54 protein-coding genes and 1 tRNA gene (2 of these 55 cut by a window edge) are annotated in these 56710 nt (G+C 66.9%); 52 read left to right on the forward strand and 3 right to left on the reverse strand.

What is annotated here, in order from left to right; translation table 11 throughout:
• The 13 genes from argS to J2S76_RS00600 all read left to right on the forward strand — a co-directional run.
• A protein-coding gene (argS, locus tag J2S76_RS00540) for an arginine--tRNA ligase (protein WP_307056526.1) crosses the window boundary here: on the forward strand, window positions 1–996 show its 3' portion. Its footprint begins 771 nt before the window's first position; the window shows 996 of its 1767 coding nt (coding positions 772–1767); its start codon lies beyond the left edge, outside the window; the stop codon is at window positions 994–996.
• 90 nt (window positions 997–1086) lie between these two features.
• Window positions 1087–3102 carry an SPOR domain-containing protein gene (locus J2S76_RS00545; RefSeq protein ID WP_307056528.1) on the forward strand — a complete coding sequence of 672 codons (2016 nt, stop codon included), beginning with the start codon at window positions 1087–1089 and terminating at the stop codon, window positions 3100–3102.
• A gap of 14 nt (window positions 3103–3116) precedes the next feature.
• Complete coding sequence (gene nagZ / locus J2S76_RS00550; RefSeq protein WP_307056530.1) at window positions 3117–4145, forward strand: beta-N-acetylhexosaminidase; 1029 nt, start codon at window positions 3117–3119, stop codon at window positions 4143–4145.
• 19 nt (window positions 4146–4164) lie between these two features.
• On the forward strand, window positions 4165–4971 hold the full coding sequence (locus J2S76_RS00555) for a segregation and condensation protein A (protein ID WP_307056532.1): 807 nt from the start codon (window positions 4165–4167) through the stop codon (window positions 4969–4971).
• The gene (gene scpB, locus J2S76_RS00560; protein WP_307056534.1) at window positions 4968–5687 is read left to right on the forward strand and encodes an SMC-Scp complex subunit ScpB; all 720 of its coding nucleotides are present in this window, start codon (window positions 4968–4970) and stop codon (window positions 5685–5687) included. Before J2S76_RS00555 ends, scpB begins: the two co-directional genes overlap by 4 nt.
• 33 nt (window positions 5688–5720) lie before the next feature.
• Window positions 5721–6800: an ABC transporter ATP-binding protein gene (locus J2S76_RS00565; protein ID WP_307057689.1), complete on the forward strand. Its 1080-nt coding sequence runs from the start codon at window positions 5721–5723 to the stop codon at window positions 6798–6800.
• 67 nt (window positions 6801–6867) lie between these two features.
• Complete coding sequence (locus J2S76_RS00570) at window positions 6868–7092, forward strand: twin-arginine translocase TatA/TatE family subunit (protein WP_018391241.1); 225 nt, start codon at window positions 6868–6870, stop codon at window positions 7090–7092.
• A gap of 60 nt (window positions 7093–7152) precedes the next feature.
• Window positions 7153–8082 (forward strand): Sec-independent protein translocase protein TatB, encoded by a 930-nt coding sequence (tatB, locus tag J2S76_RS00575; protein WP_307056537.1) that lies wholly within the window; start codon window positions 7153–7155, stop codon window positions 8080–8082.
• Entirely contained in the window at window positions 8079–8870 is a 792-nt protein-coding gene (gene tatC, locus J2S76_RS00580; protein WP_307056540.1) for a twin-arginine translocase subunit TatC, read from the forward strand. The genes tatB and tatC overlap by 4 nt, the downstream gene beginning before the upstream one ends.
• A gap of 249 nt (window positions 8871–9119) precedes the next feature.
• Window positions 9120–10526, forward strand: coding sequence for a serine--tRNA ligase (serS, locus tag J2S76_RS00585; RefSeq protein WP_307056542.1), 1407 nt, complete (start codon window positions 9120–9122; stop codon window positions 10524–10526).
• Between the two features lie 131 nt (window positions 10527–10657).
• Window positions 10658–11431 (forward strand): 5'/3'-nucleotidase SurE, encoded by a 774-nt coding sequence (surE, locus tag J2S76_RS00590; protein WP_307056544.1) that lies wholly within the window; start codon window positions 10658–10660, stop codon window positions 11429–11431.
• A 41-nt stretch (window positions 11432–11472) separates the two neighbouring features.
• Window positions 11473–12129 carry a protein-L-isoaspartate(D-aspartate) O-methyltransferase gene (locus J2S76_RS00595; protein WP_307056545.1) on the forward strand — a complete coding sequence of 219 codons (657 nt, stop codon included), beginning with the start codon at window positions 11473–11475 and terminating at the stop codon, window positions 12127–12129.
• 183 nt (window positions 12130–12312) lie between these two features.
• Window positions 12313–13497 carry a peptidoglycan DD-metalloendopeptidase family protein gene (locus tag J2S76_RS00600; RefSeq protein ID WP_307056548.1) on the forward strand — a complete coding sequence of 395 codons (1185 nt, stop codon included), beginning with the start codon at window positions 12313–12315 and terminating at the stop codon, window positions 13495–13497.
• Between the two features lie 93 nt (window positions 13498–13590).
• Here the strand turns inward: J2S76_RS00600 and J2S76_RS00605 are convergent, their stop codons facing one another.
• Window positions 13591–14487 (reverse strand): ATP-binding protein, encoded by an 897-nt coding sequence (locus J2S76_RS00605; RefSeq protein WP_307056550.1) that lies wholly within the window; start codon window positions 14485–14487, stop codon window positions 13591–13593.
• A 194-nt stretch (window positions 14488–14681) separates the two neighbouring features.
• Here J2S76_RS00605 and yajC point away from each other — a divergent pair, with 194 nt between their 5' ends.
• From yajC to J2S76_RS00630, 5 genes are read left to right on the forward strand one after another with little or no spacing between them, the layout of a single operon-like run.
• On the forward strand, window positions 14682–15023 hold the full coding sequence (gene yajC / locus J2S76_RS00610) for a preprotein translocase subunit YajC (RefSeq protein ID WP_307056552.1): 342 nt from the start codon (window positions 14682–14684) through the stop codon (window positions 15021–15023).
• 49 nt (window positions 15024–15072) lie between these two features.
• The gene (secD, locus tag J2S76_RS00615) at window positions 15073–16671 is read left to right on the forward strand and encodes a protein translocase subunit SecD (RefSeq protein WP_307056554.1); all 1599 of its coding nucleotides are present in this window, start codon (window positions 15073–15075) and stop codon (window positions 16669–16671) included.
• Between the two features lie 17 nt (window positions 16672–16688).
• A complete protein-coding gene (gene secF, locus J2S76_RS00620) occupies window positions 16689–17654 on the forward strand; it encodes a protein translocase subunit SecF (RefSeq protein WP_307056556.1) in 966 nt (321 codons plus the stop codon).
• A gap of 31 nt (window positions 17655–17685) precedes the next feature.
• Window positions 17686–18063: an Mth938-like domain-containing protein gene (locus J2S76_RS00625; RefSeq protein ID WP_307056558.1), complete on the forward strand. Its 378-nt coding sequence runs from the start codon at window positions 17686–17688 to the stop codon at window positions 18061–18063.
• Window positions 18064–18101: 38 nt separating this feature from the next.
• Complete coding sequence (locus J2S76_RS00630; RefSeq protein ID WP_307056560.1) at window positions 18102–18974, forward strand: phytoene/squalene synthase family protein; 873 nt, start codon at window positions 18102–18104, stop codon at window positions 18972–18974.
• Window positions 18975–18983: 9 nt separating this feature from the next.
• Here J2S76_RS00630 and kdsA read toward each other — a convergent pair whose 3' ends face one another.
• Window positions 18984–19832: a 3-deoxy-8-phosphooctulonate synthase gene (gene kdsA, locus J2S76_RS00635; RefSeq protein WP_307056562.1), complete on the reverse strand. Its 849-nt coding sequence runs from the start codon at window positions 19830–19832 to the stop codon at window positions 18984–18986.
• 28 nt (window positions 19833–19860) lie between these two features.
• Window positions 19861–20883, reverse strand: a complete 1023-nt coding sequence (locus J2S76_RS00640) for a KpsF/GutQ family sugar-phosphate isomerase (RefSeq protein WP_307056564.1) — start codon at window positions 20881–20883, stop codon at window positions 19861–19863.
• Between the two features lie 193 nt (window positions 20884–21076).
• Between J2S76_RS00640 and J2S76_RS00645 the strand changes: the two genes are divergently transcribed.
• The 34 genes from J2S76_RS00645 to J2S76_RS00810 all read left to right on the forward strand — a co-directional run.
• Window positions 21077–22189: an AI-2E family transporter gene (locus tag J2S76_RS00645; protein WP_307056566.1), complete on the forward strand. Its 1113-nt coding sequence runs from the start codon at window positions 21077–21079 to the stop codon at window positions 22187–22189.
• 112 nt (window positions 22190–22301) lie between these two features.
• A tRNA-Asp gene (locus J2S76_RS00650) sits at window positions 22302–22378 on the forward strand.
• Between the two features lie 202 nt (window positions 22379–22580).
• Complete coding sequence (locus J2S76_RS00655) at window positions 22581–22853, forward strand: hypothetical protein (protein ID WP_307056568.1); 273 nt, start codon at window positions 22581–22583, stop codon at window positions 22851–22853.
• A 415-nt stretch (window positions 22854–23268) separates the two neighbouring features.
• Window positions 23269–24687, forward strand: coding sequence for an alanine/glycine:cation symporter family protein (locus J2S76_RS00660; protein ID WP_307056570.1), 1419 nt, complete (start codon window positions 23269–23271; stop codon window positions 24685–24687).
• A gap of 493 nt (window positions 24688–25180) precedes the next feature.
• Window positions 25181–25546 carry an NADH-quinone oxidoreductase subunit A gene (locus J2S76_RS00665; RefSeq protein WP_018391223.1) on the forward strand — a complete coding sequence of 122 codons (366 nt, stop codon included), beginning with the start codon at window positions 25181–25183 and terminating at the stop codon, window positions 25544–25546.
• The gene (locus J2S76_RS00670) at window positions 25537–26115 is read left to right on the forward strand and encodes a NuoB/complex I 20 kDa subunit family protein (protein WP_131835652.1); all 579 of its coding nucleotides are present in this window, start codon (window positions 25537–25539) and stop codon (window positions 26113–26115) included. The genes J2S76_RS00665 and J2S76_RS00670 overlap by 10 nt, the downstream gene beginning before the upstream one ends.
• A 14-nt stretch (window positions 26116–26129) precedes the next feature.
• Entirely contained in the window at window positions 26130–26744 is a 615-nt protein-coding gene (locus tag J2S76_RS00675) for an NADH-quinone oxidoreductase subunit C (protein ID WP_307056573.1), read from the forward strand.
• Between the two features lie 15 nt (window positions 26745–26759).
• A complete protein-coding gene (locus J2S76_RS00680; RefSeq protein WP_018391220.1) occupies window positions 26760–27959 on the forward strand; it encodes an NADH-quinone oxidoreductase subunit D in 1200 nt (399 codons plus the stop codon).
• Between the two features lie 36 nt (window positions 27960–27995).
• A complete protein-coding gene (gene nuoE, locus J2S76_RS00685; protein WP_307056576.1) occupies window positions 27996–28874 on the forward strand; it encodes an NADH-quinone oxidoreductase subunit NuoE in 879 nt (292 codons plus the stop codon).
• A gap of 10 nt (window positions 28875–28884) precedes the next feature.
• The gene (gene nuoF, locus J2S76_RS00690) at window positions 28885–30186 is read left to right on the forward strand and encodes an NADH-quinone oxidoreductase subunit NuoF (RefSeq protein WP_307056578.1); all 1302 of its coding nucleotides are present in this window, start codon (window positions 28885–28887) and stop codon (window positions 30184–30186) included.
• A gap of 5 nt (window positions 30187–30191) precedes the next feature.
• Complete coding sequence (locus J2S76_RS00695) at window positions 30192–30497, forward strand: pentapeptide repeat-containing protein (protein WP_307056580.1); 306 nt, start codon at window positions 30192–30194, stop codon at window positions 30495–30497.
• Window positions 30497–32575 carry an NADH-quinone oxidoreductase subunit NuoG gene (nuoG, locus tag J2S76_RS00700; RefSeq protein ID WP_307056582.1) on the forward strand — a complete coding sequence of 693 codons (2079 nt, stop codon included), beginning with the start codon at window positions 30497–30499 and terminating at the stop codon, window positions 32573–32575. The genes J2S76_RS00695 and nuoG overlap by 1 nt, the downstream gene beginning before the upstream one ends.
• A 13-nt stretch (window positions 32576–32588) precedes the next feature.
• On the forward strand, window positions 32589–33623 hold the full coding sequence (nuoH, locus tag J2S76_RS00705) for an NADH-quinone oxidoreductase subunit NuoH (protein WP_126280592.1): 1035 nt from the start codon (window positions 32589–32591) through the stop codon (window positions 33621–33623).
• A 1-nt stretch (window position 33624) separates the two neighbouring features.
• Complete coding sequence (locus J2S76_RS00710; protein ID WP_307056585.1) at window positions 33625–33888, forward strand: hypothetical protein; 264 nt, start codon at window positions 33625–33627, stop codon at window positions 33886–33888.
• 10 nt (window positions 33889–33898) lie between these two features.
• Entirely contained in the window at window positions 33899–34387 is a 489-nt protein-coding gene (nuoI, locus tag J2S76_RS00715) for an NADH-quinone oxidoreductase subunit NuoI (protein WP_018963955.1), read from the forward strand.
• A 109-nt stretch (window positions 34388–34496) separates the two neighbouring features.
• Window positions 34497–35102, forward strand: a complete 606-nt coding sequence (locus J2S76_RS00720) for an NADH-quinone oxidoreductase subunit J (RefSeq protein WP_307056587.1) — start codon at window positions 34497–34499, stop codon at window positions 35100–35102.
• A 3-nt stretch (window positions 35103–35105) separates the two neighbouring features.
• Window positions 35106–35414 (forward strand): NADH-quinone oxidoreductase subunit NuoK, encoded by a 309-nt coding sequence (nuoK, locus tag J2S76_RS00725; RefSeq protein ID WP_018391212.1) that lies wholly within the window; start codon window positions 35106–35108, stop codon window positions 35412–35414.
• 10 nt (window positions 35415–35424) lie between these two features.
• Window positions 35425–37356 (forward strand): NADH-quinone oxidoreductase subunit L, encoded by a 1932-nt coding sequence (gene nuoL, locus J2S76_RS00730; RefSeq protein ID WP_307056589.1) that lies wholly within the window; start codon window positions 35425–35427, stop codon window positions 37354–37356.
• Window positions 37356–38870 (forward strand): NADH-quinone oxidoreductase subunit M, encoded by a 1515-nt coding sequence (locus J2S76_RS00735; protein ID WP_018391210.1) that lies wholly within the window; start codon window positions 37356–37358, stop codon window positions 38868–38870. Before nuoL ends, J2S76_RS00735 begins: the two co-directional genes overlap by 1 nt.
• A gap of 31 nt (window positions 38871–38901) precedes the next feature.
• On the forward strand, window positions 38902–40329 hold the full coding sequence (gene nuoN, locus J2S76_RS00740; RefSeq protein ID WP_307056592.1) for an NADH-quinone oxidoreductase subunit NuoN: 1428 nt from the start codon (window positions 38902–38904) through the stop codon (window positions 40327–40329).
• 2 nt (window positions 40330–40331) lie between these two features.
• Complete coding sequence (locus tag J2S76_RS00745) at window positions 40332–41090, forward strand: biotin--[acetyl-CoA-carboxylase] ligase (RefSeq protein WP_307056594.1); 759 nt, start codon at window positions 40332–40334, stop codon at window positions 41088–41090.
• A gap of 71 nt (window positions 41091–41161) precedes the next feature.
• On the forward strand, window positions 41162–42790 hold the full coding sequence (locus J2S76_RS00750) for a ribonuclease J (RefSeq protein ID WP_370874688.1): 1629 nt from the start codon (window positions 41162–41164) through the stop codon (window positions 42788–42790).
• A gap of 129 nt (window positions 42791–42919) precedes the next feature.
• Entirely contained in the window at window positions 42920–43324 is a 405-nt protein-coding gene (gene mce, locus J2S76_RS00755) for a methylmalonyl-CoA epimerase (RefSeq protein WP_307056598.1), read from the forward strand.
• Window positions 43325–43333: 9 nt separating this feature from the next.
• Entirely contained in the window at window positions 43334–43609 is a 276-nt protein-coding gene (locus tag J2S76_RS00760) for a DUF1467 family protein (RefSeq protein WP_018391205.1), read from the forward strand.
• A 450-nt stretch (window positions 43610–44059) separates the two neighbouring features.
• Entirely contained in the window at window positions 44060–45382 is a 1323-nt protein-coding gene (gene proS, locus J2S76_RS00765) for a proline--tRNA ligase (protein ID WP_307056600.1), read from the forward strand.
• Between the two features lie 160 nt (window positions 45383–45542).
• A complete protein-coding gene (locus J2S76_RS00770; protein WP_307057691.1) occupies window positions 45543–46766 on the forward strand; it encodes a lipoprotein-releasing ABC transporter permease subunit in 1224 nt (407 codons plus the stop codon).
• A 10-nt stretch (window positions 46767–46776) separates the two neighbouring features.
• Window positions 46777–47484: an ABC transporter ATP-binding protein gene (locus J2S76_RS00775; protein WP_307056602.1), complete on the forward strand. Its 708-nt coding sequence runs from the start codon at window positions 46777–46779 to the stop codon at window positions 47482–47484.
• A 438-nt stretch (window positions 47485–47922) separates the two neighbouring features.
• Window positions 47923–51357, forward strand: a complete 3435-nt coding sequence (gene dnaE / locus J2S76_RS00780; RefSeq protein WP_307056605.1) for a DNA polymerase III subunit alpha — start codon at window positions 47923–47925, stop codon at window positions 51355–51357.
• A gap of 642 nt (window positions 51358–51999) precedes the next feature.
• Window positions 52000–52746 (forward strand): sulfotransferase family protein, encoded by a 747-nt coding sequence (locus tag J2S76_RS00785; protein WP_307056607.1) that lies wholly within the window; start codon window positions 52000–52002, stop codon window positions 52744–52746.
• Between the two features lie 177 nt (window positions 52747–52923).
• Window positions 52924–53922, forward strand: coding sequence for a 30S ribosomal protein S2 (locus tag J2S76_RS00790; protein ID WP_091436721.1), 999 nt, complete (start codon window positions 52924–52926; stop codon window positions 53920–53922).
• 123 nt (window positions 53923–54045) lie between these two features.
• On the forward strand, window positions 54046–54969 hold the full coding sequence (tsf, locus tag J2S76_RS00795; protein WP_307056610.1) for a translation elongation factor Ts: 924 nt from the start codon (window positions 54046–54048) through the stop codon (window positions 54967–54969).
• A 101-nt stretch (window positions 54970–55070) separates the two neighbouring features.
• Window positions 55071–55802 carry a UMP kinase gene (gene pyrH / locus J2S76_RS00800; RefSeq protein ID WP_307056612.1) on the forward strand — a complete coding sequence of 244 codons (732 nt, stop codon included), beginning with the start codon at window positions 55071–55073 and terminating at the stop codon, window positions 55800–55802.
• Between the two features lie 144 nt (window positions 55803–55946).
• Complete coding sequence (gene frr, locus J2S76_RS00805) at window positions 55947–56510, forward strand: ribosome recycling factor (protein WP_307056613.1); 564 nt, start codon at window positions 55947–55949, stop codon at window positions 56508–56510.
• 62 nt (window positions 56511–56572) lie between these two features.
• Window positions 56573–56710, forward strand: partial view of an isoprenyl transferase gene (locus J2S76_RS00810; protein WP_307057693.1) — the 5' end (the start) only. It continues 609 nt past the right edge of the window; 138 of the gene's 747 nt are visible here — the first part of the coding sequence; the start codon lies at window positions 56573–56575; its stop codon lies off the right edge, out of view.

The raw sequence follows: 56710 nt of genomic DNA on the forward strand, positions 1-56710 counted from the left end.
GCGTTCTTCTCCGAGCGGACATTGCACGCCCGGCCCGACGGGGCGCCGAGCACCATCGACCGCCTGCTGGAGGCGCTGCGGGCGCGCGATCTCGTTTATGAGGGCCGCCTGGCGCCGCCCAAGGGGCAGCCGGTGGAGGACTGGGAGGACCGCGAGCAGACGCTGTTCCGCGCCACCCAGTTCGGCGACGATGTGGACCGGCCGCTGATGAAGTCGGACGGCGCCTATACCTATTTCGCCGCCGACATCGCCTATCACAAGGACAAGTTCGACCGCGGCTTCAAGCGGATGATCGACATCTGGGGCGCCGATCATGGCGGCTATGTCAAGCGTATGCAGGCGGCGGTCAAGGCCGCGTCAGACGGCGAGGCGAGCCTTGATGTCGAGCTGTGCCAGCTGGTGCGCCTGCTGCGCAATGGCGAGCCGGTGAAGATGTCCAAGCGCTCCGGCGATTTCGTCACCCTGCGCGACGTGGTCGATGAGGTCGGCCGCGACGCGGTGCGGTTCATGATGATCAACCGCAAGAACGACGCCGTGCTCGACTTCGATCTCGCCAAGGTGATCGAGCAGTCGCGCGAGAACCCGGTGTTCTATGTGCAGTATGCCCATGCACGGGCGAGCTCGATCCTGCGCAATGCGCGGCAGGCGTTTCCGGACCTGCCGGAGGCAACGGCTGAATTCGCCGGCGCGGCGCTGTCTCGGCTGAGCGACGAAGGGGAACTCGGCCTTGCCCGGCTGATCGCCAACTATCCGCGCATGGTTGAACAGGCGGCCTCGGCCCGCGAGCCCCATCGGGTGACATTCTATCTGTACGATCTCGCCAGTGCCTTGCACGGACAGTGGAGTCGCGGGAAGGATTCGCCTCATTTACGCTTCATTATCGAAGATGATCGAGAATTGACTTATGCGCGGCTGGCTTTGGTGCACGCGGTCGCGCTGATCATCGCTTCAGGACTTTCCATTCTTGGAGTCGATGCTCCCGAAGAAATGCGGTGAGCGCGTCGCGACGGTTCGTTCGACCTGCCGCTCCCGTGATGCCGCCCGGTGGGCGGTCCTCGTTTTGATCGTGGCGAACAGGTTCTGAAGATGGGCAATGAGAACATGCGTGATCGGCCGGAAAACGCCGCCGAGGATCCGCTTGCCGAACTTGCGCGCCTGATGGCCCAGGAAGACGATTTCGCGGAGTTGCTGCGGCAGGCGCCACCTGCCCATCCGCCCGCTTCGCCCCAGCATCCCTCTTCCCGGCCCGCCGCTCCCGCGCCGACGCGCCCGCCGCTGACCGCCCGCCGTCCGGCTGAGGAGGGGCGCCCGGCGCCGGGCTCCTTTGCCGCGCTGGCGGCGGAAGTCTATGGCGAGGGCGTGCCCCGCGCCGCGCCGCTGTCGCGCTCCGGCGCGGAAGAGGCGGCCCGCGACGCGCATCGCGAGCCGGCCCGTGGCGAACGCCCCGATCCGCGTGCGGCCTATGTTCCACCGCGCCCGCAGGCCACCGACGCGACGCGCCGTATGCCGGCGCCGCGTCCGGAGACGCCATCGACCGCCGCTCCCTCGGCCCCGCAGCGCCCCCTGCCGCCGCGCGCCGAGCCTTTGCGCGCCGACGCTCCGCGTCCCGACGCTCTCCGCACTGAGGCGCCGCGCGCCCCGGCGGCGCGAGCGCCGATGACGCCGGCGGACATGGCCCGACAGGAAGCGCTCCGGCAGGATGCCTTGCGGCAGGAGGCCGTGCGCCTGGATGCCGCCCGGCAGGATTTCGCCCGTCAGGACCTTGCCCGCCAGGAAGCAGCGCGCCAGGAAGCGGCGCGCCACGAGGCGATGCGCCGGGAAGCGCAGCGTCAGGAAACGGTGCGCCAGGACGCGGCGCGTCGCGAGGCGGCTGCCCGTGAGGCTGTGCGCGGGCCTTCCGCGCCGCCGGCCAGCGTCGACGAGGCTTCCGACGAGTCCCGCGTGCCGGCCTGGATGACCCGGGCAACGGCCGCCGCCCGCGCTGTCGAGACTCCTCTGGCGCCGGCCCAGCCCATGGCGCCGGCCGCGCCCCCGCCGCCGGCCGCCCGGCCGGTGAGCTCGCCGACCCAGCAGGCCGTCGATCTCGACGAGGACGCCTATGATTATGGGCGCTCGGCCGGCGATTATCCGCCGGATGCCGGCTCCTATGACGAGTATGTCGCCGAGGAGGACGCTCCCCGGGGCCCCAATCGCAAGCGCCTGCTGATGATCGGCGGGGCGGTGCTGGTGTTCATCGGCGCGGCGGCACTCGGCTATGTCCTGGTGTCCGGGCCCTCGGGTTCGGGCGTGTCGGGCGCGCCGCCCGTGATCCGCGCCGACCAGGGGCCGAACAAGGTGGTCCCGAACCAGCCGGCGGCGGAGCAGACCGCCGACGGCCAGAAGCTGATCTATGACCGCGTCGGCGGTGGCGCGACCACCGGCAATGAGCAGGTGGTGTCCAGCGAGGAGCAGCCGGTCGACGTGTCGCAAGCGGCGCAGCCGCAGCCGCGCGTCATCCAGACCACGCCTTCGGCCGGCGGCGCCGGCTCGGCCGAGCCCAAACGTGTGCGGACACTGACCGTGCGCGCCGATGGTACCGTCGTGGAAGTGCCGGCCCCCGCCGCGCCGCTGCCGCCCGGCGCGTCTGCCGCGCCGGCGGGCAATCCTGTCGCGCTGAACCTCGGCACGGGCGGCGCGGTGCCGACGACGCCGATGCCGCTCTCGGCAACGCCTTCCATCGTCGAGAACATGCCTGCCGATGCCGCACCGGCTGCGGCTCCGGCTCCGGCTGCGGCTCCAGCCCCAGCGGCGGCGCCGGCTGCCCGCGTGGCGGCGGCCCCTGCCGCCTCGACAAGCAGTGCGGCGGTGCCGGCTGGCGCCTATGTCGTGCAGATCGCCGCCGTTCGTTCCGAGGCGGAAGCGCAGGCGACCTGGCGCACCGCCCAGTCCCGGTATTCGGACCTGTTGCGCAATCAGCCCTTCAGCGTGAAGCGGGCCGATCTCGGCGACAAGGGGATTTATTACCGGGCACAGGTGGGCAATTTCAGCGCGCGCGAGGGCGCCGTCAGCCTGTGCGAGGCCCTGCGCGCCCAAGGCACGACCTGCATGGTCGCGCGCAACTGATACGCCAGGCCCTCATGAACGCCTTCAACGCGCCGCGCGCCTTCATCACCGGCTGCGCCGCAACCTCGCTCACCCCCGACGAGACCGTCTTCCTGAAGGAGGCGGCCCCGTGGGGGCTGATCCTGTTCCGCCGCAATGTGGAGAGCCCGGCTCAGGTGGCGGCCCTGATTGCCGCTTTCCGTGCAGCGGTCGGCCGCGCCGATGCGCCCGTGCTGATCGACCAGGAGGGCGGGCGGGTGCAGCGGCTCGGGCCGCCGCACTGGCCCGTTTATCCCCCCGCCGAGGTGTTTGCCCGCCGGGCCGAGGCGGGTGACAGCGACGGGGCAGCCGCGGCAGCGCGGCTCGGTTCCCGGCTGATGGCGGCCGATCTCGCCGCGCTCGGCATCACGGTGGACTGCGTACCCTGCGCGGATCTGCGCCTGCCGGAAGGCCACGGCATCATCGGCGACCGCGCCTATGGGGCGACCCCGGCGCAAGTGGCCCATCTCGCCCGCGCCGCCGCCGAAGGGCTGATGGCGGGCGGCGTGCTGCCGGTGCTCAAGCACATTCCCGGCCATGGCCGCGCGCGCGCCGACAGCCATGAGAGCCTGCCCATCGTCGAGACCTCGCGCGCCGAGCTGGAAGCGACCGATTTCGCCCCGTTCCGCCTGCTGGCCGACCTGCCGCTCGGCATGACGGCGCATGTCGTCTATGCCGCGATCGATCCCGACCGGCCGGCAACGACCTCGGCCAGGGTGATCGCGGAGATCATTCGCGGCCATATCGGCTTTGACGGCGCGCTGATGAGCGACGACCTCTCCATGGGCGCGCTGGCGGGTTCGCTGGCAAGCCGAACCGAGGCATCCTTCGCCGCTGGCTGCGACCTGGCGCTCCACTGCAATGGGCGGCTGGACGAGATGGCGGAAGTGGCGTCCCGCAGCCCGGTACTGCAGGGCGAGGCGGCACGGCGCTGCGCGGCGGCGCTGGCACGAATCAATCCGGCGGAAGAAATAGCCCTCGACGAGGCGCGGGCGCGTTTTTCGGCTATGATCGCGACGTCCTGAACGTCGATCGCGGTCCCGCATGGTTCAAAGCCAGTTTACCTTCGATGCCGATGCCGCACGCCAGGGCGACGAGCCCGCCTTGGTGGTGGATGTCGACGGCTTCGAGGGGCCGCTCGACCTGTTGCTGGCGCTGGCGCGCACGCAGAAGGTGGATCTGCATCGCATTTCCATCCTGCAACTCGCCGAACAGTATCTGCTGTTCGTCGAGGCGGCGCGGCGCATCCGGCTGGAGCTGGCGGCCGATTATCTGGTGATGGCGGCTTGGCTGGCCTATCTCAAATCACGCCTGCTGCTGCCCGATCCGCCGAAGGAGGAGGGACCGAGCGCTTCCGATCTCGCGGCTGATCTCGCCGAGCGCCTGCGCCGGCTGGAGCAGATCCGCGCCGCCGCCGCCCATCTCGCCACCCGCGACCGCCTCGGTCACGAGGTGTTTCTGCGCGGCGCGCCCGAGCCGCTGCAGGCGGCGGGGCCCATCGTCTATGAGGCGACGCTCTACGACCTTCTCGCCGCCTATGGCGCGCAGCGCCAGAAAATGGCGCTCTCGCAGGTGCGCTTCCCCCCGCGCAACGTGATCTCGCTGGCCGAGGCGCGCGAGCGGCTGGAGCGGCTGATGGGCCGTCTGGCGCTGCATGGCGAATGGGCCCGGCTCGACGGCTTCCTGCTCAACTGGATCGCCGACCCGAAGATGCGGGCGACGGCGCTGGCCTCGGGCTTCTCGGCGACGCTGGAGATGGTGCGCGAGGGCTTGATCGACGTGCAGCAGGAGGAGAGCTTCGCGCCGATCTGGATCCGCAGCCGGCGCGACGTGCCGGGGGAGGGCGCATGAGCGCCGAAGCCGCGCGCGTCACGGGTCCCGACCCTGAGCTGGAAGAGGTGACGCCGGCCCACGGCCGCGACCCGGATCTGCGCCTGCTGGAGGCCATGTTGTTCGCCGCCGGCGAGCCGCTGGACGAGGCGATCATCGCCGCCCGGCTGCCGGAAGGCGCGGATGTGCGCGCGCTGCTCACCGCGCTGTCGGCCGATTACGCTGATCGCGGTTTCAACCTGGTGCGCGCGGCCGGAAAATGGATGCTGCGCACCGCGCCCGATCTCGGCTTCCTGCTCGCCCGCGACAAGCCGGAGCCGCGCCGGCTCTCGCGCGCCGCGCTGGAGACGCTGGCCATCATCGCCTATCACCAGCCGGTTACCCGCGCCGAGATTGAAGAAATTCGCGGCGTCTCCACCAATAAGGGCACGCTTGACGTCCTGCTCGCGGCCGGCTGGGTCCGCCTGCGCGGGCGGCGGCGCAGCCCCGGGCGGCCGGTCACCTACGGTACCACCGAGACCTTCCTCGTCCATTACGGGCTGGAGGCCATCCAGGACCTGCCGGGCCTCGACGAGTTGCGCGGCACCGGGCTGATCGATTCGCGCGTCGCCGCCGGACTGACCGTCCCCTTGCCCAGCGACGACCCGGACCTGAAGGACGACGAGGATCCGCTGGAGCCGGAATTCGAGCTGTCCTTCGCGCCCGAGACGGATGGCGACGACGATCAGGACGGCTGAGATCCTCCCATGCTGACAGAGACAGGAACCACCATGTCGCCCCAGCCCTCCCGCACGCCGGTCTCGCTCGCCAGCCGGCTGGTGATCGAGGATGTGCACCATGGCTATGGCGAGGTGGAAGCGGTGCGCGGCGTCAGCCTCACCGTCGAGCCGGGCGAGATCATCTGCCTGCTCGGCCAGTCCGGCTGCGGCAAGACCACGCTGCTGCGGCTGATCGCCGGCATCGAGCGGCCGACCCGCGGGCGAATCCTGCTCGACACCCAGGTGGTGGCCGGCCCGGACGCTTTCGTGCCGCCGGAAAAGCGCGCCATCGGGCTGGTGTTCCAGGACTATGCGTTGTTTCCGCACCTCACCAATGTCGAGAATGTCGCCTTCGGCCTGCGCCGTCTCGGGCCCGCCGGGGCGCATGACGAGGCGATGCGGGCGCTTGAGCGGGTGCGCCTGGAGGCCTATGCGGAAAACTATCCACATGCTTTGTCCGGCGGCGAGCAGCAGCGCGTGGCGCTGGCCCGCGCGCTCGTGCCGCGCCCCGGCATTCTCCTTATGGACGAGCCGTTCTCCGGGCTCGACAGTCGGCTGCGGGGAAGTGTACGCAGCGAGACGCTGAAGGTGCTGCACGATGCCCGCGCCACCTGCATCATCGTCACCCACGACCCGGAAGAGGCGCTGCGTCTGGGCGACAGGATCGCGCTGATGCGCAAGGGAAAACTCGTCCAGGTGGGGCCGCCGGAAGAGCTCTACCGCCACCCCGCCGACATTGAAGTGGCGCGTTTCTTCTGTGAAATCAATGAGGTGGAAGGAGTGGTGAGCGGCGGCCGGGTGGTGACGGCGCTCGGTCGTTTCAAGGCGCCCGGCCTTGCCGAGGGTGCTGGGGCGATCGCTGCCATCCGCCCGCAGGGGATCGAGCTCAAGGCTCCCGGCTCTGGCGTGCCGGGACGAATCATCAACCACCGCTTCCTCGGCGAACTCGACCTCTATGAGGTCGCGGTGGAGGGGCTGGACCGGCCATTGGTCGCACGCCGCCGCACGACGGCCGGCCTATTGCGTGGGCATGACGTCGGAGTGAACATCGAGCCGGCGGAGGTTCTTGTCTTCGCCACAGGCCGGCCCTAGTGTCCGGTTTCAATTGCGATGCGCGGCCGCGAGGGGCCGGCGGCGCTTCGGACAAGGGAGTTTTGTGATGGGTTCGTTGAGCATCTGGCACTGGATCATCGTGCTGGTGGTCGTGCTCCTCCTCTTCGGTCGCGGCAAGCTGTCCGAGCTGATGGGCGATGCCGCCAAGGGCATCAAGGCGTTCAAGAAGGGCATGGCCGACGACGAGGACACGGCGGCGAAGCCGGGCGAGCCGGCGCGTTCGCTCGATCACCAGCCGAAGGTGGAAGCCGAGCAGACCAAGGTCAGCTGATTTCCGGCCTCACGGCTTTTCGATCGGGGAGGGTCGCGCCTCAGCGACCCCGCGTAATGCATGTTTGATATCGGCTGGACGGAATTTCTCGTCATCGGCGTGGTTGCCCTCGTGGTGATCGGCCCGAAGGAGTTGCCGCGCGTGCTGCGCACGATGGGGCAGGGCGTGCGCAAGCTGCGTCACATGGCGGGCGAGTTTCAGGGGCAGTTCAACGAGGCGCTGCGCGAGGCGGAGCTTTCCGACCTCAAGGACAGCGTGAGCGGGCTGCGGAGCGATCTCTCCGGGCTGGCGAGCAATGCCCGCGAGTCGATTTCCAAGGCGCTGCCGACCAATCCGCTGCAGGATATCGAAACCGATCTGAAGGCTCCCACCGGCAGCGTCGAGGCGGGCACCGGCCTGCCGCCGGCGGCCGTGGCGGAGCCCGCGCTGCCCGCTCCCGGCGATCTGGAGCCGCACCCGTTCGAGACGGTGGAGGACGAGGTCCGCAACGCGGCTGCCGGTCTTGAGGCGTCGGCCCCGGCTGCCGCTTCCGCGCCTGCACCGACCCCGCCCGCGACGCCGTCTCCCTCCACGCCAGACGCCGCCGCTGCGCCACGGCCACAGACAGCGGCCGCTCCGGCGGAGGCTTCCAAGCCTGCCGAAGCGGCCAAATCTGCCGAAACGACCAAATCCACCGACACGACCAGGTCGGCCGAACCCACTCCCGCCGCCACGCCGGCCGCGAAGCCGAAGCGGGCACGTGCGGCCGCCGTGGCCGATACCGCCTCCGCCGATAGCCAATCCGCCGAGGCGTCGAAGCCCGCTCCCCGTCGCGCGGCGCGCAAGCCTGTGGCGGCGACGGAAGCGGCCGAGCCCGAACTGTTCGAGGCGGTCGCTTCGCTGGATCAGGGCGCCCCTGTCGAAAGTGCCGCCAAGCCGGCCGCAAAACGGGCTACCAAGCCGCGCGTCAAGGTCAAGCCGGCCTCCGGCAATGAAGGGCCGGCCCTATGAGCCAGGATGAAATCGACGCCTCGAAGGCGCCGCTGATCGAGCACCTGATCGAGCTGCGCTCGCGCCTCATCAAGTCGCTGATCGCGTTCTTCATCGCCTTCTTCGCCTGCTTCATGCTGGGCAAGTTCATCTACAACATCCTGCTCTGGCCGTATGAGTTCGCGGCCGGCGGCACGGAGCATGTGAAGCTCATCTACACCGCGCCGCAGGAATTCCTGTTCACCCAGATCAAGCTCGGCATGTTCGGGGCGGCGTTCATTTCGTTCCCCATCGTGGCGACGCAGATCTATATGTTCGTCGCGCCAGGGCTCTACAGCCACGAGAAGAACGCCTTCCGCCCCTATCTGGTGGCGACGCCGGTGTGCTTCCTGATCGGGGCGGCCTTCGTCTATTTCGTCGCCATGCCGCTGGCGATGACCTACTTCCTCTCGATGCAGCAGCTGGCCGGGCCGGATACGCCCGAGATTTCGATGCTGCCGCAGGTCAGCGAGTATCTGTCGCTGATCATGACGCTGATCTTCGCCTTCGGCATCTGCTTCCAGCTGCCTGTTATTCTCACCCTTCTGGCGCAGATCGGGGTCGTCACGTCAGACCAGCTGCGCAAGGCGCGGCGCTACGCCATTGTCGGCGTGTTCGTCGCCGCGGCGGTGCTGACCCCACCTGACGTGGTGAGCCAGTTCGCCCTCGCTATCCCGACGCTGCTTCTCTACGAAATCTCGGTCTATCTCGTGCGCCTGGTCGAGAAGAAGAAAAAGCGCGCGGCGGAAGCGGCGGAAGCGGCCGTCTGAGGCGACGCGGCTCCGCGCGAGGCCGGCATCCTCCGAGGCCCGGCTTTGCCGGGCACCTCAGGATGACAGTGCGCGTTTCTGCTGAACTGTCCCCCGTCATGCTGAGGTGCGAGCGAAGCGAGCCTCCAAGCACGCACACGCCCGCACGCGCTTTCGCCGGCCCCGCACTTGTCCCCGCCGTCCCGATTGGCTACGTCCCTGCAGTCCCGGCGCGAGGCCGGGAGCGGCGCGTTTGAAGGCGAGACTGCCATGCACGACATCAAGTGGATCCGCGAGGAGCCAAACGGGCTCATCAACGCGCTGGTGCGGCGCGGAACGTCGTCCGAGGAAGCGAAGACGCTGGTCGACGGGCTGATCGCCCTCGACGAGACCCGCCGCTCGGGCATCGTCAAGCTGGAAGAGCTGCAGGCCCGCCGCAACGCCGCCTCGAAGGAGATCGGCGCCGCCAAGAAGGCGGGCGAGAACGCGCGAGCCGAGGCGCTGATGGCCGAGGTCGGCGCGCTCAAGAGCGACATTCCCGCGCTTGAAGAACAGGTGAAGGCGACCGAGGGCGAGCTGCACAACCGCCTCGCCGCCATCCCCAACGCCCCGCTGGCCGAGGTGCCGGAAGGCGCCGACGAGCACGGCAATGTCGAGATCGCGCTGGTCGGGCAGAAGATCGGCTTTCCCTTTGTCGCCAAGCAGCATTTCGAGATCGGCGAAGGCCTCGGCCAGATGGATTTCGAGGCGGCGGCGAAACTCTCCGGCGCGCGCTTCGTGGTGCTGAAGAACAAGCTGGCGCGTCTGGAGCGCGCGATCGGCCAGTTCTTCATCGACACCCACACCGAAGAACACGGCTACATGGAAGTGGCGCCGCCCATTCTGGTGAACGACGCCGCCATGTTCGGCACAGCGCAGCTGCCGAAGTTTAAGGACGATCAGTTCCTTGTCGGCACTGTGCTCGGCCGCGAGCACGCCTTTGGGTACGCTGGCGACCTTGGGCGACAGGGTGAAGCTGAGAGCGAAATCGTCTCGGAAGCCAAGCAGTTCGAGAATTTGGCGGGGGGCACGCATTGGCTCATCCCCACCGCCGAAGTCCCGCTGACCAATCTTGTCGCGCAGTCCATCCTCTCCGAGGAAGAGCTGCCGCTGCGCTTCACCGCGCTCACCCCCTGCTTCCGTGCCGAGGCCGGGTCGGCGGGGCGGGATACGCGCGGGATGATCCGCCAGCACCAGTTCAACAAGGTGGAGATGGTCTCCATCACCACGCCGGAACAGTCGGCCGACGAGCATGAGCGCATGCTGTCCTGCGCGCAGGCGGTGCTGAAGAAGCTCGGCCTGCATTTCCGGGTGATGACGCTCTGCACCGGCGACATGGGCTTCGCCTCGGCCAAGACCTATGACATCGAGGTCTGGCTGCCGGGGCAGAACGCCTTCCGCGAAATTTCCTCTTGCTCCACCTGCACCGATTTCCAGGCGCGGCGGATGAATGCGCGCTACCGCCCGGCGGGCGCCAAGGCGCCGCGCTATCTGCACACGCTCAACGGTTCGGGCGTCGCGGTCGGCCGGGCGATGGTGGCGATCCTGGAGAATTACCAGAACGAGGACGGCTCGGTGACGGTGCCTGACGTGCTGGTGCCCTATATGGGCGGGCTGACGCGGATCGAGAAGAACTGAGCCCTGCCCCTTGTGGCGTCATCCCGGAATCGCCCTCAGGCAATATCCGGGATCGCGGGCAGGCCGGAGGACGATCCCGGCTCTGCGCTTCGCTTCGGCCGGGATGACGTTGAACTTAAAGGCGAGGACAGATGCGTATTCTGGTGACGAATGACGACGGCATCCACGCGCCGGGGCTGGAGGCCTGCGTCCGCATTGCGCGCGCGCTTTCCGACGATGTGTGGGTGGTGGCGCCGGAAACGGATCAGTCCGGCGTGTCGCATTCGCTCTCCCTGTCCGATCCGCTGCGGCTGCGGCAGGTGGAGGAAAAGCGCTTCGCCCTGAAGGGCACGCCGACCGATTGCGTCATCATGGCGGTGCGGCACATTCTCGCCGACCACAAGCCCGACCTCGTTCTGTCAGGCGTCAATCGCGGCCAGAACGTCGCCGAGGATGTCGGCTATTCCGGCACGGTGGCCGGCGCCATGGAAGGCACGGTGCTCGGCATTCCCTCGGTTGCGCTGTCGCAGGCCTATGGCTTCGAGACCAAGAAGGCGCCGCCCTATGATGTCGCCGAGCATTGGGGTCCGCAGGTGATCCGCACCCTGCTGGAGGAGGGGATTCCGCCCGGCATCGTGGTGAATGTGAACTTCCCGAACCGCCCGGTGAACGAGGTACGCGGCATCGCCGTGACGGCGCAGGGCCGGCGCGACCAGGACCTGCTGCGCATCGACGAGCGGGCGGATGGGCGCGGAAATCCCTATTACTGGATCGCGTTTGAAAAGCGTATCTTCGAGACGGTGAACGGTTCGGACCTGCACGCGCTCGATGAGGGCTGCATTTCGGTCACGCCGCTGCGTCTCGACATGACCGACGAGCCGATGATGACCCGGCTCGCTCTGGTTTTCCCGCCGACGCCGCGCTGAGGCATGGGCCCGCCGTTCCGGACGGGGCAGGGAGGTCGCCCGTGAGCGGCGCCGACAAGAGCGAGGATCTGCAGCGCGCCGAACTGCTGCTGGCGCTGCGCAAGCGCGGGCTGCGCGAGCGGCAGGTGATGCGCGCCATGGAGCAGGTGCCGCGCGAGCGCTTCGTCGAGCCGGCCTTCCGTCCCATCGCCTGGCAGGACCTCGCTTTGCCGATCGATTGCGGCCAGACCATCAGCCAGCCCACCGTGGTGGCGCTGATGACCGAGGCGCTGGAGCTCGGCCCCTCGCACAGCGTGCTGGAGGTCGGCACTGGCTCGGGCTACCAGACCGCCATCCTTGCCAGCATCGCCGGCCATGTGGTGACGCTGGAGCGCTTCCGCACGCTGGCGGACTCGGCGGCACGCCGGCTCGCCTCGCTGGGCACCGACAATGTCGAGGTGCTGGTTGCCGATGGGCTGGAAGGCGCGCCCCAGCGCGCGCCCTTCGATCGTATCCTGCTCACCGCCGCGGTTGAGGAGGTGCCGCCGGCGCTGTTCGAGCAACTGGCCATGGGCGGCATTCTCGTCGCCCCGGTCGGCCCGCCCGAGGGAACGCAGTTTATCATGCGCTACCGGCGCGGATTGCAGGGGCTGGAGACGCGCGAACTCGGGCTGGTGCGGTTCGTTCCGATGCTGCCCGGTGTCGCAGTAGTGCTCTGAGAATGCCGGGAATCCGCCATTTTTCCTGACGTGTCGGGCCCGGCTTAAGCGGCTGTTTACCTGTACGACGCATTAATCTCCCCGAGTCCAGCGTTCGGGTGGGGTGCGATGCGTAAATTTCTGACGGCGTCCGGTAGCGGTCCCCTCATGCGGATTTCCTTCGTCGTTCTGACGGCGGGGGGAATGGCCGCGTGCAGCGCCGATTCCGCCCGGTTCAGCAGCAATCCCAACTCAAATCCATTCGCATCGTCGCCGACCTATACCGGCTCGGTTGCCGCCGCCCCGACGGGCGCGGTGCAGAGCGCGCCGATGGGTGGCTCGTCCACGGGTGGCGTGCCGCTGGCGCCGATCGGTCAGCAGACGGCGAGCGCCTACCCCGCGCCCGGCGCCGCACCGGCTCCCTATGGCGCCCAATCCCCCTACGGCGCCCCCGCCTATGGCGCTCCGGTGGCGACTGCGCCCTATGGCGCGTCCGTCCAGCCGGCCCCCACGCAGGTTGCCGCGGCTCCGACGCATCTCTCCTCGCCCGTCCCCGCCCAGCCGGGCTATGGCGGCACGCAGCCGCTTTATGGCAGCCAGCCGCAGCCTCTCGCCGCCGCCACGCCCGCCCCCGTCCGCACGCCGCAGGTCGCGGCCTCCGGCGGCTCGCATGTGGTGGCACCCGGTGAGACGCTGAGCTCCATTGCCCGCAACAACGGTCTGACGCGCAGCGAACTGGCGAACGCCAACGGCCTCGACTTCAACACCATGGTGCGGATCGGCCAGAAGCTGACCATTCCCGGCGCCGCCGGCGGGGCGGTGGTCGCCGCCGCGCCCAAGCCCGCAGTCGCCACCCCAGCGACGCCGAAGCCGACCCCGGTGGTCGCCACCGCGCCCGCGACACCAGCTGTCGCGCCGGTTGCCCAGGCGACAGCGGCCCCGAAGCCGCAGACCATCGCCGCCGTCAAGCCTTCCGAGACGCCGGATGAGATCCGCACCGCTGCCGCGGGCCCGCAGTTCCGCTGGCCGGTGCGCGGGCGCGTCATCTCGGGCTTCGGGCCCAAGCCCGGCGGTCAGCAGAATGAAGGCATCAACATCTCGGTGCCGGAAGGCACCTCGGTGAAGGCCGCCGAGGACGGCGTCGTCGCCTATGCCGGCAGCGAGCTGAAGGGCTATGGCAACTTGGTCCTCATCAAGCACGCCGATGGCTGGGTCACGGCCTATGCCAATAACAGCACGCTGGATGTGAAGAAGGGCGACACCGTCAAGCGCGGCCAGGTGATCGCCAAGGCCGGCCAGACCGGCAATGTCACCTCGCCGCAGCTGCATTTCGAGATCCGCAAGGGCTCGCAGCCGGTCGACCCCTCGCAATATCTCGCTGGTCTCTGACCGCCGCATTTCCTGGCGGGACCCGTTACCCCTTGGGCGGAGCCATGCGCTCCGCCTCACCCATCCGGCGCGACGTTAGGACCTTGGCGCCGGTCAGCGCGGGGCGGCCGGCGGTTCGGACAAGGACACGCCAAGCCGCCCCGCGACATCCTGCACATATTGCCAGGCCGTGCGGCCCGAACGCGCCCCGCGCGTGGTCGACCATTCCAGCGCCTCCTGCCGCAGCGTCTCCGGCGCGATGGGGATGGCGAAATGGGCGATGTAGCTGTCGATCATCGCGAGATAATCGTCCTGGCTGCATTTGTGGAAGCCCAGCCACAGACCGAAACGGTCGGAGAGCGAGACTTTCTCCTCCACCGCCTCGCCGGGATTGATCGCGGTCGAGCGCTCGTTCTCCACCATTTCGCGCGCCAATATGTGGCGCCGGTTGGAGGTGGCGTAGAAGATCACATTCTCCGGGCGCCCCTCAATGCCGCCTTCCAGCACGGCCTTCAGCGATTTGTACGAGGTGTCATCGGCGTCGAAGGACAGGTCGTCGCAGAAGATGACGAATCGGAACGGGGCCGGCCGCACCAGGCTCATCAGCGCCGGCAGTGTCTCGATGTCCTCGCGATGGATCTCCACCAGTTTCAGCGGCGGCTTGCCGTCGCGCGCCATCTCGGCGTTGACCGAGGCATGGGCGGCCTTGACCAGCGAGCTCTTGCCCATGCCGCGCGCGCCCCACAGCAGGGCGTTGTTGGCCGGAAGGTCGCGGGCGAAGCGCAGGGTGTTGTCCATCAACAGGTCGCGGGTGCGCTCGATGCCCTTGAGAAGCTCCATCTCAACCCGGCTGACCCGCGGCACGGCTTCGAGCCGGCGCTCGTCGGCGTGCCAAATGAAGGCGTCCGCCTGGGTGAAGTCGGCAGTGGCAGCGCGGGCGGGGGCTAGGCGTTCGAGCGCGTCGGCGATGCGGGTGAGAACGGCGCCGAGATCGGCCGGTGTGTGGGTCATGATGGGCTCCTCCACCTGCGGGAATAGCCATTGCGGCGGCGCGGGACAAGCGGAACCGTAACGCGTGGTACGCCATAGCGCGGCTGTGACCCTCCTGCGGCCGACGGCGTTTGCATTCGGCGGGAGCGTCAGTATAGTCCGCGCCGCTTCGCCGGGCCTTTCGCCCGCCTTCGATCGACGGACAAGGAACCGACATGTTGATTACGCCCGCCTATGCGCAGGCCGCCCCCATGGGCGGCGGTACCGACATGCTGATGTCGCTGCTGCCTTTCGTGCTGATCTTCGTGATCATGTATTTCCTGATTCTGCGCCCGCAGCAGAAGAAGGTGAAGGCGCACCAGGAAATGGTGAAGAGTGTCCGTCGCGGCGACACCGTCGTCACCTCGGGCGGGCTGATCGGCAAGGTTGCCCGGGTGATCGACGACAGCGAGATCGAGCTGCAGGTGTCGGAGGGCGTGAAGATCCGCCAGCTGCGCAGCATGATCTCCGAGGTTCGCGCCAAGGGCGAGCCGGCCAAGGAAGATACCGAGTCCTGAGCGCTGACCTCTTGCGGCCGTAACCGCTAGGGCGGCCGGAAGGAACCCCATGCTTTACTTCTCGAAATGGAAGGCGTTCGCGATCCTGGCGGTCTCGGCCATCATCTGTTTGATGGCCGTGCCCAGCCTGCTGTCGCAATCCGCCTATGACAGCCTGCCCAGCTTCCTCCAGCGCAAGATCGTGCTGGGCCTCGACCTTCAGGGCGGGTCCTACATCGTCCTGCAGGTCGACGCCCAATCCGTGCGCAAGATCCGCCTTGAGCAATTGCGCGACGACGCGCGCCGCGTGCTGCGCGATGCCAAGATCGGCTATACCGGCCTCGCCATCCAGGGTGACGCGGTCGAGGTGCGGATCCGCGACGGCCAGGATGTCGAGGCGGCGCTGACCCAGTTGCGTACGCTGGCTCTGCCGATCGGCGGCGCCATGTCGACCGCCGGACAGCTCGACACCGATGTCTCGCGCGATGGCAACACCATCGCACTGGCGCCGACATCGGCCGGCGTCCAGTCGCGCACCATCCAGGCGGTGTCGCAGTCGATCGAGATCATCCGCAAGCGTATCGACCAGCTCGGCACCACCGAGCCTTCGATCCAGCGCCAGGGCGCTGACCGTATCCAGGTGCAGGTGCCTGGCTTGCAGGACCCCTCGCGCCTCAAGGCCCTTCTCGGCCAGACGGCGCAGCTGACCTTCCGCCTCGTCGACAACACGATGAGTCCGCAGCAGGCGCTGCAGGGCCGCGCGCCGGCCGGCACCGAGGTTCTCACCTCTCAGGGCAACCCGCCGGTTCCCTATCTGATCGAGCAGCGCGTGCTGGTCGCGGGCGAAGACCTCACCGACGCGCAGCCGGGCTTCGACCCGACGACGCGCGAGCCGGTCGTCACCTTCCGCTTCAACACCAATGGCGCCCGCCGCTTCGCCGAGGCGACGCAGGCCAATGTCGGCCGGCCCTTCGCCATCATCCTCGACAACCACGTCATCTCGGCGCCAGTCATCCGCGAGCCGATCCTCGGCGGCTCTGGCCAGATCAGCGGCAATTTCACCGTGCAGGAAGCGAATGACCTCGCCATCCTGCTGCGTGCCGGTGCCCTGCCGGTGCCGCTGCAGGTGGTGGAGGAGCGCACGGTCGGGCCGGGCCTTGGCGCGGATTCGATCCGGGCAGGCCTCATCGCCTCGATCGTCGGCGCGACGCTGGTGGCGCTGTTCATGGTGGCGACCTACGGCCTGTTCGGCGTCATCGCCAATATCGCAGTGGCGATCAATGTCGGCATGATCTTCGGCCTGCTGGCCATGCTCGGGGCGACGCTGACCCTGCCTGGCATCGCCGGCGTGGTGCTCACGGTCGGCATCGCGGTGGATTCCAACGTGCTGATCTATGAACGCATCCGCGAGGAGGCGAGGGCAGGGCGTTCGGCGATTTCGGCCATCGATGCCGGCTTCTCCCGCGCGCTGGCGACGATCCTCGATTCCAACATCACCACCTTCATCGCGGCGGCGGTGCTGTTCTATGTCGGCTCCGGCCCGGTGCGTGGCTTCGCCATCACCTTCGGCATCGGCATCATGACCACCGTCTTCACCGCCTTCACGCTGACCCGCCTTATGGTGGCGCTGTGGGTGCGCTGGCAGCGCCCCCAGCGCGTGCCGATCTAAGAAAGGCGAGCATTTCCATGCGTCTGCTCCGCATCGTTCCGGACGACACGACTTTCGACTTCATCCGCTTCCGGCGGATCAGTTTCCCGATCTCGGCCCTGCTGTCGATCGTGGCGCTGGTGGCGTTCTTCACCATGGGCCTGAATTTCGGCATCGACTTCAAGGGCGGCACGCTGCTCGAAGTGCGCTACGCCAACAACACGCTGAACATCGGCGATGTCCGCTCCCGCCTGGAATCGCTCGATCTGGGCGAGGTGCAGATCCAGGAGATCGGCGGCGACGGCGAGGTGCTGATCCGCGTCGCTCAGCAGCCGGGTGGCGAGCAGGCCCAGCAGGTGGTGGTCGGCAAGGTGCGGGCGGCGCTCGGCGAGGGGGTCGAATACCGCCGCATCGAGGTGGTCGGCCCGCGTGTGTCGCAGGAACTGCTCAGCTACGGCATTGTCGGGCTGATGATGGCGGTGTTCTGCATCCTCATCTATCTGTGGTTCCGCTTCGAATGGCAGTTCGCGCTCGGCGCCTCGATCGCCAATTTCCACGACATCGTGCTCACCATCGGGTTCATGGCGATCTTCCAGATCGACTTCGACCTGACCAGCGTCGCCGCCCTGCTCACCATTCTGGGCTACTCGCTGAACGACACCATCGTCATCTATGACCGCATCCGCGAAATGCTGCGGCGCTACAAGAAGATGCCGACGGAAGAACTGCTGAACGCCTCCATCAACTCCACCCTGTCGCGCTCGGTCATCACCCATGTGACGGTAACGCTGGCGCTGCTGGCGCTGGTGCTGTTCGGCGGCCGGGCGATCCACTCCTTCTCGGTGACGATGATGTTCGGCGTGGTGCTGGTGGGCACCTATACCTCTATCTTCATCGCCTCGCCGCTGCTGATCTATCTCGGCGTCTCGACCCGGGCGATGGCGGAGAAGGCGGAGAAGGAAGCCAAGAGCGCCAACTCCAAGGCGGAACGCCTCGCGCCGTGAGCGCGGGCGAGCCGAAGCGGGGGAGGGGCTGATGGCGACGCCGGATGCCCATCTTCCTACTCAGGTGCCGATCGACGGCTATGCGCGCGGCGCGTTCCACTTCGCCGGCATGGCGTCGGCCGGCTCGATCCTGGCGCTGCCGTCCGGCATCCACGCCTGGGCGCCGCGCGTGCCTGATGAGATCGATGCGGACGCGCTGGCGCGGGTTCTCGCCGAGGCCGCAGGCATCGAACTCCTGCTGATCGGCACCGGCCCCGACCCCTGGCCGCTTCCCGACGCTTTGCGCTGGGCGCTGCGCGATGCCGGTGTCTCGGTCGATACCCTCCCTACCAGGTCAGCCGCCTCGACCTATAATGTGCTTCTGGCGGAGGGCCGTGCGGTCGCCGCCGCGCTGCTCGCGCTGCCCTGACGCCGCGCCGCCCGTCGCCAAACTTCCGGACCGCAGACATGAGCCGGCCACGCCTGACCACGGACACGGACTATTGCGCGGCGCTGGTGCGCGATCTCGATCGCGACCGCTATGTCGCCGATCTGTTCGCTCCGGCTGGGCGGCGCGGAGCGCTGTTCGCGCTACACGCCTTTAATGTCGAGGTGTCGCGGGTGCGCGAGGCGATCACCAATCCGCTGGCCGGCGAGGTGCGGCTGCACTGGTGGCGCGAATCTCTGGCCGGCGGCGCGCGCGGCGATGTGCAGGCCAATCCGGTGGCGGCAGCGCTGCTGGAGGCCATCGACACCCACTGCCTGCCGCGCGCGAGCCTGGAAGCGCTGCTGGAAGCCCGGCAGTTCGATCTCTATGACGACCCGATGCCGACGGTGAACGATCTCGAAGGCTATGCCGGCGAAACCTCCTCGGCGCTGATCCGCCTCGCCACGCTGGTACTGGCGCCGAAGGCCGGCACGGCCTCGGCGGAGGCGGCGGGCCATGCCGGGGTGGCCTATGCGGTCACGGGGCTGCTGCGGGCCTTTCCCGTCCATGCCCGGCGCGGCCAATGCTATCTGCCGCTCGATCTGCTCACCGCGCATAAGCTGACGCGCGAGGACGCGGTTTCGGGGAAGGCAGGCCCGGCGCTGTTGGAGGTGTTGGCCGTGCTGCGGGCACTGGCCCGCCGGCATTACGGTGCGGCAATGACGGCGCTGGCAGGTGTCGACCCGGCCGAATTGCCGGCCTTCCTGCCGCTGATGCTGGTGCCGGGCGATCTCGAAGCCATGGAGCGGCCGCACGACCCGTTCACGTCCGTCCCCGCGGCACCCGCGCTCGCGCGCCTGTGGCGACTCTGGCGCGGGGCGGCGGTGCTCAGAAAGGCCGTGAAGGCCCGCTGAGGCGCCGGGTCAGCCGGCGCGGTCCTTGGCGATCCGGTCGAAGGCCTGGAGGCGGGCGACAAGAGCCTCGAACTGGTTCAGCGGCACCATGTTGGGGCCGTCGGACGGGGCCTTGTCGGGATCGGGATGTGTCTCGATGAACACGCCGGCGACGCCGACCGCCACCGCCGCACGCGCCAGCACCGGCACGAATTCGCGCTGGCCGCCGGAGGAGGTGCCCTGTCCGCCGGGCTGCTGCACCGAATGGGTGGCGTCGAAGATGACCGGCGCGCCTGTCGTCTCGGCCATGATGGGGAGCGCCCGCATGTCGGTGACGAGGGTGTTGTAGCCGAAGGAAACGCCCCGTTCCGTCACCAGTACGTTCGGATTGCCGCCCTCGATCAGCTTGGCGACGACGTTCTTCATGTCCCAGGGGGCGAGGAACTGCCCCTTCTTCACATTGACGACCCGCCCCGTGGTGGCGGCGGCGATGAGCAGGTCGGTCTGGCGGCAGAGGAAGGCGGGAATCTGCAGGACGTCGACCACCTCGCCGACCGGCGCGCACTGGTCGTTCTCATGCACATCGGTCAGCACCGGCATGCCGTAGCGCTCGCGAATCTCGGCGAAGACCGGCAGTGCGGCGGAAAGGCCCATGCCGCGCGCGCCCTTGATCGAGGTGCGATTCGCCTTGTCGAACGAGGCCTTGAACACCACGCCAACATTGAGCCGGGTGGCGATCTCCTTGATCGCGGCGGCGCATTCCAGCGCGTGGTTGCGGCTTTCCATCTGGCAGGGGCCGGCGATCAGCGCCAGCGGCAGGTCATTGCCGAAGCGCACATTGCCGATGGAAACCACGGAATTGGCGCCTGAGCCGCTCATGAGATGTTCCTCGGGTAGGGCGCTGGGGTCAGACGACGCCGGCGCGCAGGATGTCGTGAATGTGGAGGATGCCGACCGGCTTGCCGTCCGCCACCGCGAAGACGACGGTGATCGGGATCGGGCGCCGGTTCATCAGCCCCAGCGCGGCGCTGGCGAGTTCCAGCGGATCGACCACGAAGGGCGAGGAGGTCATCACCTTCTCCACCGGCGTCACCAGAAGCTCGCCGCTCATATGGCGGCGCAGGTCGCCATCGGTGACGATGCCAGTAAGCCGGCCGGAACCGTCGACGACACCGCAGCAGCCGAAGCGCTTGCCGGTGATTTCGATCAGAACCTCGCTCATCGGCGTGCCGAGCCGCACCAGCGGCATTTCCGCCTCCTGGTGCATGATGTCGACCACTTTCAGCAGGCGCGCGCCGAGCTTGCCGCCGGGGTGGAACACGCGGAAATCGGAGGCCGAGAAGCCTCGGCGCTCCAGCAGCGCCACCGCCAGTGCGTCGCCAATGGCGAGCTGCATCAGGGTGGAGGTGGTGGGGGCGAGCCCGTTCGGGCAGGCCTCCTCGACGCGCGGCAGCACCAGCGCCACATTGGCGGCGCGGCCCAGCGTGCTCTCGGCGCTGGAGGTGATGGCGACCAGCGGCACGGCGAAGCGGCGCGCATAGTGCACGATATCACCGAGCTCGGCGGTCTCGCCCGACCAGGAGATGGCCAGCAGCACGTCGTCCGGCGTCACCATGCCGAGGTCGCCATGGCTGGCCTCGGCGGCGTGCAGGAACAGGGCCGGCGTACCTGTGGAGGCGAGGGTGGCGGCGAGCTTTCGTCCGATATGGCCGCTCTTGCCCATGCCGGTCACGATGACGCGGCCGCGCGCGCCCTCGATGAGCCCGATGGCGGCTTCCACCGCGTCGCCGAGTTCAACTTCGATCGCGGCGCAGAGCGCGGCCAGGCCCTTGGCCTCGATCGCCAGGGTGCGCAGCACCCGCTCGCGCAGTCGGTCGTCCCGCTGGGGCGCGGCTACGGCGGAGTTTGTCTGAGGCTGGGCGGTGCCCAAGGTGATGCTCCCTTGCTCATGGCTGCCGGGGCGCATTGCGCCCGGCCGCCCTTCAGCGCCACGCAGCGCGTCAATAAGCGCCAAACGCCCGCGATGCAATGGAGGAGCCCGCCGAGGACGAGCGGCCGATGCACGGAACCGCCGATACCAGCTGCACGTTGGGTGGCGCGGATGGCCGCGACCAGAGGGCAGAATGATGGATATGGGGCGCGGCATGGCCAGCGGCACAGGGGTCTCCGCAGGATCGACGGTCATTGAGAAGCGCAGTGAGTGGCTGTGGCGACGGCTCTCACAGGTCGCCATGGTCGCGATCGCCGTGGTGGTGGTCGGGGCGGCCCTGGTCGCCGCGCGCCCGGTGCTGGTTCCCATCGTTGCCGCCGTCATCATCGGCAGCGTGATCGGCCCGGCGATCGAGGGTCTGTCGCGCCGGGGCGTGCCGACCTGGCTCGGCTCACTGCTCATGGTCGTCGGCGTTGCCGCGCTTATCTATGGTCTCGCGGCGGCGATGGCCGCGCCGCTCGCCGACTGGACGGCGCGGGCGCCGGAGATCGGCGACACGCTGCGCGAGCGATTCGCCTCGCTGAAGCCGGCGATGCAGACCTTCGCCTCGGTATTCGAATCGATCCAGTCGATCGGCCGGGTGGCCGAGCCGCCCATGGTGGTGGAGGTGGCCGATTCGCAGATGCTGGGCAGCGTGGTGGCGCTGGTGACGCCGGTAATCGGCCAGCTCATCCTCTTTCTCGGCTCGCTGCTGTTTTTTCTCGCCGGCCGGGTGCAGATCAAGCGCCGGGTTGTGCAGGTGATGACGCCGCGCAAGACGCGGCTGGCGGCGCTGCGGGTTTTTCGCGAGATCGAGGAAAGGCTGGGCGCTTATCTGATGACGGCGACCTTCATCAATATCGGCCTCGGCCTCGCCACCGTGCTGATGACCTGGGCGCTCGGCCTGCCCAATCCCCTGCTCTGGGGCGTGCTGGCGGGCGTGCTCAACTACGTGCCCTATGTAGGCCCGGCGATCACGACCCTGATTCTGGCCATGGCCGGCATCGTCTCCTTTCCCGGCCTGCTTCCGGGCCTGCTGCCGGCGGCGGCGTTTCTGGTCATCACCAGCATCGAGGGGCAGTTTCTGACGCCGCTGATCATCGGGCGGCGGGTGTCGCTCAATCCGTTTGCGGTGTTCCTGTCCATGGCCCTGTGGACCTGGCTATGGGGGCCGGCGGGAACCTTCCTGTCGGTTCCGTTGCTCATTGCCGCCATGGCGCTTGGCGACAGCCTTCTGACGAAAAGCCGGCCGCAGCTGCCGGGGTGAGACTATTCACAGGCTGTTCACCGGCCGGACGCTGCTGCGCTTGACACCTGCGGGAGCGTGCCTTAACACCCGGCCCACTCGCTGCGGGGCCCGGTGCTTCCGACCCGCGCAGGGGGGTGTAGCTCAGTTGGTTAGAGCGCCGGCCTGTCACGCCGGAGGTCGCGGGTTCGAGCCCCGTCACTCCCGCCATCCCTTGCGATGGGCCTGCCGGACGAGAACATTTTTCCCGGCTCACCCGCGTTTCACCTTTTTTGCAAGTCAGTCCGTCGCTGAACCCGCCTTCGTTTGCGGAGCCTGACGCGCGCAGCTGTGTTTCGACGCCGCCCCGGCTTTTACGCACGGCGTTCGGCTGATAGATTCGACGCTAGGCGTTGCGAGCGAGGTAGGGCGCATGAAGAGAGCATTCCCGTCGGCCAGCCTTCTGGCCTCCGTGCTGCTGTTGGCGGGCGCTGGGGTGCCCGCGGTCGCCCAGGACGCAATGACCCCGCCGCCGGGGCAAGCCTCCCCCAGCCCCTTCATCAACAATCTCGGCCCCGATGCGCCGCAGCCGCAGACCGGCGAGCTGGTGCCGCTGCCCGGCCCGCCGCCGGAGGGCAAGGAGGCGGAGATCAAGCTGCCCGATTGCGCGCCGCCCAATTGCGGCACGCCGCAGATCATGGAATAGCGCCGGCATCGCCGACGCCCTGTCCGATGCGCCCGGCTAGGGCAGGGGACACCTGACCGCAGGCGCTCCTGCGCGAGTCGCACATGCGCGCGGCCCGAGGTTCCGCTGATCGGCAAGCCCGACCCGGCCGGGCATCGGGCGCGCTCCCGGCGCCCGCTGATTCCCCGCTGTCCTGTCTCCCGCAGCCCATTCTTTGGCGGGAAGGCCCCGCTCCCGGCCGGCGGGAAGCCCCGGGTGGCGAGCCGGGGCCGCGTCTTTGACAAAAAAACACAGCATCGGGCGGCGATTGATGGTGTGACAATGACATGACCGCTCGTGTAGCGTGGTAGCCACGTAATGGAGTATGTGCCGATCCGCAGGGTTCAACCGGATCGCATCGCTCTCCAAGATCTGATGGTGATTCAACGAGGCGGCCATGGACACGATCATCGACTTCCTGAACACCATCTTCTGGGGATACGTGCTGATTTACGGCCTGCTGGCGGTGGGAATCTATTTCACCGTCCGGCTGAAATTCCTGCAGATCATCCACTTTCCCGAGATGATCCGTTCTGTGCTGGGGTCGAGCGAGACCGACCATGCCGGCATCACGCCGTTCCAGGCGCTCTGCACCAGCCTCGCCTCGCGTGTCGGCACCGGCAACATCGCCGGCGTGGCGGTCGCGCTTTATCTGGGCGGGCCGGGGGCGATCTTCTGGATGTGGGTGGTCGCCTCGCTCGGCATGGCCACCGCCTTTGCGGAAAGCACGCTGGCCCAGCTCTACAAGATCAAGGACGAGGACGGCCATTATCGCGGCGGCCCCGCCTTCTACATGGCCAAGGGACTCAAGGCGCCGTGGGCCGGGTCGATCTTCTCGGTGTGCCTGATCCTTTCCTTCGGCCTCATCTTCAATGCGGTGCAGGCCAATTCGATCGCGGACGCGATGGAAGGCGCCTTTGGCGCGCCCAAGCTCGCGACCGGGCTGGCCATCGCGGTTCTCACCGGCATCATCATCTTCGGCGGCATCGCCGCTATCGCCCGGGTGGCCGAGATCGTCGTGCCCTTCATGGCGGCGGGCTATCTCGGCATGGCGCTCTTCGCCGTGGCGATGAACATCAGCGAAGTGCCCTCGATGTTCTCGCTGATCATCGCCAGCGCCTTCGGCTTCGCGCCGGCGGCCGGCGGCGTTGCCGGCTCGGTCGCGGCGGCCATGCTCAACGGGGTGAAGCGCGGGCTGTTCTCCAACGAGGCCGGCATGGGCTCGGCGCCGAACATCGCCGCCGCCGCCACGCCCGATCCGCATCATCCGGTGAGCCAGGGCTTCGTGCAGGCGCTGGGCGTGTTCATCGACACGATCCTCATCTGCACCGCGACCGCGTTCCTGATCCTGCTGTCCGGCCTGCTGGAGCCGGGTTCCGGCCTTACCGGCACCCAATTGACCCAGGCGGCGATGACGCACCATATCGGCTGGGCGGGCACCTATTTTGTCGCCATCGCGATCTTCTTCTTCGCCTTCACCTCGATCATCGGCAACTACTCCTATGCCGAGGGTGCGCTGGTCTATCTCGGCATTGGCAGCCATGCCGGGCTGGCGGTGCTGCGGCTGGCGGTCATGGTGATGGTGGTGTGGGGGGCGCACGAATCGGTGGCGACGGTGTTCAACGCCGCCGACGCCTCAATGGGGCTGATGGCGACGGTCAACCTCATCGCCATCGTGATGCTCTCAGGGCTCGTGTCGCGGCTGACGCGCGACTATCTGCAGCAGCGGCGGGCCGGCAAGAAGCCGCGCTTCACCGCCTCCTCCATGCCCGAACTCGCCGGCCAGATCGACGCCGACATCTGGAACCGGCCCTGAGCCGAGGGTGCCTGACGCAGTGGCTTCCGCCGACGGCAGGCGCTCCCGATTCTCACGGTGGGCGAATTGTCCCACCTGCGCCAGCGCTGCCGGCGAAGACAGGCCGGCCGGTCGTCTCCCACCCCGGCGTGACGCGCCCGGCGCAGGTCCGGCGCGCTGACGCCGGCACTGCCTCGGCGCCCGCGTGTACCAAGCTCGCGAAGGCGTCCGGGCCGTCCGGCCCGTCGTATCCACGATACCCTTCACGTAACCCCGCCGATTGAGCGGCAAATTCTGTTGTTTGGCCAGATTTTACGGGCGTTTTCGGGGGGATGCGCCGGCGCGGGGTGGCGGCCTGCGCAAGGTGTGAATTCTGTATACCAGACCTGCGCGATTGCCGGCGGATGCCCTTGCCTCGGTTCGGGCGGTGCGATAAGCCTGCCGCGTGCTTTGAATATTTCGCAACTGCGATTGCACGACAGATGACCTATCCTGGCCCGGGAGGATCCCATCCATGAGCAGCCTGCTTCAGGATTATCTGCCCGTCGTGATCTTTATCGGCGTGTCGGCATTCATCGGCATCGCCCTTCTGGTTGCGCCGTTTCTTGTCGCCTTCAGCCGGCCCGATCCGGAGAAGATGTCGGCTTATGAATGTGGCTTCAATGCGTTCGACGATGCGCGCATGAAGTTCGACGTCCGGTTCTATCTGGTCGCCATCTTGTTCATCATCTTCGATCTGGAAGTCGCCTTCCTGTTTCCCTGGGCGATCACATTCGGGGAGCTCGGCAATTTCGGCTTCTGGTCCATGATGGTGTTCCTGTTCGTACTCACCATCGGTTTTGTCTACGAGTGGAAGAAGGGAGCGCTCGAATGGGATTGAGCGCGCATAGCCCTCTCGTCGCCCCGGCGGCCAAGGGTATCATCGACCCCAATACCGGCCGTCCGATCGGCGCCACCGACCCGTTCTTCGTCGAGGTGAATGCCGAGCTCGCCGACAAGGGCTTCCTCGTTACCGCGACGGATGACCTCATCAACTGGGCCCGCACCGGCTCGCTGATGTGGATGACCTTCGGCCTCGCCTGCTGCGCGGTCGAGATGATGCAGACCTCGATGCCGCGCTACGATGTGGAGCGGTTCGGCTTCGCGCCGCGCGCCTCTCCGCGCCAGTCCGACGTCATGATCGTCGCCGGCACGCTGACCAACAAGATGGCGCCGGCGCTGCGCAAGGTCTACGACCAGATGCCGGAGCCGCGCTACGTCATCTCCATGGGCTCCTGCGCCAATGGCGGCGGCTACTACCATTATTCCTATTCGGTCGTGCGCGGCTGTGACCGCATCGTGCCGGTGGACATCTACATTCCCGGCTGCCCGCCGACCGCAGAGGCCCTGCTGTACGGGGTGCTGCTGCTGCAGAAGAAGATCCGCCGCACCGGGACGATCGAGCGCTGAGGGTTCGAGGCGATATGGACGAGACGCTGAAAGAGCTGGGCGCGCATGTGAAGGAATCGCTTCCCGACGCGGTCGAGGAAGTGATTATGTCCTATGGCGAGCTGACGCTGGTGGCGTCGGCGGCCGAGGTCATCAAGGTGCTGACCTTCCTGCGCGACGACCCGTCCTGCCGCTTTGTGAGCTTCATCGACATTTGCGGCGTCGACTGGCCGCAGCGCGAGAAGCGCTTCGACGTGGTCTACCACCTGCTGTCGCCGACGCTGAACGCCCGCATCCGCATCAAGGTCGAGACCGACGAGACGACACCGGTCGCCTCGGCCACCTCCGTGTTCGCCGGCGCCTTCTGGTTCGAGCGCGAGGCGTTCGACATGTACGGCATCCTGTTCTCCGGACATCCCGAACTCCGCCGCATCCTCACCGATTACGGCTTTGACGGCTATCCGCTGCGCAAGGACTTCCCGACCACCGGCCTTGTCGAGGTTCGCTATGACGACGAACGCAAGCGCGTGGTCTACGAGCCGGTGAAGCTGGCGCAGGAATTCCGCAGCTTCGACTTTCTCTCGCCATGGGAGGGGCCGGACTACGTGCTCCCCGGCGACGAGAAGGCAACCACCCCGAAGGCGGGCTGAGGTGAGGTCCGAGCGATGAACGCACCCGGCAAGATCGACCCCAACGTCCGCAACTTCCAGATCAATTTCGGCCCGCAGCATCCGGCGGCGCACGGCGTGCTGCGCCTTATCCTGGAACTCGACGGCGAAATCGTCGAGCGCGTCGACCCGCATATCGGCCTGCTGCATCGCGGCACCGAGAAGCTGATCGAGGCCAAGACCTATCTGCAGGCGGTGCCCTATTTCGACCGGCTCGACTATGTCGCGCCGATGAATCAGGAGCACGCCTTCTGCCTGGCGATCGAGCGCATGCTCGACATCACCGTGCCCAAGCGCGGCCAGCTGATCCGGGTGCTCTATTCCGAGATCGGCCGCATCCTCTCCCACATGCTGAACGTGACCACGCAGGCGCTCGACGTCGGCGCGCTCACCCCGCCGCTGTGGGGCTTCGAGGAACGCGAAAAGCTGATGATGTTCTATGAGCGAGCCTCCGGCTCGCGCATGCACGCGGCCTATTTCCGGCCCGGCGGCGTCCATCAGGACCTGCCGCGCGCGCTGGTCGAGGACATTCTCGCCTGGACGCACACCTTCCCCGGCTTCATGGACGATCTGGAAGGCCTGCTCACCGACAACCGCATCTTCAAGCAGCGCAATGTCGATATCGGCATCGTCAGCCTGGAAGACGCCTGGGCGTGGGGCTTCTCGGGAGTGATGGTGCGCGGCTCGGGCGCGGCGTGGGACCTGCGCAAGTCGCAGCCCTATGAGTGCTATGACGAGCTGGAATTCGACATTCCGATCGGCAAGAACTGCGACAATTACGACCGCTACTGCATCCGCATGGAAGAGATGCGGCAGTCGGCGCAGATCATGCGCCAGTGCTGCGAGCGGCTGCTGAAGGAAGCGGGCCCGGTCTCTGCGGTCGACAACAAGATCGTGCCGCCCAAGCGCGGCGAGATGAAGCGCTCGATGGAAGCGCTTATCCATCATTTCAAGCTCTACACGGAAGGCTTCCACGTTCCCGCCGGCGAGGTCTACGCCGCCGTGGAGGCCCCCAAGGGTGAGTTCGGCGTCTATCTCGTCGCCGACGGCACCAACAAGCCCTATCGCTGCAAGATCCGCGCACCCGGCTTCGCGCATCTTCAGGCGATGGATTTCCTGTGCCGCGGCTACATGCTCGCGGACATTTCGGCGATCCTCGGATCGCTGGATATCGTGTTCGGTGAAGTGGACCGCTGATCCCTCGGGGACGCGGTTCGATCGGAAGGGTACGGCATGTCTGTCCGTAGGCTTGCTCCAAAAGAGGTTCAGCCCGAGAGCTTCGCGTTCACGGTGGAGAATCTCGCTTGGGCCGAGAAGACCATCGCGAAGTTTCCGCCCGGCCGGCAGGCCAGCGCGGTGATTCCGCTGCTCATGCGCGCGCAGGAGCAGGCGGGCGGCTGGGTCTCGGAACCGGCGATGCGCTATGTCGGCGAGATGCTCGGCATGGCGCCGATCCGCGTCTACGAGGTCGCCACCTTCTACACCCAGTTCCAGCTCCAGCCGGTCGGCAAGCGCGCCCATATCCAGGTGTGCGGCACCACGCCCTGCATGCTGCGCGGGGCGGGCGATCTGATCAAGGTGTGCAAGAGCCGGATCCATGAGGAGCCGTTCCACCTTTCCGCCAGCGGCGATCTGTCGTGGGAAGAGGTGGAATGCGCTGGCACCTGCGTGAACGCGCCGATGATCCAGGTGTGGAAGGACGTCTATGAGGACCTGACGCCGGCGGATCTGGAGAAGATCCTCGACGCGTTCGAGCGCGGCGAACACCCCGCTCCCGGTCCGCAGAACGGCCGCCACACCTCCGCGCCCGTCACCGGGCTGCGGGTGCTGACGGCACCGGAACTGTTCGACGGCTCGATGGTCGGGCAGGGCGCCGGGCTGGCGCTCGCCCGCGAGGCGCTCGCCGCCAAGGCCAAGGGCGAAGCGGCTCCCGATGCGCCGCCGCCGGCCGCTGCGGCCGCCGCGCCGCCGCCCCCGCCCAAGAGCGACCCGGCTCCCGCCACTGCCCCCGCCGCCAAGGCGGTTGTGGCGGCTGGCGAGGCCGACAAGGAGAAGCCGAAGAAGCCCGTCGCCCCGCCGCCCGGCAAGGCGACGGACCCTAAGGCGGAATGAGGAGCGAACCATGCTTGCCGACAAGGATCGCATCTTCACCAATATCTACGGCCACCATGACTGGGGGCTGCAGGGCGCGCTGAAGCGCGGCTCGTGGGACGGCACCAAGCTGTTCCTCGATGCCGGCCGGGATTTCATCATCGAGCATATGAAGGCCTCGGGCCTGCGCGGGCGCGGTGGCGCCGGCTTCCCGACCGGCCTCAAATGGTCGTTCATGCCCAAGAACAACGATGGGCGCCCGCACTACCTCGTCGTCAATGCCGACGAATCCGAGCCTGGCACCTGTAAGGATCGCGAGATCCTGCGCCACGACCCGCACCATCTGGTCGAGGGCTGCCTGATCGCCGGCTTCGCCATGGGCGCGCACACGGCCTACATCTATGTGCGCGGCGAGTTCATCCAGGAGCGCGAGCACCTCCAGGCGGCGGTCGACCAGGCCTATGAGGCCCGGCTGATCGGCAAGAACAACGTGCATGGCTGGGACATGGACATCTATGTCCACCATGGCGCCGGCGCCTATATCTGCGGCGAGGAAACCGCGCTGCTGGAAAGCCTGGAGGGCAAGAAGGGCCAGCCCCGGCTGAAGCCGCCTTTCCCGGCCAATGTCGGCCTCTATGGCTGCCCGACGACGGTGAACAACGTCGAATCCATCGCCGTCGCCCCCACCATCCTGCGGCGCGGGGCGGCGTGGTTCTCCTCCATCGGACGCGCGAACAATGTCGGCACCAAGCTGTTCGGCATCTCCGGCCATGTGAACACGCCCTGCATCGTCGAAGAGGCGATGAGCATCCCGTTCAAGGAACTGATCGACAAGCATGGCGGCGGCGTGCGCGGCGGCTGGGACAACCTGCTTGCCATCATCCCCGGCGGCGCCTCCTGCCCGATCATCCCGGCCGACCAGTGCGCCGACCTGATCATGGATTTTGACGGCTGCCGGGCGGTGAAGTCGAGCTTCGGCACGGCTGGCGTGCTGGTCATGGACAAGTCCACCGACGTGGTTAAGGCCATCGCCCGCATCTCCTATTTCTTCCGGCATGAGAGCTGCGGCCAGTGCACGCCCTGCCGCGAGGGCACGGGCTGGATGTGGCGCGTGCTCGACCGCATGGTCGAGGGCCGGGCCCAGAAGCGCGAGATCGACCTGCTGCTGCAGGTCACGACCCAGGTCGAGGGCCACACCATCTGTGCGCTCGGCGACGCGGCGGCGTGGCCGGTGCAGGGCCTGATCCGGCATTTCCGTCCGGAGATCGAAAGGCGGATCGACCAGTATTCGGCGAACCCGCATTCCGACCCGGTGCCGGTGGCGGCGGAGTGATGGCGATGGAGCTTCGCAAAACTGTCGAACTGATTGATGCGAACGATGTCAATCTCTCCGGGTCGGTGTTTGTCGACGTCAATCTTTCGGGCTCGCGCTTCGATGACGTGAACATGTCGGGCTGGTCGGTGAAGAACGTCAATTTTTCGGGGCTCATGTTGGAGTGCGCGAACGTGTCCGGCGCACGCATTACGCATGCCGACCTGGTCGGCGTTTCGATTGCAGATTGTCGGCTCGACGGCATGCGGATCGATGGGGTTCTCGTGACGGACATGCTGGCGGCGTATCGCGCAGCGAACGGGGCGAACTGATGGCCAAGATCATCGTCGACGACATCGAGCTGGATGTTCCGCCGGAGTTCACGCTGCTCCAGGCCTGCGAGGCGGCGGGCGCGGAAATCCCGCGCTTCTGCTTCCATGAGCGGCTGTCCATCGCCGGCAATTGCCGCATGTGCCTCGTCGAGGTGAAGGGCGGTCCCCCCAAGCCCACCGCCAGCTGCGCGATGAATGTGCGCGACCTGCGCCCCGGCCCGAATGGCGAGCCGCCTGTCGTGCTCACCAAGAGCCCGATGGTGAAGAAGGCGCGCGAAGGGGTGATGGAGTTCCTGCTCATCAACCACCCGCTCGACTGCCCGATCTGCGACCAGGGCGGCGAATGCGACCTTCAGGATCAGGCCATGGCCTATGGCGTGGACACGTCCCGCTATGCCGAGAACAAGCGCGCGGTCGAAGACAAGTATATCGGCCCGCTGATCAAGACCTCGATGACGCGGTGCATCCAGTGCACCCGCTGCGTGCGATTCACCACCGAGGTGGCGGGCGTGGCCGAGCTCGGCGCCATCGGGCGCGGCGAGGATATGGAGATCACCACCTATCTTGAGGCGGCGCTCTCCTCCGAGCTGCAGGGCAATGTCGCCGATCTCTGCCCGGTCGGCGCGCTGACCCAGCGTCCCTATGCCTATCACGCCCGCCCCTGGGAGCTGTCGAAGACCGAATCCATCGACGTGATGGATGCGGTCGGTTCCAATATCCGCGTCGACACGCGCGGCCGCGAGGTCATGCGCGTCCTGCCGCGCCTCAATGAAGACGTGAACGAGGAGTGGATCTCCGACAAGACCCGCTACATCTGGGACGGTCTGAAGACCCAGCGCCTCGACCGCCCCTATGTGCGCGTCGGCGGCAAGCTGCAGCAGGCGAGCTGGCCGCAGGCCTTCGCCGCCATCGCCGAGAAGGTGAAGGGCGTGCCCGGCACCCGCATTGGCGGGCTCATCGGCGACCTCGCCTCGGTGGAAGAGGCGTTCGCGCTGAAGGCGCTGCTCAGCGCGCTCGGCTCGGCCAACATCGATTGCCGGCAGGACGGGGCGAAGCTCGACCCCGCGCTCGGTCGCGCCAGCTATCTGTTCAACGCCACCATTGCCGGCATCGAGCAGGCGGATGCGCTGCTGATCATCGGCTCCAACCCGCGCCTTGAAGCGAGCGTGCTCAATGCCCGCATCCGCAAGCGCTGGCTGCAGGGAGGCTTCCCGATCGGCCTGATCGGCGAGGCGGTCGACCTGACCTACCCCTATGACTATCTCGGCGCCGGTTCCGACACGCTGGCCGACCTGCTCGCCAGTGGCAGCTTCGCCGAAACGCTGAAGGGCGCCAAGCGGCCGCTGATCCTGATCGGGCAGGGCGCTCTCGCCCGTCCCGACGGCGCGGCGGTTCTGGCGCTGGCGGCCCGCGTGGCGGACGCCGTCGGTGCCGTGGTGGAAGGCTGGAACGGCTTCTCCGTGCTGCACACGGCCGCTTCCCGCGTCGGCTCGCTCGATATCGGCGCGGTGCCGGGCGAGGGCGGGCTTGACGCGGTGGCGATGACCAATGCCGGCGGAGCCGACGTGCTGTTCGCGCTCGGCGCCGACGAGATCGACATCGCCCCTGGCGCCTTCGTGGTCTATCTCGGCACCCATGGCGATCGCGGTGCTCATCGCGCCGACGTGATCCTGCCGGGCGCCGCCTATACCGAGAAGTCGGGCACCTATGTGAACACGGAAGGGCGGGCGCAGATCGCCAACCGCGCCGCCTTCCCGCCTGGCGAGGCGCGCGAGGACTGGGCGGTGCTGCGCGCGCTGTCCGATGTCGTCGGCCATCGCCTGCCCTTCGACAGCCTGGCGCAGCTGCGCGCGGCGCTCTATGCGGCGCACCCGCATCTGGCCCGGCTCGATCATGTGGCGCCGGCGGACCCGGCGGCCGTGGCCGCGCTGGCCGCGTCCGGTGGCTCGCCGGCGAGCGGGCCGTTCCGCGGCGTCGTTACCGATTTCTATCTCACCAATCCGATCGCACGCGCCTCCGCCGTGATGGCTGAATGCTCCGCGCTCGCGTCCAGCCGCCACGCGGCGGCGGCCGAGTGAGGGGAGGGAGCACATGACCGAAACAAGCTGGTTCGACACGCTGATACAGGTGCTCATCATCGTCGCCCAGAGCCTCGCGCTGCTGGTTGGCCTGCTGATCATCGTCGCCTATGTGCTGCTGGCCGACCGCAAGATCTGGGCGGCGGTGCAGCTGCGGCGCGGCCCCAACGTGGTCGGGCCGTTCGGCCTGTTCCAGTCCTTCGCCGACCTGCTCAAATTCGTGCTGAAAGAGCCGGTGATCCCGGACGGCGCCAATAAGGGCGTGTTTCTGCTGGCGCCCTTCGTCACCTGCCTGCTGGCGCTGGCCGCTTGGGCGGTGGTGCCGATCGACGCTGGCTGGGTGGTGGCCGACATCAATGTCGGCGTGCTCTACATCTTCGCCATTTCTTCGCTCGGCGTGTACGGCACCATCATGGCCGGCTGGGCGTCGAACTCGAAGTACCCCTTCCTGTCGGCGCTGCGCGCGGCAGCGCAGATGGTGTCCTACGAGGTTTCGATCGGCTTCGTCATCGTCACCGTGCTGCTCTGCGCCGGCTCGCTGAACCTGACCGCCATCGTCGAGGCGCAGAACACGCAATGGGGCATTCTCGGCTGGTACTGGCTGCCGCTGTTCCCGATGTTCGTGATCTTCTTCATCTCGGCGCTGGCCGAGACCAACCGCCCACCCTTCGATCTGGGCGAAGCGGAATCGGAGCTGGTCGCCGGCTTCATGGTGGAGTACGGCTCCACCCCGTACATGATGTTCATGCTCGGCGAGTATGTGGCGATCATGACCATGTGCGCGCTGACCACCATCCTGTTCATGGGCGGCTGGCTGCCGCCGGTGCCGGTGGCGCCGTTCACCTGGGTGCCGGGCATCATCTGGTTCCTGCTCAAGGTGCTGCTGGTGTTCTTCATGTTCGCCATGGTGAAGGCGATGGTTCCGCGCTACCGCTACGACCAGCTCATGCGCCTCGGCTGGAAGGTGTTCCTGCCGATCTCGCTGGCGATGGTGGTGATCGTGGCCTCCGTGCTCCACTTCAGCGGCCTGTCGGCGGCGGGGGGATGAGATGGATGAGGGCACGCTCCAGGCCCTGATGGAAGCGTCCGCCGTCGGTTGGGCGGGGGCGGCTGCGGGTGCGATTTTCGGCGCACTCGAATGGTTCATTCTGCCGGGGGTCGTCGAAACGTCGATCCGTGGTTCCAAGGAGGCCCGCAAGCTGAATCCTGACCAGCTGGCGGGAGTGATTTCGTGGTGGAAGACCGTGATCCGTGTCTTTGCCGTTTCGATGCCGCTGGTGGGCTTCGGCCTTGCCGCGGCCATGGCCGATTGAGGAGAGCGACATGAGATTGGATCTGGCCGCACGCCAGCTGCTGCTCACCGAGTTCGTCTCGGCGTTCTTCCTGGCGATGCGCTATTTCTTCAAGCCGAAGGCGACGATCAACTATCCCTTCGAGAAGAACCCGGTGTCGCCGCGCTTTCGGGGCGAGCATGCGCTGCGCCGCTATCCCAACGGGGAAGAGCGCTGCATCGCCTGCAAGCTGTGCGAGGCGATCTGCCCGGCGCAGGCCATCACCATCGAGGCCGGCCCGCGCCGCAATGACGGCACCCGCCGCACCACCCGTTACGACATCGACATGGTGAAGTGCATCTATTGCGGCTTCTGCCAGGAAGCCTGCCCGGTCGATGCCATCGTCGAGGGGCCGAATTTCGAATTCGCCACCGAGACGCGCGAAGAACTGTACTACGACAAGGCCAAGCTGCTCGCGAATGGCGACCGCTGGGAGCGCGAGATCGCGCGCAACATGGCGCTGGACGCGCCGTACCGTTGAGCGCGCAGGGGGCTGGGAACGTGAAGACCGAAACGATACGGGCCGCCAAGGCCCTTCGCGCCGCGACCGCCGGGATGGCGGGCGCCGGTTTGACTGGGGGGTGCCGGGCATGAGCCTCGCCGCGCTGTTCTTCTATCTCTTCGCCGGGGTCGCCGTGGCCTCGGCCTTCATGGTCATCTCGTCGCGGAACCCGGTCCATTCGGTGCTGTTCCTGATCCTGACCTTCGTCAACGCGTCGGGCCTGTTCATCCTGATCGGCGCCGAGTACATCGCGATGCTGCTCATCGTGGTCTATGTCGGCGCGGTGGCGGTGCTGTTCCTGTTCGTGGTGATGATGCTCGACGTCGATTTCGTCGAGCTGCGCCAGGGCTTCCTGCAATATCTGCCGGTCGGCGTGCTGGTGGGGATGGTCTTCCTCGCCGAGCTGGTGCTGGTGGTCGGCTCCTGGACCTTCGGCGCGGGTGTCACCGGCGCTGTCACCTCGGCCGCGCCCGAGGTGTCGAACGCCGTGGCGATCGGCCGGGTGCTGTACACGGACTATGTCTATTTCTTCCAGGCGGCGGGCTTCATCCTGCTGGTCGCCATGATCGGTGCCATCGTGCTGACGCTCCGCCACAAGGAGAACGTCAAGCGCCAGAGCATCCCGGTCCAGAATGCGCGCACCAAGGCGATGGCGATCGACGTCGTCAAGGTGCCTTCCGGCAAGGGGCTCTGAGCCATGGCGATCGGCCTTCCGCACTATCTGACCGTCGCGGCGATCCTGTTCACGCTCGGCACGCTCGGCATCTTCCTCAACCGGAAGAACGTCATCGTCATCCTGATGTCGGTGGAGCTCATCCTGCTGGCGGTGAACATCAACCTCGTCGCCTTCTCGATTTTCCTCGGCAACATCGTCGGACAGGTCTTTGCCCTGTTCGTCCTGACGGTCGCCGCCGCCGAGGCCGCCATCGGTCTCGCCATCCTCGTGGTGTTCTACCGCAATCGCGGGTCGATCGCCGTCGAGGACATCAACACCATGAAGGGCTGAGCGGGCATTCATGTACCAGGCGATCGTATTTCTCCCCCTCGTCGGCTTCCTCATCGCCGGCCTGTTCGGCCGGCTGATCGGCGCACGCGCCTCGGAGCTGGTCACGACCGGGCTGCTCGTCATCTCCGCCTTCTTCGCGTGGATCGTGTTCTTCCAGACCGCCTTTGGCGGCCATGATGGCACTGTCGAGCTGTTCACCTGGATGGCGTCGGGCAAGCTCGACGTCACCTGGGCGATCCGCGTCGACACGCTCACCGCTGTCATGCTGATCCTCGTGACCACGGTGTCCTCACTCGTGCACCTGTACTCCATGGGGTACATGCACGAGGACCCGAGCCGGCCGCGCTTCTTCGCCTATCTCTCGCTGTTCACCTTCGCCATGCTGATGCTGGTGACCAGCGACAACCTCGTGCAGCTGTTCTTCGGCTGGGAGGGGGTGGGCCTGGCGTCCTATCTGCTGATCGGCTTCTGGTACGACAAGCCGTCGGCCTGCGCGGCGGCTATGAAGGCCTTCATCGTCAACCGCGTCGGGGATTTCGGCTTCGCGCTCGGCATCTTCGCCATCTACCTGATGACCGGCTCGGTCGCCTTCGAGCAGGTCTTCGCCGCCGCTCCCTCGCTGATGGACAAGAACATCCTGTTCCTCGGCCATGAGTGGCACGCGCCGACGGTGATCTGCCTGCTGCTGTTCATTGGCGCCATGGGCAAGTCGGCGCAGCTCGGCCTGCACACCTGGCTGCCGGACGCGATGGAAGGCCCGACCCCGGTCTCCGCCCTCATTCACGCCGCGACCATGGTGACGGCCGGCGTGTTCATGGTGGCGCGCATGTCGCCGCTGTTCGAACTGTCCCCGATCGCGCTCAACGTCGTGCTGTTCGTCGGCGCCTCCACCGCCTTCTTCGCGGCGACGATCGGCTGCGTGCAGAACGACATCAAGCGGGTGATCGCCTATTCCACCTGCTCGCAGCTCGGCTACATGTTCACCGCGCTGGGCACCGGCGCCTATTCGGTGGGCGTGTTCCACCTGCTGACGCACGGCTTCTTCAAGGCGCTGCTGTTCCTGGCGGCCGGCTCGGTCATCACCGCGATGCACCATGAGCAGGACATGCGCCACATGGGCGGCCTGTGGCGGAAGATTCCGTTCACCTACGCCACCATGCTGATCGGCGGCCTGGCGCTGACGGGCTTCCCCTTCACGTCAGGCTATTTCTCCAAGGACGCGATCATCGAGACCGCCTTTGTCAGCCACAGCCCCTTCGCCACCTATGCCTGGGTGATGACGGTGGCGGCGGCGGCGCTCACCGCCTTCTACACCTGGCGGCAGATGTTCATGACCTTCCACGGCAAGACGCGCGCGGACCACCACACCTTCGACCATGCGCATGAATCGCCGCTGACCATGCTGATCCCGCTGGGCGTGCTTTCATTCGGCGCGCTCTTCGCCGGCATGATCCTCTACCCCTATTTCGTCGGGCACGATGTGGATCACTTCTTCCGGGAGTCGATCTTCATGGCCTCGGACAACAAGATCCTCGAAGAGATGCACCACATCCCCTTCTGGGCGAAATGGGCCCCGACGGTGATGATGGCGATCGGCTTTGCCTTCGCCTACTGGATGTACATCGCCAACACCGCTGTTCCCAAGGCGCTCGCGAAGCAGAACGACGTGCTGTACCGCTTCTTGCTCAACAAGTGGTATTTCGACGAGCTCTATGACTTCCTGTTCGTCCGGCCGACCCTGTGGCTCGGCAACTTCCTGTGGAAGCAGGGCGACGTGCGGGTCATTGACGGCTACGGCCCGAACGGCGTCTCAGCCCGCGTCATCGACGTGACCAACCGCGTCGTACGCCTGCAGACCGGCTATCTCTACCACTATGCGTTCGTGATGCTGGTGGGTGTCGCAGCCTTCATCACCTGGTTCATGTTCGGGGGCGCGCACTGATGTACGACTGGCCCATTCTCTCCGTCGTCACCTTCCTGCCGCTGGTCGGCGCGCTGCTGATCGTGCTGATGATCCGCGGCGACGACGAGGTGGCCAAGCGCAACGCCCGCTGGGTGGCGCTGTGGGCGACCCTTGTCACCTTCGTCATCTCGCTGCTGCTGCTGTTCGGCTTCGACCCGTCGAATCCGGACTTCCAGTTCGTCGAGTACCAGGCCTGGCTCGGCGATGTCGCTGCCTACCGGATGGGCGTCGACGGCATTTCGCTGCCCTTCGTGCTGCTGACCACGCTCTTGATGCCGATGTGCATTCTCGCGAGCTGGGACGCGATCCAGCACCGCGTGAAGGAGTACATGATCTGCTTCCTGGTGCTCGAAACACTGATGATCGGCACCTTCTCCGTCCTCGACCTGCTGCTGTTCTACTTCTTCTTCGAAGGCGGCCTGATCCCGATGTTCCTCATCATCGGCATCTGGGGGCATGGGCGTAAGGTCTACGCCGCGTTCAAGTTCTTCCTCTACACGCTGGCCGGCTCGGTGCTGATGATGCTCGCCATCATGGCCATTTACTGGCAGGCGGGCACCACCGACATCGCCGTGCTGCTGAAGCATGATTTCCCGGAGGGCATGCAGTACTGGCTCTGGATCGCCTTCTTCGCCTCCTTCGCGGTGAAGATGCCGATGTGGCCGGTGCATACCTGGCTGCCCGACGCGCATGTCGAGGCGCCGACGGCGGGTTCGGTGATCCTGGCGGCGATCATGCTGAAGATGGGCGGCTACGGCCTGCTGCGCTTCTCGCTGCCCATGTTCCCCGACGCCTCGGCCTATTTCGCGCCCTTCGTCTTCACCCTCTCGGTGATCGCGATAATCTACACCTCTCTGGTCGCGCTGCGGCAGGAGGACATGAAGAAGCTGATCGCCTATTCCTCCATCGCCCATATGGGCTATGTGACGATGGGCATCTTCACCCTGACCCAGGAAGGCATCCAGGGGGCGGTGTTCCAGATGGTCAGCCACGGCTTCGTGTCGGGCGCGCTGTTCCTGTGTGTGGGCGTGCTCTATGACCGCATGCACACCCGCGAGATCGCGGCCTATGGCGGCCTCGTCTTCCGCATGCCGGTCTACGCCACGCTGTTCATGGTGTTCACCATGGCCAATGTCGGCCTGCCGGGCACGTCGGGCTTCATCGGCGAGTTCCTGACCCTGCTGGCCGCCTTCGGGCGCAATACCTGGGTGGCCTTCCTCGCCACAACAGGCGTCATCCTTTCCGCCGCCTATGCGCTCTGGCTCTACCGCCGGGTCGTATTCGGCGCGCTGGAGAAGGAAAGCCTGAAGAACATCCGGGACGTGAACCCGCGCGAACTGGCCACGCTCGTTCCGCTGCTGTTCCTCACCATCCTGTTCGGCGTCTGGCCGCAGCCGATCCTCGACGCCTGCAATGTCGCGGTGAACGCGATCGTCGCGCGCGCTGATGTTGCGGCCGGCGCCATCAAGGCCGCCGCGCTGGTGCTGCCTTGATCCGACACATGACCATCGCGGAGCCCGTTCAATGACCCTCACCCTCGCCGCGCTCGGCCCCGCGCTGCCCGAACTGCTGCTGGCCTTCTCCGCCCTGGCGCTGCTGATGTTCGGCGCCTTCGTCGGCCCGAAGTCGACCGATACGGTGAACGGGCTGGCGCTGGCCGCCCTGTTCGCGGCGCTGGTGCTGGTCCTGCTGGGCCCGACCGACGCCACGCTGTTCAACGGCGCGTTCCATGTCGACGCCTTCGGCCGCTTCATGAAGGTGCTGGCGCTGCTCGGCGCGGGCGGCACGCTGGCGATGTCGGTGGACTGGCTGAAGGCGGAGAAGCAGGATCGCTTCGAATACCCGATCCTGGTGCTGCTCTCCACGCTTGGCATGATGATGCTGATCTCGGCCGGCGACCTGATCGCGCTCTATATGGGCCTCGAACTGATGAGCCTGGCGCTCTATGTGATCGCGGCCAATAACCGCGATTCCGTGCGCTCCACCGAGGCCGGCCTGAAGTATTTCGTGCTCGGCGCGCTGTCCTCCGGCATGCTGCTCTACGGCGCCTCGCTGATCTACGGCTTCACCGGCTCGGTGAATTTCGCCCAGATTGCAGAGGCCGCCCGCGAGCCCTCGCTGGGGCTGATCTTCGGCATCGTCTTCATGTTCGCCGGCCTGTGCTTCAAGGTGTCGGCCGTGCCGTTCCACATGTGGACGCCGGATGTCTATGAAGGCGCCCCGGCGCCGGTGACGGCGTTCTTCGCCTCGGCGCCGAAAGTGGCGGCGATGGCGGTGTTCGTGCGCTTCGCCATGGAGGCGCTGCCCAACGTTACCCACCAGTGGCAGCAGATCATCGTCTTCGTCTCCATCGCCTCAATGGCGCTGGGCTCGTTTGGCGCCATCGGCCAGCGCAATTTCAAGCGCCTGATGGCCTATTCCTCGATCGGCCATATGGGATTCGCGCTGGTCGGCCTCGCCGCCGGCACCGAGCAGGGCGTCCAGGGCGTGCTGGTCTACATGGCCATCTATATGGCGATGACGCTCGGCACCTTCGCCTGCATCCTGTCGATGCGGCGCAAGGACGGCATGGTCGAGACCTATGACGATCTGGCCGGCCTCGCCCACACCAGCCCGGTGAAGGCATTCATGCTAGCGGTGCTGATGTTCTCGCTGGCCGGCATTCCGCCGCTGGCCGGGTTCCTGGCCAAGTACTACGTGTTCCTTGCCGCCATCGAGTCCGGGCTGTATGCGCTCGCCGTCATCGGCGTGCTCACGAGCGTGGTCGGCGCGTTCTACTATCTGCGCATCGTCAAGATCATGTATTTCGACGAGCCGGCGGCGCCCTTCGAGCCGATGCGCTCGGAGCCGCGGGTGGTGCTTGCCGTGTCCGGCACCTTCACCCTGCTGTTCTTCCTCTACCCGGCGCCGCTGATCACGGCGGCGGCTGTGGCGGCCCGGGCGCTCTTCTGAGAATGGCGCCCACGCCGGTCGCCACGCCGGTCGTCCGTTTCGATACGGTCGGTTCGACCAATGAGGCCGCGCTCGCCCGGGCGGGCGGCGGCCTGGCTCCGTGCTGGTTCGTCGCCGTGCGACAGACCGGCGGGCGCGGCCGGCGCGGCCGGCCCTGGGCCTCGGAACCCGGCAATCTCTATGCCTCGCTGCTGCTGGTGGATGCCGGCCCGGTGGCGCGCCAGCCGGAGCTGTGCTTCGTCGCCGCTCTGGCACTTTATGATGCCGTGCGCGCCGTTACCGGCATCGACCCCTTGCGCATCGGCCTGAAATGGCCGAACGACGTGATGATCGACGGTGCGAAGCTCGCCGGCATCCTGCTTGAGGGGGCCGTGCCGCCGGGTGGCCGGGCGGCGACGGTGATTGGCTTCGGGGTCAATTGCGCGCACCATCCGTCCGACACGCCCTATCCGACGACGGATCTGGCCGCATCAGGCTATCCGACCGACCCGCCCGCCCTGCTCGCCGCGCTTGACGCGGCGATGGGCGAGTGGCTTGCCGAATGGGAGCGCGGCGCGGGATTTGCCCGTATCCGCGACGCTTGGCTGCGCCGGGCGACCGGCCTTGGCAAGGCCGTGACCGCGAGGCTTGGCAGCCGCGAGGTCGAGGGAGTATTCGAGGCACTCGACTTCTCGGGTGCCATGGTGCTGCGCCGTACCGACGGCGTGCGCGAGACGATCAGCGCCGGCGACGTGTTTCCCACGTCCGCCGCGCCAGTGTGAAAGGCAGGAATGTGAGCAAGTGGCCGGAAGAACTGGTCTTCGCTCCCCTTGGAGGGGTCGGCGAGATCGGTATGAATCTCGGGCTGTATGGTCTGGGGCCACGCAACCGGCGCAAATGGCTCGCGGTCGATCTCGGCATCTCCTTCGCTCCGCCGGAAGTGCCCGGCATCGATCTGATCATGCCCGATATCGCCTTCCTCGAACGCGAGGCGGAGGCGGGCAACCTCGTCGGTCTTGTCATCACGCACGGGCACGAGGACCATATCGGGGCGCTGGTCGACCTGTGGCCGCGCCTGGGCTGTACGGTCTACACCACGCCCTTCACCCACGCGCTGGCCGAGGCGCGGCGCCTGGGCGAGCCGGGGGCGCCGAAGATCCCCTTCCACATCGTCCCCACCGGCGGGCGCACCAACATCGGCCCGTTCGATGTCGAGTTCGTACCGGTGGCGCATTCGATTCCCGACAGCCACGCCCTCGCCATCCGCACGCCGCTGGGCATGGTCGTGCATACGGGCGACTGGAAGATCGACCCGACCCCGGTGGTCGGCAACGTCACTGATCCCGTGCGCTTCTCCGCGCTGGGCGATGAGGGCGTGCGGGCGGTCATCTGCGATTCCACCAATGCCATTCGTGACGGTATTTCGCCGTCGGAAGTCGATGTGCAGAAGGTGCTCACCGAGATGATCGGTGCCGCGCCGAACCGGGTGGCGGTGACGACCTTCGCCTCCAATGTGGCGCGCATCCGCTCCATCGCCGAGGCGGCGATGAAGAACGGCCGCGAGGTCGTGCTGGTCGGGCGGGCCATGGAGCGGGTGATCGGGGTGGCGCGCGAGCAGCACATGCTTGACGGCCTGCCGCCCTTCCGGTCCGCCGACGCCTATGGCTTCCTGCCGCGGGACAAGGTGGTGGCCATCCTCACCGGCAGCCAGGGCGAGCCGCGCGCGGCGCTGGCACGCATCGCCGATGACGACCATCCCGAGATCGCGCTGTCGCCGGGCGATCACGTGATCTTCTCCTCGCGCACCATCCCCGGCAATGAGCGGCCGGTGAACCGCATCATCAATGCGCTGATCCTGCAGGGGGTGAAGGTCATCACCGACCGCGACGGGCTCGTGCACGTCTCCGGCCATCCGCGTCGCGGCGAGATGGAGCAGATGTACCAATGGCTGCGCCCGCAGGTCGCGGTGCCGGTGCATGGCGAGCCGCTGCACCTGCACGAGCATGCCGAGTTGGCCCGCCGCATGGGCGTGCGCGAGGTGATCCGCCTGGTCGATGGCGATGTGGTGCGCCTGATCAGCGCCGATCCCTCGCTCGGCGCCGAGGTGATCGAGGAGATCCATTCCGGCAAGCTCTACAAGGACGGCCAGGTGCTGGTCGGTGCCGACGACCCGGCGATTGCCGAGCGCCGGCGGCTGTCCTTCAGCGGGCTGGTCTCGGTGGCCATCGCCATGTCGTCCAAGGGCGACGTGGTGGGCGACCCGATGATCGACCTGTCCGGCCTGCCGCGCCTCGGCCTGGGCGGCACCCCGCTCGACGAGGTGGTGGAGGACGCGGTGCTGAACTGCCTTGACGGCCTGCCCAAGGGCCGCCGGCGCGATCCGGACGCCGTTGCGGAATCGGTCACGCGGGCGGTGCGTGGCCAGATCAACGCCGCCTGGGGCAAGAAGCCGCTCTGCCATGTGCTTGTCATCACGGTATGAAGACCCGGCCGGGAGCGCGCATGCGCGGCCAGTGAGAGACTGACGCGCGGCGTGCGTACTCCCTTAGTACCGCAGCTTGACGCCTCGGGATCTCTCTCCCGGGGCGGGCTGAACGGGGAGGGGACTTGCATGATCGGCCGTCTGAACCATGTCGCCATCGCCGTGCCGGACCTGGAGGCGGCGATCGCGACCTATCGCGACACGCTGGGCGGCGAGGTGTCCGGCGTCACACCGCAGGCTGAGCATGGCGTGAACACCGTGTTCGTCACCTTGCCGAACACCAAGATCGAACTGCTCGGGGCGCTGGGCGAGAACTCGCCGATCGCGAAGTTCCTTGAACGCAATCCCGAAGGCGGCATCCATCATCTGTGCTACGAGGTCGACGACATCCTCGCCGCCCGTGACCGGCTGCTGGCGGCGGGGGCGCGGGTGCTGGGCTCGGGCGAGCCGCGCCTCGGCGCGCATGGAAAGCCGGTGCTTTTCCTGCACCCGAAGGATTTTCTCGGCACGCTGGTCGAGCTGGAACAGGCGTGAGGAAGCACCATGGGCGTCGGTACCTATATCGCGATCTATTTCATTGTCTGGTGGGTGGTGATCTTCGCCGTGCTGCCCTTCGGCGTGCGCTCCCAGCATGAGGACGGCACCGTCACCGACGGCACGGAGCCGGGCGCCCCGCAGCGGCCGCTGCTTCTGCGCAAGGCGCTGGTGACCACGGTGGTGGCGGCATTCATCGTGCTGCTTTTCGCCTGGCTGGTGGAAACCGAGCGGCTGCGCCTCGACATGTTCCCCATGCCGTTCCATGTCGATGGGCTGAAATAGCCCGCTCCGCGGCGGTGTCACCGCGCCTGCGGCCCAATTTTATGGAAATCGAGGCAAAAAAAGAGGCGGGACCTAGGTCCCGCCTTCCTTGTCTGGCCGCCCGCACCTGATTCTGCGCCGTTTCGACGTCTGCCAGGGGGCTTTCTTAGCCGTCATTCCTCCCGAGACCTGGACCGATCTGCTCGCTTTGGAAGCGTTCAGCGGACCTCTTTCTAGAGGCCGGCACCATAAAGCAGAAAATACGGCCTTGTCATCCTTGCGTCGCAATAGAGCCATGGTGCATTGCAACAGAAATGGGCGCGTCACCCCGCAATCGCCCTAAACACAGGCAGTCTGCGCCGCTCCGGTGCGCGGGGCATGCTCTAGGGCTTGTCTTTTGTTGGACGATCCGGTTTCACTCCGCCATCGCCGCCGCGCTGCCGATCCCGGCCGAATCGTGAGTTTCCGCTGATGCGCCTGTCCCGCTACTTCCTTCCCATCCTCCGCGAAGTCCCGAAGGAAGCGGAAATCGTCTCGCACCGCCTCATGCTGCGCGCCGGCATGGTGCGCCAGGAGGGCGCCGGCATCTATGCGTGGCTGCCGCTGGGCAAGCGCGTGCTGGACAAGATCTGCAACGTCATCCGCGAGGAGCAGAACCGTTCCGGCGCCATCGAGATCATGATGCCGACCATCCAGTCGGCCGATCTCTGGCGCGAGAGCGGGCGCTATGACGACTATGGCAAGGAGATGCTCCGCATCAAGGACCGGCACGAGCGCGACATGCTGTTCGGCCCGACCAATGAGGAGATGCTCACCGAGATCGTCCGCGCCTATGTGAAGTCCTACAAGGATTTGCCGCTGAACCTCTACCACATCCAGTGGAAGTTCCGCGACGAGGTGCGCCCGCGCTTCGGCGTCATGCGTTCGCGCGAATTCCTGATGAAGGACGCCTATTCGATCGACCTCGATTTCGAGAACGCGGTCGTCGCCTATAACCGCATGTTCGTGGCGTATCTGCGCACCTTCGCCCGGCTGGGGTTGAAGGCGATTCCGATGGTGGCCGATACCGGCCCGATCGGCGGCAATCACAGCCATGAATTCATCATCCTCGCCTCGACCGGCGAGAGCCAGGTGTTCTGCCATTCCGACTATCTCGGCATGGACACGCCGGAAGAGGGCGTGGACTTCCAGGACCCGGCCGCGCTGCAAGACATCGTGAACCGCTGGACCAGCCTTTATGCGGCCACGGAAGAGAAGCATGACGAAGCGGCGTTCGCGGCGATTCCCGACGAGCAGCAGGTGTCGGCGCGCGGCATCGAGGTGGGTCACATCTTCTATTTCGGCACCAAATATTCCGAGCCGATGGGCGCCAAGGTGACGGGCCCCGATGGCGTGGAGACGCCCGTTCACATGGGCTCTTACGGCATCGGTCCCTCGCGTCTGGTCGCGGCCATCATCGAGGCCTCGCATGACGAAAACGGCATCATCTGGCCGGAAGCGATCGCGCCGTTCCGTGTTGGCCTCTTGAACCTCAAGGTCGGCGATGCGGCGACCGACGAGGCCTGCGAGGCGATCTATGCCGAGCTGACCGCGCGCAATGTCGACGTGCTGTACGACGACACGGCCGAGCGGCCCGGCTCGAAATTCGCTACCGCCGACCTGATCGGCCTTCCCTGGCAGATCATCGTCGGCCCCAAGGGGCTGGCGGCCGGCACGGTGGAACTCAAGCGGCGGGCGGATGGCACGCGCGAGACGCTGACCATCGCGGCGGCGCTGGAGCGGATCATCGGTTGATCTCAGGACGCGCGCGGCCAATCAGGGCCGGGCGAGGGGCGGAGCAGGCATGGCAGCCAAGAGCGCAGCGCGTCGGGTAAAGGCAGCAAAGGCACAGTCCGCGACGGCGCAGGCCGGCGAGGAGCCGACCGGTTCGAAGCCGTTCAGCGCCTTCGAGTGGATGCTGTCGCTGCGCTATCTCCGGGCCCGCCGCAAGGAGGGCTTCATCTCGGTCATCGCCGGCTTCTCCTTCCTCGGCATCATGCTCGGCGTGGCGACGCTCATCATCGTCATGGCTGTGATGAACGGCTTCCGCACCGAGCTTCTGTCCAAGATCCTCGGGCTGAACGGCCACATGCTGGTGCAGCCGATCGACGGCCCGCTCACCGATTATGACGCGGTGGCCAAGCGCATTGCCGGCGTGCCGGGCGTGACGCTGGCGGTGCCGCTCGTGGAGGGGCAGGCGCTGGCCTCCTCGGCGTTCAATGCCGGCGGCGTGCTGGTGCGCGGCCTCTCCGAGGCCAGCCTGCGGGCGCTCCCGGCCATCGGTTCCAACATCCGCGCGGGCACGCTGGAGGGCTTCGACGAGGGCTCCGGCATCGCCATCGGCAAGCGCCTTGCCGACCAGCTCTCGCTGCAGGCGGGCGACAACCTGACCCTTGTCGCGCCGCGTGGCGCGGTGACGCCGATGGGCACGACGCCGCGGATCAAGGTCTACAAGATCGCGGCGGTGTTCGAGATCGGCATGTCGGAATATGACAGCGCCTTCGTCTTCATGCCGCTGGCGGAAAGCCAAGCCTACTTCAACAAGGATGGCGACGTGACCGCCATCGAGGTCTATGTCGACAATCCCGACAATGTGGAGCGCTACCGTCCCTTGGTGCAGGCAGCGGCGGAGCGGCCGATCTACATCGTCGACTGGCGCCAGCGAAACGCCACCTTCTTCAACGCGCTGCAGGTGGAGCGGAACGTGATGTTCCTGATCCTGACGCTGATCGTGGTGGTGGCCGCCTTCAACATCGTCTCGGGCCTCAACATGCTGGTGAAGGACAAGGGCCGCGACATCGGCATCTTGCGCACCATGGGGGCGACGCGCGGGGCGATCATGCGGGTCTTCCTCGTCACCGGCGCCGCCATCGGCGTGGTAGGCACGCTGGCGGGTTTCCTGCTCGGCCTGCTGGTATGTCTCAATGTCGAGGAAATCCGCCAGTTCATCTCCTGGATCACCGCGACCGAGCTGTTCTCGCCCGAGCTGTATTATCTCAGCCGCCTGCCGGCCGAGCTGAACGCCGGCGAAACCGCGACCGTGGTTCTGATGGCGCTCATCCTCTCCCTTCTCGCTCCGCTCTACCCGTCCTGGCGCGCCGCGCGCCTTGATCCGGTGGAAGCGCTGCGCTACGAATAGGAGGGACGCCATGTCGACCTCATCCGCGACCATTCCCCCGCGCGCCGCTCTCCACCTCGAAGGCGTCGAGCGCCGCTATGTCCAGGGCGAGGGCACGCTGGAAATCCTGCGCGGCGCCGACTTCACCGTGCTGGAAGGCCAGTCAGTAGCGCTCGTGGCGCCGTCCGGCACCGGCAAGTCGACGCTTCTGCACATTGCCGGCCTGCTGGAGCACCAGGACGCCGGCGAAGTGTTCATCGGCGGCACCGCCACGGCCGGGCTGGCCGATGCCGAGCGCACCCGCATCCGCCGCACCGGGGTCGGCTTCGTCTACCAGTTCCATCATCTCCTGCCGGAGTTCTCGGCGCAGGAAAATGTGATGTTACCGCAGATGATCCGTGGCCTGTCGCGCCGCGAGGCGGGGTCGCGGGCGAAGGAGCTGCTGAGCTATCTCGGCCTCGCCAAGCGGCTTGAGCATCGTCCCGGCGAGCTTTCCGGCGGCGAGCAGCAGCGCGTCGCCATTGCCCGTGCGGTCGCCAATGCCCCGCGCGTGCTGCTGGCCGATGAGCCCACAGGCAATCTCGACCCGCACACCGCCGACCATGTCTTCCATGCCCTGTCGCAACTGGTGGAAGCCACGGGCCTCGCGGCTGTCATTGCCACCCATAATCTCGAACTCGCTTCCCGCATGCACCGCCGCGTCACGCTGCGGGAGGGCAAGGTGGTTGAACTCGCCTGAGGCGCGGGCCTGAAGGGCTGGCACGGGGCGCATGCGATTCGGTCTGGATGCCTCCAGCGCTGTTTTCGTTTCGTCAACCATGAACTGGAACGAAAAGAGAACATGGGTTGATTGCGGGGATAAGCGCGGTCATGTTCTCTCTATGTTCTGGGGAGGTCGACATGATCCGTGTTCTTGTTCAAGAAACCGCCGCTCTCGCGTCCATCGCTCTTTTCGTCGCCATGATTGGCTTGTGGGCTGGGGTCATCACCGGGGTGTGAAGCCCCGGCTTGACGCTTGAGGCCTCTGCCTGAGGCATGAGCGTCTGCGACGCTCAGCCTGAGGCATGAAGGCTAGAGCCTTCAGCCTGAGGACAGCGGGGAGGGCGCCCCCGCAAGGGTGGACGCCGCCGCCAGGGGCGCCCACCATGTCGGGCTTCGAGTCGCGGGAGGATTAGAGATGGCGCAGGCTGATGTCGGATTCGTGCATCTGCATGTCCATTCCTCCTTCTCCCTGCTGGAGGGCGCGCTCAACATCGGCAAGCTGGCCGATCTCGCCAAGAAGGACCGCCAGCCGGCGATCGCGCTGACCGACACCGGCAATCTGTTCGGCGCGCTGGAATTCTCCGAGAAGATGGCGGCCAGCGGCATCCAGCCGATTCTCGGCTGCGCCGTCGCGGTGGATTTTCCCGGCCCGGCCCCGCGCGGCCCCGCCAGCCTGGAGCGCCCGCGCATCGTCCTGCTCGCCGCCAGCGAGGAGGGCTGGAAGAACCTGATGGAGCTGGTATCTCGCTCCTTCCTCGACACCGCCTCCGACGGCGCCCCCCACATCAAGGCCGACTGGCTGGAGGGGCGCGCCTCTGGTCTCATTGCACTGACTGGCGGTCCCTTCGGTCCGATCGACCGCGCGCTGGCGGCCGGCAGCGCCGACCATGCAGAGCAACGGCTCGCCGCGCTCCGGGACCTGTTCGGCGACCGGCTTTATGTGGAAATTCAACGCCACGGGCTCGCCGAGGAGCGCCGCGTCGAGCCGGCGCTGATTGAGCTCGCCTACCGGCTCGACCTGCCTCTGGTCGCCACCAACGAGCCCTTCTTCGCCGCCCAGGATGACTATGAAGCCCATGATGCCCTGATTTGCATCGCCGAAGGCCGGCTGGTGGCGGAGGCCGACCGCCGGCAGCTGACCCCGGATCATCGTTTCCGCACCCGTGCCGAGATGGCGGCACTGTTTGCCGATCTCCCGGAAGCCCTTGCCAATACCGTAGAAATCGCCCAGCGCTGCGCCTACCGCCCGCGCACGGTCAAGCCGATCCTGCCGCGTTTCACCCTTGACCGCGACGAGGCGGAGGAGTTGCGCCTGCAGGCGGAGGAGGGGCTGCGCAACCGTCTGGCGGTCCATGGCGCCACGCCGGGCTTGAGCGAGAAGGACTATGAGGACCGGCTGGCCTTCGAGCTCAGCATCATCGAAAAGATGAAGTTTCCCGGCTACTTCCTCATCGTGTCGGACTTCATCAAATGGGCGAAGGCGCAGGGCATCCCGGTGGGGCCGGGCCGTGGCTCCGGCGCCGGCTCGCTGGTCGCCTATTCGCTCACCATCACCGATCTCGACCCGCTGCGCTTCGGCCTCCTGTTCGAACGCTTCCTGAATCCCGAGCGCGTGTCGATGCCGGACTTCGATATCGACTTCTGCCAGGAGCGTCGCGATGAGGTGATCCGCTACGTGCAGCAGCGCTATGGGCGCGACCAGGTGGCGCAGATCATCACTTTCGGCACCTTGCAGGCGCGCGGCGTGCTGCGCGATGTCGGCCGGGTGCTGGAAATGCCCTATGGCCAGGTCGACAAGCTGTGCAAGCTGGTGCCGCAGAATCCGGCCAATCCGGTGACACTGAAGCAGGCAATTACGGACGAGCCGCGCCTGCAGGGCGAGAGCGACGCCAACCCGGTGGTGAAGCGCGCCTTCGACATCGCCACCCGGCTGGAGGGCCTCAACCGCCACGCCTCGACCCACGCCGCCGGCATCGTCATCGGCGACCGGCCGCTCTCCCAGCTGGTGCCGCTCTACCGAGACCCGCGCTCGGACATGCCCGTCACCCAGTACAATATGAAATGGGTCGAGCAGGCGGGCCTGGTGAAGTTCGACTTCCTCGGCCTGAAAACCCTCACCGTCCTCCAAACAGCCGTGCGCCTCGTCGCCCAGCGCGGCATCACGCTCGACCTGTCGACGATCCCGCTGGACGACAAGAAGACCTATGACATGCTGACCCGTGGCGAGACGGTCGGCGTGTTCCAGGTGGAAAGCGCCGGCATGCGGCGCGCCCTGGTCGACATGAAGCCTGACCGGCTGGAGGACATCATCGCGCTCGTCGCCCTGTACCGTCCGGGCCCGATGGCGAATATCCCGGTCTATTGCGCGGTCAAGAACGGGCAGGAGAAGGCCGCCTATGCCCACCCGGCGCTGGAAGCCAGCCTGAAGGAGACCTACGGCGTCATCATCTACCAGGAACAGGTGATGCAGATCGCCCAGACCCTGTCGGGCTATTCGCTCGGCGAAGCCGACATGCTGCGGCGCGCCATGGGCAAGAAGATCCGCGCCGAGATGGACCAGCAGCGCGCGCGCTTCGTCGATGGTGCGGTTGAGCGCGGGGTGCCGAAGGCCAAGGCGTCGGAGATCTTCGACCTGCTCGCCAAGTTTGCCGATTACGGCTTCAACAAGAGCCACGCGGCGGCCTATGCGCTGGTCTCCTATCAGACCGCCTATATGAAGGCGAACTACCCCACCGAGTTTATGGCCGCCTCCATGACACTGGACATGGGCAACACCGACAAGCTGGCCGAATTTCGCCAGGAATCGCAACGTCTCGGCATCGAGGTGGTCCCGCCTTCGGTGAACCTCTCGGGGCGCGAATTTGCGGTGAAGGATGGGCGCATCCTCTACGCGCTCGCCGCCATCAAGGGCGTCGGCGGCCATTCGGTGGAGGCGATCGTCGAGGCGCGTGGCGGGCGAACCTTCGCCAGCCTTGCCGACTTCGCCTCGCGCATTAACGCTAAGGCGCTGAACAAGCGGACGATGGAGAGCCTGGTCAGCGCCGGCGCCTTCGACGCGGTGGAGAAGAACCGCGCCCGGGCGCAGGCGGCGATTGATTCCATTCTCGCCCACGCCGCCTCGGTCGGGGCGGAGGTGGCCTCGGGTCAGGGCAATATGTTCGGCGGGCCTTCGGTCGCGGCGGAACTGCCGATTCCCAATGCCGCACCCTGGCTCCCGGCCGAGAAGCTGCAGCGTGAATATGACGCTATCGGCTTCTTCCTTACCGGCCACCCGCTCGATGATTACGGCAAGGCGCTGGACCGGCTGCGGGTGCAGCGCTGGACCGACTTCACCCGCTCGGTCCGCGCCGGCTCCATGGCCGGGCGCCTCGCCGCCACGGTGGTGAGCCGGCAGGAGCGGCGCACCAAGAGCGGAAACAAGATGGGTATCGTTGGCCTTTCTGACCCTTCCGGCCAGTTCGAGGCGGTGCTGTTCTCGGAAGCGCTGGCGCAGTACCGCGAATTGCTGGAACCCGGCAAGGCGCTGCTGCTGCAGGTCTCGGCCGAATTGCAGGGCGAGGATGTGCGCGCCCGCATCCAGACGGTGGAGCCGCTCGATCAGGCCGCGTCGAAGATGCAAAAGGGCATGCGCGTCTTCCTTCGCTCGCCCGAGCCGCTGGAAAGCGTGGCCACCCGGCTCGGCTCGCTCGGTGGCGGGCGCGGCGATGGTGAAGTGTCGCTGGTGCTGCTGCTGGGCGAGCGTGGCGATACCGAGGTCGAGGTAAAGCTGCCCGGCCGCTTCAGCCTGTCGCCGCAGATCGCCGGCGCGCTGAAGGCGGTTCCCGGCGTCGAAATGGTCGAGATGGCGTAGCGCCCGGTCGGTGCGACCGTCACCGCAACGGATGCCGGGCGGCGCGGTATCCGCGCAGGCCAGCTGCCGGGCGCAGGCCGGCGAACGGCCGACGGGGCGTATCGCCAATCTGCCAGAGCACGTATCACCATTCATCCTGAGGGCGCCGGCTGCCATGCGCCGGCCGTAAGCTGCGCCGTGTTCATTGGCGGCCCGAGACGCTGCGGCGCCGCTCAACCCGCGCGCGCAGCGGCCCGCCGGATTCGATTGACACACCTGTGCGCGGGGACGTCACTGTCGCGTTGCCGGCCGGCATGCGGACGCCTGATCGCCATCCTCAGGGAGATCGGATGAACCGGGAAACGGTAATCAACTCAGAGTTGAGCTTGGTTGCGCTTAGCATATCCGGGAGACGCCATGTGTTTCTCTCTATTTCTAAATCATTTCCGTACGGTTTCATGATGCCATTGGCGGCGTTTTTGCTTGATCTTTGAAGAATAAATGCCTCTTTGCCGGAGAAGGTCACGAGGGGCAATCACGGCGGTGGTACTCGAGGGTTCTGAAAAGCGGCGGGCAATTCTGGTCCTGGGCATGCACAGGAGCGGCACGTCGGCACTCACGCGGACGGTCAATCTCCTGGGAGCCGCGACTCCGCAGACATTGATGGGCGCCACGTCGGGGAACCTGCGCGGGCACTGGGAATCGAAGCCGATCGTCGACTTGAATGACGAAATTCTCGCGGCCTGCGGGCACCGCTGGTATTCGCGCCGGCGTATTACGGTCTCGCCGATCGACGTGGTGCGTGCCAATGGCATGTGGCAACGGCTGCGCGATACACTGGATAGCGAATTTGAAAGCGCCTCGACGGTGGTCCTGAAGGACCCGCGCATCAGCCGTCTGGTTCCCCTCTACCGTGAGGCGCTGACCGAGGCAGGCTATGCCGTTGAGGCTGTGCTCACGCTGCGCAACCCGCTGGAGGTCGCCGAGTCGCTGGCGCGCCGCGACGACATGGAACCGCGCCGGGCGCTGGGCCTGTGGATGCGCTACACTCTGGATGCCGAGCGCGGCACGCGCGGACTGCCCCGCGCCCTGGTCGTCTACGACGCCCTGCTCGAGGACTGGCGCGGCACGACGGGACGGATGAAGCGCCAACTCGGCGGCCAATGGCCAGAGGTGACGCCAGAGATTGCCGCGACGATCGACGAGTTCCTGACCCCGACGCTGCGTCATCACACGATCGAGGTGCCCAGGGGCGGGCTCGGGCGTGCGGCGATTTCCGGCCTCCTCTATCGCGACATGGCCCGCGCCCTGATCGATTCCCCTTCGTCGACGCCGGGATTGCTGTCTTCCACCCTGGCCGAGTGGAGCCTGCTTGCCAGCCGTTCCACCGGTGGCCTGGTGGCGGCGTAGGCGCGGACTTGCCACATGGATCGCACTCCCCTATAAGCCGCGCCATTCCGCACGCGGACTCGCGGCCGGAAGCCCATTGTCACGACGTGACGCGGGCTCCAGCGCCGCTCCGGTGCCGTAAGCCGAATTCCTCGGCACGGCCATGTCCGCGGAGGCCCAACCGGACGAGAGACGACAATGGCGCTCCCTGACTACACCATGCGCCAGCTCCTGGAAGCTGGCGTGCATTTCGGGCATCAGTCCCACCGCTGGAACCCGAAGATGGCCCCGTTCATCTTCGGCACCCGCAACAACATTCACATTCTCGACCTGGCCCAGACCGTGCCGGCGCTCCACCGCGCCCTGCAGGCCGTGTCCGACACCGTGGCCCGTGGCGGCCGCGTTCTGTTCGTCGGCACCAAGCGCCAGGCGGCTGATGCCGTGGCCGATGCTGCCAAGCGCTCGGCACAGTACTATGTGAACTCCCGCTGGCTCGGCGGCATGCTGACCAACTGGAAGACCATTTCCCACTCCATCGCCCGCCTGAAGAAGCTCGAAGAGCTGCTCGCGGCCGGCGAGGGTGTTGGCTACACCAAGAAGGAGCGCCTGACGCTCCAGCGCGAGAAGGAAAAGCTCGATCGCGCGCTTGGTGGCATTCGTGACATGGGCGGCATCCCCGACCTGCTGTTCGTCATCGACACCAACAAGGAAGACCTGGCGGTCGCCGAGGCCCGCCGCCTTGGCATTCCGGTCGCGGCCATCCTCGACACCAATTGCGATCCCGACGGCATCGCCTTCCCGGTTCCCGGCAATGACGACGCCGGTCGCGCCATCAACCTCTATTGCGATCTCGTCGCCCGTGCCGCCATTGACGGCATTGGCCGCTCCCATGGCGATCTCGGCATCGACATTGGCGCTTCCGAGGCTCCGATGGTTGAGGACCTGCCGGCCGAGACCGCCTGGACCAGCCTGGAATCGCTGTCGGGGCCGCGTGGCATTGCCGACGACCTGAAGAAGCTGACGGGCGTTTCCCCCGCGATCGAGAAGCAGCTGACCGACCTCGGCATCTTCCATTTCTGGCAGATCGCCGCGCTCAACGCTGACGACGCTCACCGTCTCGGCGAAGAAGTCGGCCTGCCGGGTCGTGTCGATGGCTGGGTGGCGCAGGCCAAGGAGCTGACCGCCGAGGTCGAGTGACCCCGGCGTCCGCTTCGCAACGGCGTCACATTTCGGCGCCAAGCATTGTATCGCACGGCCGGCCCGGATTCCTTCCGGCCGGCCGTGTCGTCGATTGACACAGAGATCGTTGAGGAACGGAACATGGCCAACATCACCGCGGGCATGGTGAAGGAGCTGCGCGAGAAGACCGGCGCCGGCATGATGGACTGCAAGGCCGCGCTGACCGAGGTTGACGGCGACATCGAGGCCGCCATCGACTGGCTGCGCAAGAAGGGCCTCGCCAAGGCCGCCAAGAAGGCCGGGCGCGTCGCCGCCGAGGGCCTTATCGGCCTCGCCGTGTCGGGAACGACGGGCGTTGTCGTCGAAGTGAATTCCGAGACCGACTTCGTCGCCCGCAACGAGCAGTTCCAGCAGCTGGTGCGCGACATTGCCGCCGTGGCGCTCGGCGCCGAGGACGATGTCGAGGCGTTGAAGGCGGCTGCCTACCCGGCCGGCGCCACCGTCGCCGACGCCATCAACACCGCCGTCGCCACGATCGGCGAGCATATGAACCTGCGCCGCTCCAAGAAGCTCTCCGTCTCGGCGGGCGTCATCGGCTCCTATGTCCATGGGTCGGTCGGCGAGGGCCTCGGCAAGATCGGCGTGCTGGTCGCGCTCGAGTCGGAAGGCAAGGCGGAAGAACTCGCCGCGCTCGGCCGCCAGATTGCGATGCATGTCGCCGCGGCCAACCCGCAGGCGCTCGATTCGTCCAGCATCGCCGAGGACGTGATCGCGCGCGAGAAGGGCGTTCTCGCCGAGAAGGCCAAGGCCTCCGGCAAGCCCGACAATGTGGTCGAGAAGATCGTCGAGAGCGGCCTGAAGACCTATTTCAAGGAAGTCACGCTGGTTGAGCAGGCTTTCATCCATGACCCGTCGAAGACGGTCGCCCAGGCGGTGAAGGAAAGCGAAGGCAAGGTCGGCGCGCCGATCAAACTCGTCGGCTTCGTCCGCTTCGGCCTTGGCGAGGGTGTCGAGAAGCAGGAAAGCGATTTCGCCGCCGAAGTCGCTGCAGCCGCCGGCGTCTGAGCGCGATCTTACGTTGATAAGTCACGCCGGGCCGCCCATGGGCAGTCCGGCGTGTTTTACTGTGCGCGCCGTCGCGAGTCGCGCCAATCCAGAGGTGCCCCATGTCGATCCCTCAGCCGCACGGCGCCCTCTATGGGCGGGTCTTGGTCAAGGTTTCCGGTGAGGCGTTGATGGGGAACGAGGCGTTCGGGCTGCACTGGCCGACCATCGAGAACATCGCCCAGGATCTCGTCGAAGCGCGTGCCACGGGGGCGGAGATTGCCGTGGTGGTGGGCGGCGGCAACATCCTGCGCGGCGCAAGCGTGGCAGGGCAGGGGCTCGATCGCGCCACCGCCGACCATATGGGCATGCTGGCGACGGTGATGAACGCGCTTGCGCTGGAGAAGGCGGTCGAGAAGGCCGGCGTTCCCGCCCGTACACTCTCTGCCATTCCCATGCCGACCATCTGCGAGCCCTACGCCCGGCAGACCGCCTCGCGCCACCTGGCGCGCGGGCGTATCGTGCTGCTGGCCGGCGGCACCGGCAATCCCTATTTCACCACCGATACCGGCGCCGTGCTGCGCGCCGCCGAGCTTGAATGCGACGCGGTGATGAAGGCGACCAATGTCGACGGCGTCTACACGGCCGATCCCAAGCGGGACCCATCGGCGCAGCGCTATGACCGCCTCACCCATGATGAAGCGCTGGCTAAGGACCTGAAGGTCATGGATGCTGCTGCCTTCGCGCTGGCGCGGGAAGCCAAGCTGCCGATCGTCGTCTTCTCCATCCGGGAGCCCGGGGCCATTGCCGCCGCTCTCCGTGGCGAGGGTCGCGCGACGACGGTGGCGCCCTAGCTTTTCCGAGCGAATGGCGCCGGCGCTATCCGCACGGCAGGTGTGGTTGTCGCGTAAGGCTTGCCACGGGCGCGTTTAGGTTGGATAAGCCGCCAACCGGCGCCCGTCGGCCGCGTGCCGGCTGATGTATGAATGAGGTTCGTGATGAGCACTGGTCCGATTGACATTGCCGATATCAAGCGTCGCATGCAGGGCGCGATTTCCGTTCTGAAGACCGAGCTTTCGGGCCTGCGCACCGGCCGAGCCTCGGCCAGTCTGCTGGAGCCGATCCAGGTCAATGCCTATGGCAGCAACATGCCGCTCAACCAGGTCGCGTCGGTAAACGTGCCGGAGCCGCGGCTGCTGTCGGTTCAGGTGTGGGACCGGGGCATGGTGGCGGCGGTCGAGAAGGCCATCCGCGACTCCAATCTGGGCCTCAACCCCCAGACCGAAGGGCAGGTTCTACGCGTGCGCATTCCCGAGCTGACGCAGGATCGCCGTCAGGAACTGGTCAAGGTGGCGCATAAATATTCCGAGGCCGCGCGCGTCTCCGTGCGCCATGTGCGGCGCGACGGACTCGACACCATCAAGAAGGCGGAAAAGGACGGCGAGATGAGTTCCGACGACCTGGACCGGCTCGCCGAGCAGGTCCAGAAGGCGACGGACCAGTTCATTGCCGAGATCGACCAGGTCGTTGCCGCGAAGGAAAAGGAAATCCTCGCGGTCTAGTCGGCGGGCGCCAGGGGGGCACCGTGAACATTGCAAGGCGTGGCGAGGCCTCAGGTGCCGCCATCGAGACCGTTGGGAGCGAGGCAAACTCGCTGTGCCCGGTGCCGCGCCACGTCGCCATTATCATGGACGGCAATGGACGTTGGGCGAAGAGCCAGGGCCTGCCGCGTTTCGAGGGGCACCGGCGCGGGGCCGAGGCC

Origin of the sequence: Ancylobacter vacuolatus, assembly GCF_030813595.1 — a bacterium.
GTDB classification, from domain to species: domain Bacteria; phylum Pseudomonadota; class Alphaproteobacteria; order Rhizobiales; family Xanthobacteraceae; genus Ancylobacter; species Ancylobacter vacuolatus.

Coding starts and splice junctions, on each gene's coding strand:
- J2S76_RS00545 (WP_307056528.1), top strand. CDS start 1,087: ATGGGCAATGAGAACATGCGTGATCGGCCGGAAAACGCCGCCGAGGAT.
- nagZ (WP_307056530.1), top strand. CDS start 3,117: ATGAACGCCTTCAACGCGCCGCGCGCCTTCATCACCGGCTGCGCCGCA.
- J2S76_RS00555 (WP_307056532.1), top strand. CDS start 4,165: ATGGTTCAAAGCCAGTTTACCTTCGATGCCGATGCCGCACGCCAGGGC.
- scpB (WP_307056534.1), top strand. CDS start 4,968: ATGAGCGCCGAAGCCGCGCGCGTCACGGGTCCCGACCCTGAGCTGGAA.
- J2S76_RS00565 (WP_307057689.1), top strand. CDS start 5,721: ATGTCGCCCCAGCCCTCCCGCACGCCGGTCTCGCTCGCCAGCCGGCTG.
- J2S76_RS00570 (WP_018391241.1), top strand. CDS start 6,868: ATGGGTTCGTTGAGCATCTGGCACTGGATCATCGTGCTGGTGGTCGTG.
- tatB (WP_307056537.1), top strand. CDS start 7,153: ATGTTTGATATCGGCTGGACGGAATTTCTCGTCATCGGCGTGGTTGCC.
- tatC (WP_307056540.1), top strand. CDS start 8,079: ATGAGCCAGGATGAAATCGACGCCTCGAAGGCGCCGCTGATCGAGCAC.
- serS (WP_307056542.1), top strand. CDS start 9,120: ATGCACGACATCAAGTGGATCCGCGAGGAGCCAAACGGGCTCATCAAC.
- surE (WP_307056544.1), top strand. CDS start 10,658: ATGCGTATTCTGGTGACGAATGACGACGGCATCCACGCGCCGGGGCTG.
- J2S76_RS00600 (WP_307056548.1), top strand. CDS start 12,313: ATGGCCGCGTGCAGCGCCGATTCCGCCCGGTTCAGCAGCAATCCCAAC.
- J2S76_RS00605 (WP_307056550.1), bottom strand. CDS start 14,487: ATGACCCACACACCGGCCGATCTCGGCGCCGTTCTCACCCGCATCGCC.
- yajC (WP_307056552.1), top strand. CDS start 14,682: ATGTTGATTACGCCCGCCTATGCGCAGGCCGCCCCCATGGGCGGCGGT.
- secD (WP_307056554.1), top strand. CDS start 15,073: ATGCTTTACTTCTCGAAATGGAAGGCGTTCGCGATCCTGGCGGTCTCG.
- secF (WP_307056556.1), top strand. CDS start 16,689: ATGCGTCTGCTCCGCATCGTTCCGGACGACACGACTTTCGACTTCATC.
- J2S76_RS00625 (WP_307056558.1), top strand. CDS start 17,686: ATGGCGACGCCGGATGCCCATCTTCCTACTCAGGTGCCGATCGACGGC.
- J2S76_RS00630 (WP_307056560.1), top strand. CDS start 18,102: ATGAGCCGGCCACGCCTGACCACGGACACGGACTATTGCGCGGCGCTG.
- kdsA (WP_307056562.1), bottom strand. CDS start 19,832: ATGAGCGGCTCAGGCGCCAATTCCGTGGTTTCCATCGGCAATGTGCGC.
- J2S76_RS00645 (WP_307056566.1), top strand. CDS start 21,077: ATGATGGATATGGGGCGCGGCATGGCCAGCGGCACAGGGGTCTCCGCA.
- J2S76_RS00655 (WP_307056568.1), top strand. CDS start 22,581: ATGAAGAGAGCATTCCCGTCGGCCAGCCTTCTGGCCTCCGTGCTGCTG.
- J2S76_RS00660 (WP_307056570.1), top strand. CDS start 23,269: ATGGACACGATCATCGACTTCCTGAACACCATCTTCTGGGGATACGTG.
- J2S76_RS00665 (WP_018391223.1), top strand. CDS start 25,181: ATGAGCAGCCTGCTTCAGGATTATCTGCCCGTCGTGATCTTTATCGGC.
- J2S76_RS00670 (WP_131835652.1), top strand. CDS start 25,537: ATGGGATTGAGCGCGCATAGCCCTCTCGTCGCCCCGGCGGCCAAGGGT.
- J2S76_RS00675 (WP_307056573.1), top strand. CDS start 26,130: ATGGACGAGACGCTGAAAGAGCTGGGCGCGCATGTGAAGGAATCGCTT.
- J2S76_RS00680 (WP_018391220.1), top strand. CDS start 26,760: ATGAACGCACCCGGCAAGATCGACCCCAACGTCCGCAACTTCCAGATC.
- nuoE (WP_307056576.1), top strand. CDS start 27,996: ATGTCTGTCCGTAGGCTTGCTCCAAAAGAGGTTCAGCCCGAGAGCTTC.
- nuoF (WP_307056578.1), top strand. CDS start 28,885: ATGCTTGCCGACAAGGATCGCATCTTCACCAATATCTACGGCCACCAT.
- J2S76_RS00695 (WP_307056580.1), top strand. CDS start 30,192: ATGGAGCTTCGCAAAACTGTCGAACTGATTGATGCGAACGATGTCAAT.
- nuoG (WP_307056582.1), top strand. CDS start 30,497: ATGGCCAAGATCATCGTCGACGACATCGAGCTGGATGTTCCGCCGGAG.
- nuoH (WP_126280592.1), top strand. CDS start 32,589: ATGACCGAAACAAGCTGGTTCGACACGCTGATACAGGTGCTCATCATC.
- J2S76_RS00710 (WP_307056585.1), top strand. CDS start 33,625: ATGGATGAGGGCACGCTCCAGGCCCTGATGGAAGCGTCCGCCGTCGGT.
- nuoI (WP_018963955.1), top strand. CDS start 33,899: ATGAGATTGGATCTGGCCGCACGCCAGCTGCTGCTCACCGAGTTCGTC.
- J2S76_RS00720 (WP_307056587.1), top strand. CDS start 34,497: ATGAGCCTCGCCGCGCTGTTCTTCTATCTCTTCGCCGGGGTCGCCGTG.
- nuoK (WP_018391212.1), top strand. CDS start 35,106: ATGGCGATCGGCCTTCCGCACTATCTGACCGTCGCGGCGATCCTGTTC.
- nuoL (WP_307056589.1), top strand. CDS start 35,425: ATGTACCAGGCGATCGTATTTCTCCCCCTCGTCGGCTTCCTCATCGCC.
- J2S76_RS00735 (WP_018391210.1), top strand. CDS start 37,356: ATGTACGACTGGCCCATTCTCTCCGTCGTCACCTTCCTGCCGCTGGTC.
- nuoN (WP_307056592.1), top strand. CDS start 38,902: ATGACCCTCACCCTCGCCGCGCTCGGCCCCGCGCTGCCCGAACTGCTG.
- J2S76_RS00745 (WP_307056594.1), top strand. CDS start 40,332: ATGGCGCCCACGCCGGTCGCCACGCCGGTCGTCCGTTTCGATACGGTC.
- J2S76_RS00750 (WP_370874688.1), top strand. CDS start 41,162: ATGAATCTCGGGCTGTATGGTCTGGGGCCACGCAACCGGCGCAAATGG.
- mce (WP_307056598.1), top strand. CDS start 42,920: ATGATCGGCCGTCTGAACCATGTCGCCATCGCCGTGCCGGACCTGGAG.
- J2S76_RS00760 (WP_018391205.1), top strand. CDS start 43,334: ATGGGCGTCGGTACCTATATCGCGATCTATTTCATTGTCTGGTGGGTG.
- proS (WP_307056600.1), top strand. CDS start 44,060: ATGCGCCTGTCCCGCTACTTCCTTCCCATCCTCCGCGAAGTCCCGAAG.
- J2S76_RS00770 (WP_307057691.1), top strand. CDS start 45,543: ATGCTGTCGCTGCGCTATCTCCGGGCCCGCCGCAAGGAGGGCTTCATC.
- J2S76_RS00775 (WP_307056602.1), top strand. CDS start 46,777: ATGTCGACCTCATCCGCGACCATTCCCCCGCGCGCCGCTCTCCACCTC.
- dnaE (WP_307056605.1), top strand. CDS start 47,923: ATGGCGCAGGCTGATGTCGGATTCGTGCATCTGCATGTCCATTCCTCC.
- J2S76_RS00785 (WP_307056607.1), top strand. CDS start 52,000: ATGGGCGCCACGTCGGGGAACCTGCGCGGGCACTGGGAATCGAAGCCG.
- J2S76_RS00790 (WP_091436721.1), top strand. CDS start 52,924: ATGGCGCTCCCTGACTACACCATGCGCCAGCTCCTGGAAGCTGGCGTG.
- tsf (WP_307056610.1), top strand. CDS start 54,046: ATGGCCAACATCACCGCGGGCATGGTGAAGGAGCTGCGCGAGAAGACC.
- pyrH (WP_307056612.1), top strand. CDS start 55,071: ATGTCGATCCCTCAGCCGCACGGCGCCCTCTATGGGCGGGTCTTGGTC.
- frr (WP_307056613.1), top strand. CDS start 55,947: ATGAGCACTGGTCCGATTGACATTGCCGATATCAAGCGTCGCATGCAG.